General features: G+C 40.3%; 52 protein-coding genes and 1 riboswitch (1 of these 53 only partly in view). Of the genes, 38 read left to right on the plus strand and 14 right to left on the minus strand.

Annotation, left to right across the window (positions count from 1 at the left end; translation table 11 throughout):
* The 3 genes in view from LX92_RS14555 to LX92_RS14565 are tightly spaced (each overlapping or abutting the next) and all read left to right on the plus strand, a layout consistent with a single transcriptional unit that may run on beyond the window.
* A protein-coding gene (locus LX92_RS14555) for a YfhO family protein (RefSeq protein ID WP_109652036.1) crosses the window boundary here: on the plus strand, window positions 1–1,507 show its 3' portion. The gene continues 932 nt to the left of window position 1, outside the view; the window shows 1,507 of its 2,439 coding nt (coding positions 933–2,439); its start codon lies off the left edge, out of view; the stop codon is at window positions 1,505–1,507.
* On the plus strand, window positions 1,504–2,775 hold the full coding sequence (locus tag LX92_RS14560; RefSeq protein WP_109652039.1) for a glycosyltransferase family 4 protein: 1,272 nt from the start codon (window positions 1,504–1,506) through the stop codon (window positions 2,773–2,775). The genes LX92_RS14555 and LX92_RS14560 overlap by 4 nt, the downstream gene beginning before the upstream one ends.
* Window positions 2,775–4,229, plus strand: a complete 1,455-nt coding sequence (locus LX92_RS14565; RefSeq protein ID WP_109652042.1) for a lipopolysaccharide biosynthesis protein — start codon at window positions 2,775–2,777, stop codon at window positions 4,227–4,229. Before LX92_RS14560 ends, LX92_RS14565 begins: the two co-directional genes overlap by 1 nt.
* A 154-nt stretch (window positions 4,230–4,383) precedes the next feature.
* Here LX92_RS14565 and LX92_RS14570 read toward each other — a convergent pair whose 3' ends face one another.
* The gene (locus tag LX92_RS14570; RefSeq protein ID WP_109652045.1) at window positions 4,384–5,595 is read right to left on the minus strand and encodes a hypothetical protein; all 1,212 of its coding nucleotides are present in this window, start codon (window positions 5,593–5,595) and stop codon (window positions 4,384–4,386) included.
* Between the two features lie 235 nt (window positions 5,596–5,830).
* Window positions 5,831–8,608: an excinuclease ABC subunit UvrA gene (uvrA, locus tag LX92_RS14575; protein ID WP_109652049.1), complete on the minus strand. Its 2,778-nt coding sequence runs from the start codon at window positions 8,606–8,608 to the stop codon at window positions 5,831–5,833.
* Between the two features lie 246 nt (window positions 8,609–8,854).
* On the opposite strand from uvrA, the gene LX92_RS14580 reads away from it, so the two are divergent.
* Together LX92_RS14580 and LX92_RS14585 are read left to right on the plus strand one after the other, a co-directional pair.
* Window positions 8,855–9,436, plus strand: a complete 582-nt coding sequence (locus tag LX92_RS14580; RefSeq protein ID WP_109652052.1) for a sigma-70 family RNA polymerase sigma factor — start codon at window positions 8,855–8,857, stop codon at window positions 9,434–9,436.
* Between the two features lie 636 nt (window positions 9,437–10,072).
* Entirely contained in the window at window positions 10,073–10,657 is a 585-nt protein-coding gene (locus tag LX92_RS14585; RefSeq protein ID WP_109652055.1) for an RNA polymerase sigma factor, read from the plus strand.
* Between the two features lie 229 nt (window positions 10,658–10,886).
* On the opposite strand, the gene LX92_RS14590 is transcribed toward LX92_RS14585, so the two are convergent.
* Entirely contained in the window at window positions 10,887–11,549 is a 663-nt protein-coding gene (locus LX92_RS14590; protein WP_109652058.1) for an endonuclease III domain-containing protein, read from the minus strand.
* 53 nt (window positions 11,550–11,602) lie between these two features.
* Between LX92_RS14590 and bcp the strand changes: the two genes are divergently transcribed.
* Complete coding sequence (gene bcp, locus LX92_RS14595) at window positions 11,603–12,055, plus strand: thioredoxin-dependent thiol peroxidase (RefSeq protein ID WP_109652062.1); 453 nt, start codon at window positions 11,603–11,605, stop codon at window positions 12,053–12,055.
* 86 nt (window positions 12,056–12,141) lie between these two features.
* Here the strand turns inward: bcp and LX92_RS14600 are convergent, their stop codons facing one another.
* Entirely contained in the window at window positions 12,142–13,593 is a 1,452-nt protein-coding gene (locus LX92_RS14600) for a nicotinate-nucleotide adenylyltransferase (RefSeq protein ID WP_109652065.1), read from the minus strand.
* Between the two features lie 88 nt (window positions 13,594–13,681).
* On the opposite strand from LX92_RS14600, the gene LX92_RS14605 reads away from it, so the two are divergent.
* Both LX92_RS14605 and LX92_RS14610 read left to right on the plus strand, forming a co-directional pair.
* Window positions 13,682–14,446, plus strand: a complete 765-nt coding sequence (locus tag LX92_RS14605; RefSeq protein ID WP_109652068.1) for an MBL fold metallo-hydrolase — start codon at window positions 13,682–13,684, stop codon at window positions 14,444–14,446.
* A gap of 10 nt (window positions 14,447–14,456) precedes the next feature.
* Window positions 14,457–14,951 carry a hydrolase gene (locus LX92_RS14610; protein WP_109652071.1) on the plus strand — a complete coding sequence of 165 codons (495 nt, stop codon included), beginning with the start codon at window positions 14,457–14,459 and terminating at the stop codon, window positions 14,949–14,951.
* Here LX92_RS14610 and LX92_RS14615 read toward each other — a convergent pair.
* The 6 genes from LX92_RS14615 to LX92_RS22645 form a co-directional block, all read right to left on the minus strand.
* Window positions 14,948–15,607 (minus strand): alpha/beta hydrolase, encoded by a 660-nt coding sequence (locus tag LX92_RS14615; protein WP_109652074.1) that lies wholly within the window; start codon window positions 15,605–15,607, stop codon window positions 14,948–14,950. The two genes, LX92_RS14610 and LX92_RS14615, sit on opposite strands and share 4 nt — an antisense overlap.
* A gap of 1 nt (window position 15,608) precedes the next feature.
* Complete coding sequence (locus LX92_RS14620) at window positions 15,609–15,950, minus strand: hypothetical protein (protein ID WP_109652077.1); 342 nt, start codon at window positions 15,948–15,950, stop codon at window positions 15,609–15,611.
* A gap of 27 nt (window positions 15,951–15,977) precedes the next feature.
* Window positions 15,978–17,234, minus strand: a complete 1,257-nt coding sequence (locus LX92_RS14625; protein ID WP_109652080.1) for a dihydroorotase — start codon at window positions 17,232–17,234, stop codon at window positions 15,978–15,980.
* A gap of 30 nt (window positions 17,235–17,264) precedes the next feature.
* Window positions 17,265–19,184 (minus strand): BatA domain-containing protein, encoded by a 1,920-nt coding sequence (locus LX92_RS14630; protein WP_109652083.1) that lies wholly within the window; start codon window positions 19,182–19,184, stop codon window positions 17,265–17,267.
* 66 nt (window positions 19,185–19,250) lie between these two features.
* Complete coding sequence (locus tag LX92_RS14635) at window positions 19,251–20,258, minus strand: glycosyltransferase family 2 protein (protein WP_109652086.1); 1,008 nt, start codon at window positions 20,256–20,258, stop codon at window positions 19,251–19,253.
* A gap of 88 nt (window positions 20,259–20,346) precedes the next feature.
* Window positions 20,347–20,493 carry a hypothetical protein gene (locus LX92_RS22645; protein ID WP_190263549.1) on the minus strand — a complete coding sequence of 49 codons (147 nt, stop codon included), beginning with the start codon at window positions 20,491–20,493 and terminating at the stop codon, window positions 20,347–20,349.
* A 215-nt stretch (window positions 20,494–20,708) separates the two neighbouring features.
* Here LX92_RS22645 and LX92_RS14640 point away from each other — a divergent pair, with 215 nt between their 5' ends.
* Window positions 20,709–20,936 (plus strand): hypothetical protein, encoded by a 228-nt coding sequence (locus LX92_RS14640; protein ID WP_109652089.1) that lies wholly within the window; start codon window positions 20,709–20,711, stop codon window positions 20,934–20,936.
* Window positions 20,937–21,207: 271 nt separating this feature from the next.
* Here LX92_RS14640 and LX92_RS14645 read toward each other — a convergent pair whose 3' ends face one another.
* Both LX92_RS14645 and LX92_RS14650 read right to left on the minus strand, forming a co-directional pair.
* Window positions 21,208–22,341, minus strand: a complete 1,134-nt coding sequence (locus tag LX92_RS14645; protein WP_190263548.1) for a PepSY-associated TM helix domain-containing protein — start codon at window positions 22,339–22,341, stop codon at window positions 21,208–21,210.
* Window positions 22,342–22,383: 42 nt separating this feature from the next.
* Window positions 22,384–22,614: a peptidase associated/transthyretin-like domain-containing protein gene (locus LX92_RS14650; RefSeq protein WP_109652096.1), complete on the minus strand. Its 231-nt coding sequence runs from the start codon at window positions 22,612–22,614 to the stop codon at window positions 22,384–22,386.
* A 542-nt stretch (window positions 22,615–23,156) separates the two neighbouring features.
* Between LX92_RS14650 and LX92_RS14655 the strand changes: the two genes are divergently transcribed.
* The 22 genes from LX92_RS14655 (at window position 23,157) to LX92_RS14765 (ending at window position 47,447) form a co-directional block, all read left to right on the plus strand.
* The gene (locus LX92_RS14655) at window positions 23,157–23,753 is read left to right on the plus strand and encodes a DUF2238 domain-containing protein (RefSeq protein ID WP_109652417.1); all 597 of its coding nucleotides are present in this window, start codon (window positions 23,157–23,159) and stop codon (window positions 23,751–23,753) included.
* A 154-nt stretch (window positions 23,754–23,907) separates the two neighbouring features.
* The gene (locus tag LX92_RS14660; RefSeq protein ID WP_109652099.1) at window positions 23,908–24,390 is read left to right on the plus strand and encodes a MarR family transcriptional regulator; all 483 of its coding nucleotides are present in this window, start codon (window positions 23,908–23,910) and stop codon (window positions 24,388–24,390) included.
* A complete protein-coding gene (locus tag LX92_RS14665; RefSeq protein ID WP_109652102.1) occupies window positions 24,387–24,629 on the plus strand; it encodes a YgjV family protein in 243 nt (80 codons plus the stop codon). The genes LX92_RS14660 and LX92_RS14665 overlap by 4 nt, the downstream gene beginning before the upstream one ends.
* Window positions 24,630–25,102: 473 nt before the next feature.
* A complete protein-coding gene (locus LX92_RS14670) occupies window positions 25,103–26,284 on the plus strand; it encodes a DUF6051 family protein (protein WP_146197842.1) in 1,182 nt (393 codons plus the stop codon).
* A gap of 69 nt (window positions 26,285–26,353) precedes the next feature.
* Window positions 26,354–26,905: a DUF3592 domain-containing protein gene (locus LX92_RS14675; protein ID WP_109652108.1), complete on the plus strand. Its 552-nt coding sequence runs from the start codon at window positions 26,354–26,356 to the stop codon at window positions 26,903–26,905.
* Window positions 26,902–27,393, plus strand: a complete 492-nt coding sequence (locus LX92_RS14680) for a DUF3592 domain-containing protein (protein WP_109652111.1) — start codon at window positions 26,902–26,904, stop codon at window positions 27,391–27,393. The genes LX92_RS14675 and LX92_RS14680 overlap by 4 nt, the downstream gene beginning before the upstream one ends.
* Before the next feature lie 232 nt (window positions 27,394–27,625).
* Window positions 27,626–29,692, plus strand: coding sequence for a polysaccharide lyase family 8 super-sandwich domain-containing protein (locus LX92_RS14685; RefSeq protein WP_170117855.1), 2,067 nt, complete (start codon window positions 27,626–27,628; stop codon window positions 29,690–29,692).
* A 114-nt stretch (window positions 29,693–29,806) separates the two neighbouring features.
* Entirely contained in the window at window positions 29,807–30,994 is a 1,188-nt protein-coding gene (locus LX92_RS22765; RefSeq protein ID WP_223308381.1) for a YHYH protein, read from the plus strand.
* 148 nt (window positions 30,995–31,142) lie between these two features.
* Window positions 31,143–32,069 carry a WD40/YVTN/BNR-like repeat-containing protein gene (locus LX92_RS14695; protein WP_170117856.1) on the plus strand — a complete coding sequence of 309 codons (927 nt, stop codon included), beginning with the start codon at window positions 31,143–31,145 and terminating at the stop codon, window positions 32,067–32,069.
* 213 nt (window positions 32,070–32,282) lie between these two features.
* A complete protein-coding gene (locus LX92_RS14700; protein WP_394340347.1) occupies window positions 32,283–32,924 on the plus strand; it encodes an REP-associated tyrosine transposase in 642 nt (213 codons plus the stop codon).
* 185 nt (window positions 32,925–33,109) lie between these two features.
* Window positions 33,110–35,917 (plus strand): alpha/beta hydrolase family protein, encoded by a 2,808-nt coding sequence (locus LX92_RS14705; RefSeq protein ID WP_109652124.1) that lies wholly within the window; start codon window positions 33,110–33,112, stop codon window positions 35,915–35,917.
* Window positions 35,918–36,135: 218 nt separating this feature from the next.
* Window positions 36,136–36,528 carry a DUF3592 domain-containing protein gene (locus LX92_RS14710; RefSeq protein ID WP_109652127.1) on the plus strand — a complete coding sequence of 131 codons (393 nt, stop codon included), beginning with the start codon at window positions 36,136–36,138 and terminating at the stop codon, window positions 36,526–36,528.
* 33 nt (window positions 36,529–36,561) lie between these two features.
* Entirely contained in the window at window positions 36,562–37,377 is an 816-nt protein-coding gene (locus LX92_RS14715) for a hypothetical protein (protein WP_109652131.1), read from the plus strand.
* A gap of 395 nt (window positions 37,378–37,772) precedes the next feature.
* Complete coding sequence (locus LX92_RS14720; RefSeq protein ID WP_109652134.1) at window positions 37,773–38,120, plus strand: hypothetical protein; 348 nt, start codon at window positions 37,773–37,775, stop codon at window positions 38,118–38,120.
* 83 nt (window positions 38,121–38,203) lie between these two features.
* Window positions 38,204–39,118: a homocysteine S-methyltransferase family protein gene (locus LX92_RS14725; RefSeq protein ID WP_109652136.1), complete on the plus strand. Its 915-nt coding sequence runs from the start codon at window positions 38,204–38,206 to the stop codon at window positions 39,116–39,118.
* A gap of 704 nt (window positions 39,119–39,822) precedes the next feature.
* Complete coding sequence (locus LX92_RS14730) at window positions 39,823–40,839, plus strand: hypothetical protein (RefSeq protein ID WP_109652139.1); 1,017 nt, start codon at window positions 39,823–39,825, stop codon at window positions 40,837–40,839.
* Between the two features lie 39 nt (window positions 40,840–40,878).
* Window positions 40,879–41,484 (plus strand): YbhB/YbcL family Raf kinase inhibitor-like protein, encoded by a 606-nt coding sequence (locus LX92_RS14735; protein WP_109652142.1) that lies wholly within the window; start codon window positions 40,879–40,881, stop codon window positions 41,482–41,484.
* Window positions 41,481–42,785 (plus strand): YHYH protein, encoded by a 1,305-nt coding sequence (locus tag LX92_RS14740; RefSeq protein ID WP_109652145.1) that lies wholly within the window; start codon window positions 41,481–41,483, stop codon window positions 42,783–42,785. Before LX92_RS14735 ends, LX92_RS14740 begins: the two co-directional genes overlap by 4 nt.
* Before the next feature lie 177 nt (window positions 42,786–42,962).
* On the plus strand, window positions 42,963–43,418 hold the full coding sequence (locus LX92_RS14745) for a GNAT family N-acetyltransferase (RefSeq protein WP_109652148.1): 456 nt from the start codon (window positions 42,963–42,965) through the stop codon (window positions 43,416–43,418).
* Between the two features lie 279 nt (window positions 43,419–43,697).
* Entirely contained in the window at window positions 43,698–44,165 is a 468-nt protein-coding gene (locus LX92_RS14750; protein WP_109652151.1) for a DinB family protein, read from the plus strand.
* Between the two features lie 16 nt (window positions 44,166–44,181).
* On the plus strand, window positions 44,182–45,102 hold the full coding sequence (locus LX92_RS14755; RefSeq protein WP_146197843.1) for a hypothetical protein: 921 nt from the start codon (window positions 44,182–44,184) through the stop codon (window positions 45,100–45,102).
* 887 nt (window positions 45,103–45,989) lie between these two features.
* A riboswitch (cobalamin riboswitch) is annotated at window positions 45,990–46,194 on the plus strand.
* A 107-nt stretch (window positions 46,195–46,301) separates the two neighbouring features.
* Window positions 46,302–47,447 carry a PKD domain-containing protein gene (locus LX92_RS14765; protein WP_109652159.1) on the plus strand — a complete coding sequence of 382 codons (1,146 nt, stop codon included), beginning with the start codon at window positions 46,302–46,304 and terminating at the stop codon, window positions 47,445–47,447.
* A gap of 97 nt (window positions 47,448–47,544) precedes the next feature.
* Here LX92_RS14765 and LX92_RS14770 read toward each other — a convergent pair whose 3' ends face one another.
* The gene (locus tag LX92_RS14770) at window positions 47,545–47,745 is read right to left on the minus strand and encodes a Lacal_2735 family protein (protein WP_394340348.1); all 201 of its coding nucleotides are present in this window, start codon (window positions 47,743–47,745) and stop codon (window positions 47,545–47,547) included.
* Window positions 47,746–48,491: 746 nt separating this feature from the next.
* On the opposite strand from LX92_RS14770, the gene LX92_RS22770 reads away from it, so the two are divergent.
* Entirely contained in the window at window positions 48,492–48,677 is a 186-nt protein-coding gene (locus LX92_RS22770; protein ID WP_244915934.1) for a methyltransferase domain-containing protein, read from the plus strand.
* Between the two features lie 106 nt (window positions 48,678–48,783).
* Complete coding sequence (locus tag LX92_RS14780) at window positions 48,784–49,185, plus strand: PaaI family thioesterase (protein ID WP_109652162.1); 402 nt, start codon at window positions 48,784–48,786, stop codon at window positions 49,183–49,185.
* Window positions 49,186–49,484: 299 nt separating this feature from the next.
* On the opposite strand, the gene LX92_RS22460 is transcribed toward LX92_RS14780, so the two are convergent.
* Window positions 49,485–49,661: a DUF6747 family protein gene (locus LX92_RS22460; protein WP_170117857.1), complete on the minus strand. Its 177-nt coding sequence runs from the start codon at window positions 49,659–49,661 to the stop codon at window positions 49,485–49,487.
* 440 nt (window positions 49,662–50,101) lie between these two features.
* Here LX92_RS22460 and LX92_RS14785 point away from each other — a divergent pair, with 440 nt between their 5' ends.
* The 5 genes from LX92_RS14785 to LX92_RS14805 all read left to right on the plus strand — a co-directional run bounded on the left by LX92_RS14785 (window position 50,102) and on the right by LX92_RS14805 (window position 57,543).
* Window positions 50,102–50,494, plus strand: a complete 393-nt coding sequence (locus LX92_RS14785) for a response regulator (RefSeq protein WP_109652164.1) — start codon at window positions 50,102–50,104, stop codon at window positions 50,492–50,494.
* A 493-nt stretch (window positions 50,495–50,987) separates the two neighbouring features.
* Window positions 50,988–54,884 carry a hybrid sensor histidine kinase/response regulator transcription factor gene (locus LX92_RS14790; protein WP_109652167.1) on the plus strand — a complete coding sequence of 1,299 codons (3,897 nt, stop codon included), beginning with the start codon at window positions 50,988–50,990 and terminating at the stop codon, window positions 54,882–54,884.
* Between the two features lie 247 nt (window positions 54,885–55,131).
* On the plus strand, window positions 55,132–56,013 hold the full coding sequence (locus LX92_RS14795) for a helix-turn-helix domain-containing protein (protein ID WP_109652170.1): 882 nt from the start codon (window positions 55,132–55,134) through the stop codon (window positions 56,011–56,013).
* A gap of 99 nt (window positions 56,014–56,112) precedes the next feature.
* Complete coding sequence (locus tag LX92_RS14800) at window positions 56,113–56,640, plus strand: dihydrofolate reductase family protein (RefSeq protein ID WP_109652428.1); 528 nt, start codon at window positions 56,113–56,115, stop codon at window positions 56,638–56,640.
* Between the two features lie 288 nt (window positions 56,641–56,928).
* Window positions 56,929–57,543 carry a collagen-like protein gene (locus LX92_RS14805; protein ID WP_109652173.1) on the plus strand — a complete coding sequence of 205 codons (615 nt, stop codon included), beginning with the start codon at window positions 56,929–56,931 and terminating at the stop codon, window positions 57,541–57,543.
* Window positions 57,544–57,671: the final 128 nt, after the last annotated feature.

Genomic DNA, 57,671 nt, shown 5'->3' on the forward strand with positions numbered 1-57,671 from the left:
ATACGACTTTTTGATCGACCAGGGCATTTCAAGAAGTCAGGCGCTGGATTTCTCACGACATTTACCACTTTATTGGGGAGACCAGCCGATCGTTGCCGCACCGGCCTATATCGGTGCCGTGATTCTCTTTTTGTTTTTATTGGGGTTGCTCTTGGTCAAGGGTAGGGCCAAATGGTGGCTCTTGGGAGGGGTAGTCCTGTCCCTTCTTTTGTCATGGGGAAAGAATTTTGGTTTTTTGACGGATTTTATGATCGATTACTTCCCATTTTACAACAAGTTCAGGGCCGTATCATCAATACAGGTGATTATTGAGCTTTGTGCTCCCGTATTGGGTATTTTGGCCTTGAAGGAACTACTGGATCCCACAGTGGAAAAAAGCAGGAAGTTAAAAGCATTGAAGATTTCCTTTTTCACCATGTTGGGGCTTGGTGTAGCCTTGTTTTTGGTTAAGAATACTTTCAGTTTTGAAGGTGCCTCCGATGAAACACTCAAACGCTATTATGGCGATGAGATCCTCTCGCTGATTCGGTTGGATCGGGAAGCGGTGTACACCAGTGATCTTTTACGGACGTTGGTTTTTGTTATTTTGGCAGCCGCGGCGATCTGGTTGTTTTTAAAGGAGAAATTAAAGAGCAATATACTTATCCTGGCCATAGGGGTGTTGATCGTAGTCGATTTGGTCGGTGTGGACCTCCGTTATGTAAATAAGGATGATTTTGTGTCAAAACGAAAAATGGCAGCGCCTTTTCCAGTAACACCAGCAGATCAACAAATATTACAGGACAAAAGTATTTATAGGGTATACGACCCCCAAGAAGGCTTAAATGGGGCACGGACTTCATTCTACCATAAATCCATTGGTGGTTACCATGCGGCCAAACCTGCTAGATTGCAGGATCTATTCGATTTTTATATCTATCAGGGAAATATCGAGATCCTGAATATGCTGAATGTAAAATATGTGGTCCAACAAAATGAGGAGGGTAAGAGTGTGCCAACCTTGAATGCCAATGCCCATGGGAATGCTTGGTTTATAGATAGCTTGATTGGTGTGAATTCGGCCAACGAGGAAATAACAGCCTTGGGAAGTATTGATCTAAAACATGAAGCTGTTGTGAACACTACCGAGTTTTCAAATATAAATCGGTTCGATTTCCAAGTGGATTCATTGGCTACAGTCACTTTAACGGATTATGAACCCAATAATTTGGTCTATAAATCATCGAACCCCAATGCCGGTGTATTGGTGTTTTCCGAAATGTTTTATGAAAATGGTTGGAATGCCTATATCGATGGTCAACGCAAAGACCATTTTAGGGTTAATTATGTTTTACGGGCCTTGAAGGTACCTGAAGGCGACCACACCATAGCGTTTAAATTTGAGCCCCCGATTATAGAAAAAGGCAGTCAAATAACCTTGATAAGTTCCATTTTATTGGGGCTGATCATTCTTGGTGGTATTTTATATTCCGTAAAACGTTCTTCTAAAAAAGAGGAAGACCAATGAAAAAGGTATTGATCGTTACGTACTATTGGCCCCCAGCGGGTGGGCCTGGGGTACAGCGATGGTTGAAATTCGTTAAATACCTACCCGAATTCGGGATAACCCCAATCGTTTATATTCCTGAAAACCCGAATTATCCCATAATCGATGATTCCATTGGGAACGAGGTTCCGGAGGGATTGGTCATTTATAGACATCCCATTCGGGAACCCTATAAAGTAGCGGGGTTTTTCTCTAAAAATGATGCAAAACGCATAAGTTCGGGGATTATAACCACCAAGAACCAATCGTTTTTGGAAAAGGTGATGTTATGGGTACGGGGTAATTTTTTCATTCCGGATGCACGTAAGAATTGGGTAAAGCCATCAGTGCGTTTTTTACAGACCATTATCGAAAAGGAAAATATCGATTGCCTTGTTACCACAGGACCTCCCCATAGTCTTCATTTGATAGGAAACCAATTGAAACAAATTACAAAGGTGAAGTGGTTGGCCGATTTTAGGGATCCATGGACCTCGATAGGCTATCATAAAAAATTAAAGCTAACCCGTAAATCACAGCAAGAACATAAACGGTTGGAGCAGCTGGTGTTGAACAATGCCGATAGGGTCATCGTGACCAGTAACACCACCAAAGAGGAGTTCCAAGGAATCACCCAGAAACCCATTTCAGTCATCACCAATGGGTATGATACCGATATTTCGGTCCCAAAGGTAACGACCAAGGGGTTTACGATTTCGCATATAGGTTCCTTGCTTTCCGGTAGGAACCCTGCGATTTTATGGCAGGTATTGGGTACGATGGTACTCGAGAATGACGAATTTGATTCTTGTTTTAAATTGCGTTTGGCAGGCGTGGTGAGTGAGGATGTACTGCAAAGTATCTATGATGCCGGGTTAAGGGGCCACACTGAATTATTGGGGTATGTGTCCCATGAAGAAGCTGTAAGGTTGCAACAGGAATCCCAGGTCCTTTTATTGGTAGAGATAGATTCCCACGAGACCAAGGGCATATTGCCGGGCAAGTTATATGAATATATGGCTGCTGGGCGACCTATATTGGGTATAGGTCCAAAAGGTTGGGATGCCGCTCGGATCATTGCGGATACCCATTCGGGGTTCAGCTTTGGATATGATGATGAAAATAAATTAAAAGATGTACTTTTAAAGTGGTTCGAGGCCTATAGCAATGATGGCCTGATAATGGATGCACAAGGCATTGAAAAATATAGTCGCAGGGCGCTTACCAGGGAATTAGCCAAACTTATTTAATGGGAATAGTCAGTAAACAAGCATTGAACAACACCATAATCACCTATTTGGGGTTTGGGGTTGCTGCCGTAAATACGCTTTTTCTTTATACCAATTTTTTGACGGATGCCTATTACGGATTGGTAACGGTCATATTATCCACTTCCGCCGTTTTAATGCCCCTCTTGGCATTTGGCGTACCCAATACTTTGGTCAAGTTCTATAGTAGTTTTAAAAAAACGGGAAACACCGAGGCCTTTGAGACCCTTATGTTATTGTTGCCCCTGCTACTTATTCTTCCCATAGCCTTGGTGACTTTTCTTTTTACGGATGCCATAGGGAGCTTTATATCCAAGGAAAATGGTATTGTCAGGAATTATGTATGGTACATTTTCCTGATTGGATTCGCCATGGCATATTTTGAGGTGTTCTACGCATGGGCCAAAGTTCAGATGAAATCTGTTTTTGGTAATTTTATGAAAGAGGTCTTTAATAGGATAGGGGTAATGATCCTTTTGATATTGGTTTATTTCGATAGTATTACGGTAGACTTTTTCCTTAAGGCCCTAGTCGGTTTATATCTTTTGCGAACCTTGATCATGAAGATCTATGCCTATGGTTTAAAAAGACCCAGATTGAATTTTGATTTTCCGGCCAATACACGGGCAATCTTAAGTTATAGTGCCTTGATTATCCTTGGGGGGTCGGCTGCGGTGATTATCCTTGAGATAGACAAAGTAATGATCAACCAATATAAACTCATTGAAAATGTGGCCTATTACGGAGTGGCCATTTATATTGCCACAACCATTATCGTACCTTCTAGGGCCATGCATCAAATCACCTATCCGCTAACGGCGGAATTGTTGAACAATAACGATCATGAAGGATTGGGGTCCTTGTATAAAAAATCCTCTTTGACGCTGTTTATTGCATCGGGTATATTGTTCGTATTGATCATAACCAATTTGAACGATCTGTTCATGGTCCTTCCTGAAGAATACCGGGGTGGCTTCGCTATTGTGTTTCTAATAGGCTTGGCCAAGGTGTACGATTCGGTGTTGGGGATCAACAATGCGATCCTATACAATTCCGATTACTATAAAACCTTATTGGGTATGGGGGTTTTATTAGCGGTCCTAGTCATACTGCTTAACATGCTTTTCATTCCGAAATATGGACTTTATGGGGCTGCATTGGCGACCTTCATTGCAATTTCAATCTACAATACCATAAAATTATTTTTTGTCCGTGCCAAATTCAAAATAATGCCCTTCACCATGGAGACCCTAAAAGTAGGTGGACTTCTACTTTTTTTAGGTGGTGTGTTTTATATGGTCAACCTGCCATTTCATTCGCTAGTGAATATTGTGGTCAAGGGTACCATCACCACCGTGCTATATCTAGGGGTCCTATATCGGTTTAAGATTTCAGAGGATGTTTATCGGATGCTTTCAAAGTATTTAAAAAGATAAACCCTGACGGGAATATTCCACATCAGGGTTTAAACAACCAACCAACCTAAAAACTATCTTTATGGGACCCGAATTTCAAAAGCCGCAAGCTTATTGAAATACGTTGGTCGAACCAACCCTGACAGAATCGCCAGGGTCTTCGTTCTTCTATTCTTTACTGTCTACTAGAGCTTCTTCCTTTAGAGCTTCTAGAGCTACTACTCCTTGTTGCAACACTTCTACTTTTGGAAGCAGCTTTTCGTACGGTACTTTTACTAGTACTACGACTTGATGGCCTTTGGGCAACGGACCTTTGGGTTCTTGTAGAGGTAGTGCTACGTACGTTTTTGTTCGTGGTTCTACTTACAGGTTTCTTGTACGTGGTGGTACTTCTTGTTACCGTGGTTCTTCGAGGCGTTTGTGTTACTGTCCGTTTGGTAGTTGTATTGCGTTGTGGTGTCCTTACCGATGTTGATCGTTGGGCTACACTACGGTTATTCACGGATTTTGTTTGAACGCTCTTGGATCTATTGACTGTCGATCTATTGGCAACATTGGCAGAGGAACGATTCGAACGGGTTCCAGCATTTCTGGCTACAGTACCTCTTTGGGTATTTGATCTATAGTTCTTGTTTGAATCATTGTTCCTGTTTACCGTTCTATTACTTCGTGCCACATCATTTCTTCGGGTATTGTTCACTCTGCGTTGGGCAACCCTTTTATCATTTCTGTAAATAGTGGCTCTTTCACGACGTACTTGGTTATATCTATGTTCCCTTCCGATTTTGGCATAAGCTCTTCGTGTATTATAGTGATATGGTCTATAATAGGTATATCGGTAAGGTGTATAATACCTTCTGTAGGGTCTCTGGTATACTAACGAAAATCCGATTGCGGGTCTTAAAAAGAACCTGTGGAAAGGTCTGTATACATAGTGTCTGTTGTAAACATTGATGTATCCTGTATGGTGATCATAGAATCCGTTATGGTTGTAATAAACATACATGCCACCCATTCTGAAAACCCTATTGTTCCTATAACGTATATCAACATCACCAATTTGGGTCACACGACCATAGTGGTCATAATAAATAGGTACGTTCTCTACTTGGATAACGGCACCATAATCATCGTATTGGGCATAAGGACTATAATCATATCCGGAATTCATGGTTATTCCATTATTACGTCCGGATACATAATTCTCAATATAAAAATCGAATTCACCATCGGGAAATACTGAAAACGTAATGCCTTGCTCAATAAAAATGAACGAGTTGTTGTTTGTATAAGCATTGCGTGTTGCAACCTTATCTTCAACGGTACTAGCCATGGTTCCAGAGGTACCAAATACGAGGGCTGTTAAAAGAAGTACTAAATTTCTCATGATATAAGGTTTTAATTCCCGAATGCAACTATTTACATTCGATTAGTATATACCAAACAACGTGCCAAAAAATAGTTTACGATTGTAATCAACTGATAAACAGCCAAATAAAACTATATGTAAATATGGGGAAAGTCGTAGCTTTCCTTTTTTACAGGAAAAACAACGCCCGATCATAAAGGTGGTACCACCCAATAGGGCCTTTCTGATTTAAATAAATAGTAGAGTGGTCCGGTTATAGTTTTTCCTTTAAGTAATTAGCAGTAAAGGAGGATTTGTTTTTAATGATTTCCTCAGGCGTGCCTTGTGCCAATAGTTGTCCGCCATTTTCGCCACCTTCGGGACCAAGGTCAATAATATGGTCGGCACATTTGATAAGTTCGATATTGTGTTCGATGACTATGACCGAGTGCCCTTTTGATATTAAGGCATCAAATGACTTCAACAATTTTTTAATGTCATGGAAGTGCAATCCGGTCGTTGGTTCATCAAAAATGAACAAAGCTTTGTCTTTCGTGGTCCCTTTTACCAGGAAAGAAGCAAGTTTGATCCGTTGGGCCTCACCACCGGAAAGGGTAGAGGAGGATTGCCCTAAAGTGACATACCCAAGTCCCACTTCCCGTAAGGGGCTTAACTTGCCTACAATTTTATGCTGTCCATGTTTTTCGAAAAAATCGATGGCATCATCAATTGTCATATTCAGTACATCGGCAATATTGGCTCCTTCGAAAGTAACTTCCAAGACTTCTTTTTTGAACCGTTTGCCATTACAGGTATCACATTCCAAATGTACATCGGCCATAAACTGCATCTCTACGGTTATTTCACCTTCTCCCTTACATTTTTCACAGCGGCCACCATCGACATTAAAAGAAAAATGTTTGGCTTGGTACGCCCTGATCTTACTTAACTTTTGTGCCGCAAACAAGGCCCTGATATCGTCATAGGCCTTAATATAGGTTACCGGGTTTGATCGTGAGGACCTTCCTATAGGGTTCTGATCAACAAATTCGACATGTTTGATGGAATCGTATTTGCCTTCTACGGAAGTAAACTGTCCCGCTTTCTGACCATAACCTCCAACATTCTTAAGAATTATCGGATAGAGCAACTTTTTTACCAATGTACTTTTTCCACTACCGGAAACGCCGGTTATGACCGTCAACATGTTCAAGGGAAAGGTAACATCGATATTTTTTAGGTTGTTTTCCCTAGCGCCCTTGATTTCAATATAATTTTTAGAGACCCTTCTTTTTTTAGGGACTTCGATTTTAAGGGTGCCGTTCAAATATCCAGCGGTAAGGGAAGATGACTTAAGGATTTCGGTCAACGTGCCGTGAGCGACCACTTCGCCACCGTGGGTTCCTGCTTCAGGCCCAATATCGATAACTTCATCGGCGGCATTCATAATATCCTCATCATGTTCAACCACGATAACGGTATTGCCGAGATCCCGAAGGGATTTCAAAACGTCTATAAGGTTCTCGGTATCCTTGGGGTGCAAACCGATACTGGGTTCATCAAGGATATACATGGAACCGACAAGACTACTGCCCAACGAAGTCGCCAAATTAATACGTTGGCTTTCACCACCGGAAAGTGTATTCGATTTTCGGTTCAGGGTTAGGTAATTGAGTCCGACTTTTTCCAGGAATCCCAATCGGGTATGTATTTCCTTCAATAGCCTGTTCGCAATTTGGGCATCATGGTCATTGAGGGAAAGTTGTTTGAAAAAAGCGGTTAATTTATCAATGGGTAATTCCACCAAATCCGTAATCGACTTACCGCTGATTTTTACATATTCGGTTTCCTTTCGTAAACGTTTGCCACGACATTCGCTACATTTTGTCTTTCCTCGATACCGGGATAACATGACCCGGTTTTGTATTTTGTAACTTTTATCCTCCAAGAGGCTAAAGAACTTATGCAACCCGGTAAAATGGGAATTACCGTTCCAAACCAATTGTTTTTGGTCTTCGGTTAGCTCAAACCATGGCTTGTGGATGGGGAAATCAAATTTATAGGCATGGTTCACCAATTCATCGCGATACCAACCCATACTTTCACCCCTCCAAGGGAATATGGCATTTTCATAGACAGAAAGTGCCGTATTGGGTATGACCAAATCCTCATCGATACCAATGACGTCTCCATATCCTTCACATTTAGGGCAGGCACCATAGGGGTTGTTGAAACTGAAAAGGTGTACATTGGGTTCTAGAAAAGACATCCCGTCTTTTTCGAATTTATTGTTGAAAACGGTTTGCTTCCCTGTTTTAAGCTCTTCGATGACACATTCCCCTTTCCCTTCAAAGAATGCGGTATCGACAGCATTTGCCAGACGATTGTAAAAATCCTCGTCATCCTTGGTAATGATCCTGTCGATGACCAGATTGAATTCACGGCCAATATCTTCAGGGGCGGCATCGATACGAATAACCTTATCATTATGTTTTATTCGGGCATATCCTTGTTTAGAGAATAATTGCAATGATTTTATGGGGTCCCGATCTTCTTTGATGACTATTGGCGCCAAGAGCAGGAGTTTTTCCCCTTCATCATACTGTTGAACGTAATCAACAACATCACTGACCGTATGTTTTTTTACCTCTTCCCCCGATATCGGGGAAATCGTCCTACCGATACGGGCAAATAACAATTTAAGGTAATCGTAAATCTCGGTCGTAGTGCCTACTGTTGAACGCGGGTTGGTGGAATTGACTTTTTGTTCAATGGCAATGGCAGGGGCTATACCTTTAATATAATCTACCTTGGGTTTGTTCAGTTTACCTAAAAACTGGCGTGCATAGGAAGAAAGACTTTCCACATATCTACGTTGTCCTTCGGCGTATAAGGTATCAAACGCCAAACTCGATTTCCCGGAACCCGAAAGTCCTGTAATCACAACCAATTTGTTCCTGGGTATGACAACGTCAATATTTTTTAAATTGTGCAGTTTCGCACCCTTTATGATAATATTATTCTTGGGATTTATGTCTTGTAATTTGGGCATATTCTTGATTAGGCCGCAAAGATACAATATGTGGGATGCATTTGCCAGTAAAGCATGTGCTTGCCTCTAATTTATTGATAATTACACGACTATTTTTTTATAACCTATTATTTTCTCTATATTTGAACATAATAAAATGTTAAGACGCCTATAGCAAGACAATTACTTTTTTAAAATTAGTGTAACCCCAAAAAGGCTTTTCCTAAAAGGACTGGCCCCTAGTTTTAACTTTAAAAAGTAATTGACATGGAACTTCAAATAGCAGACTCCCTACTTATACAGAATTACATCAATGGAGACGAACGCGCTCTAGAAACCCTTATAAAAAGGCATAACCAAAGACTTAGTAGTTTTATCTACTCAAAGGTCAATGATCGTGAGATAACCGAGGATATTTTTCAGGACACCTTTATTAAGGTAATACGCACCCTGAAAAAGGGGAAGTATAATGAAGAGGGTAAATTTCTGCCCTGGGTCATGCGTATTGCACACAACCTTATTATAGACCATTTTAGAAAGAACCGTAGAATGCCCTATTTCGAGGCTTCCAATACGTTCGATATATTTTCCGTGGTCCATGATGAGAAATTGAATATTGAAAAACAAATCATCAAAGACCAGATTGATGAGGACTTGGTCTTACTTATTGAGGAGTTGCCCGTTGATCAGCGGGATGTTCTGGTCATGCGTATGTATAAGGATATGAGTTTTAAGGAAATTTCCGAAAATACGGGGGTCAGTATCAATACAGCCTTGGGACGTATGCGCTATGCATTGATCAATCTGAGGAAAATTATAGACGAACACAATATCGTTTTAACGAATTAATCATTACCTGTGTCGACAAACCTATTATTTCGACGAATATTAAGGTCTTAGGTCGAACGTATTTATTATATTGAACCTTGTAGCGTTTTCATAATGAAACAATACTTAAATAGATATGGGGAAATTTTACGTCGAGAAAAAGAAAAAGTATGAAAAGGTGATGGCTAAACCAGAAACCATTGATTTTTTATTAAACTATTCCAAGTCATTGAAAATTAATGATATTAAAGGAGTCAAGTTCGAAAGCAACATGAATTGAAGTTTTATTGATACAAGAGAAAAGCCCTTATTACTGCTGTAATAGGGGCTTTTTTATTTTCAGGATGTTGTGGATGGTACTTGTGCATTACGATTATACCCCATAGGATGTCAAAAAGAAGACCATTATGGTCATTGGTCGAGGTAACTGGGATTTCCTTGGATTATTGTATTAAAAATCAAAAATGATTGTTTCACATCATAATAGGTGCATTTGACAACATAGTTTTTTCCACACCCCTCTATTTATCTAGTTTTAGGTCATAATTAAAGAATAGCACATATTTCGAAAGAAAGGTGCCAGACTCAAAGTAAAGACCGAATAACTATAAATCAAGCTTTAGGAAACGAAGCTCTAAACTTAAAAAAGTACTTTGTATGGAACTACAAATTGAAGATTCAATACTAGTAAGGGATTATATCAGCGGAGACGAAAAAGCCCTTGAAATTCTTATCAACCGACACAATCAACGAGTATCAAGTTTTATTTATTCCAAAGTATTGGATAGGGATATCACTGAGGATATCTTTCAGGATACCTTTATTAAAGTGATCAAGACCTTAAAGAAGGGTACATATAGTGAGGAAGGTAAATTTTTACCATGGGTGATGCGAATTGCCCACAACCTTATAATCGATCATTTCAGGAAGAACAAAAGAATGCCGATGTTCGAGGGTAGTGATGATTTCAATATTTTTTCTGTAATAGGGGACGATAAATTGAATGCCGAAAAGCAATTGATCAAAGACCAGATAAATACGGATTTAAGATATTTGGTGGATGAGTTGCCGGACGATCAACGTGAAGTACTTGTGATGCGCATCTACAAAGACATGAGCTTCAAGGAAATTTCAGAGAACACGGGAGTAAGTATCAATACGGCCCTTGGGAGAATGCGTTATGCACTTATCAACCTTCGAAAAATCATAGATAAAAACAACATCGTTCTTACAAATTCTTAGGGGGAAGTATAGTTATAACAATATTTTGATATTAGTTGCGTTATCTTATCATAACAAGACTATTATCAATATGGAAAAAATTTACTTTGAGAACCCCCAAAAAAATAGTCCAGTAATGGCCTGTAAAGAAACAATCCAGTTTTTGACCAATTTTTCTAAGTCACTCTGTATTGTCAATCAAAACAAAATGCAGTTCGAATTGAACTTAAACTAATAAAGAAACCCGTTTTTAGCGGGTTTTTTTGTGTTTAAGATAATCGTTCAGTACTGATTTTCTACCTATTGTCTTGGTAATTATATCCTTATCAAGGTCCCATCCCCTTGCCGGTGAATACTCACGGCCATACCAAATGATCTGTAAGTGAAGGTCATTCCATAATTCCTTGGGAAATATGCGTTTGGCATCCTTCTCGGTCTGTACCACATTCTTACCATTTGTGAATCCCCATCGATACATTAATCGATGTATATGCGTATCCACAGGAAATGCCGGTATGCCGAAGGCTTGGGAAACCACAACACTGGCGGTCTTATGTCCGACCGAAGGAAACTCCTCCAATTGCGCTAGATCCTTAGGGACCACCCCGTCGTATTTATCGATCAAGATTTGGGAAAGACCATGTATACCTTTCGATTTCATGGGCGATAGTCCCACGGGTTTTATGATTTCCCGGATCTCATCGACAGACATTTTAACCATATCATAGGGGTTGTCGGCTCTTTCAAAAAGTAAAGGCGTAATTTGATTTACCCTAACATCGGTACTTTGGGCCGATAACAATACGGCGATCAAAAGGGTATAGGGATCTTTATGGTCTAAGGGAACGGGTATGGTAGGATAGAATTCCCGCAATGTCCTTATTACATAATCGACCTTTTCTTTTTTTGTCATTTTAAGCTTACTTTAGCTATTGATAAAGAATTGCTAATTTAGAAAAATCGACTATGAAAACACTACAAGTGGGTGATAAAGTCCCAGAGTTCATTTCAAAGGATCAAGACGGTAATACGATACGACTTTCCGATTACCATGGGAAAAAGTTAATCGTTTTTTTCTATCCCAAGGCCAGCACACCCGGATGTACCGCTGAGGCGTGTAATCTAAGGGATAATTACAGTGTACTGCAATCGCAAGGATACGAATTGTTGGGGGTTAGTGCCGATTCGGAAAAAAGACAGACCAATTTCAGGAATAAATACGATTTTCCATTTCCACTTTTGGCCGATGAGGACCATACCGTGATCAATACTTTCGGGGTCTGGGGGCCAAAGAAATTTATGGGACGGGAATATGACGGTATCCACAGAAAAACCTTTGTGGTCAATGAGGAAGGTGTGGTAACCAAGGTTATCGATAAGGTGAAGACAAAGGACCATGCCGCCCAGCTGCTTGACTGATTGTTCTTTCGGTATTATGGCATACAAAAACGTCCCAACCTTTTCGTTGGGACGTTTTTTATATTGTATTTGAAATCCTTAGGGATTTACTCGTTCTTGATTTCGACTTTTCGGTTAAATAATTTTTTCTCCTTAATGATTTCGGCAATCCCTTCAGGCAGTGAATCTTCCCAACCTTTTTCGTTGTTGACGATTTTCTTGAAGACATCCCTTGAGAAAATATCCATGATCTCCGGGTCGTAGTCGATGATATCCATGACTTTGCCATTGTATTTAAAGAACTTGTAAAGTTCCTTCATTCGAGGGTGAACCTTGATGTTGTTACTGGTCATGATCTGTCCGGTTTCCGGATTTTTCATCGGATAAAGGTATACCTGCAGTTCCTTAAAGAACAATTTACCGAAGGCTTCCAATATACCACCGCTTAAATGGCGATAATATTTTTCATCAAAGATATCGACCAGGTTGTTTACCCCCATGGTAAGCCCAATCTTGGCTTTGGTGTAATTGTTGAAATATTCGACCAATTTATAGTACTCCTGAAAATTGGATATCATTACCGTATGTCCCATGGAACAGAGTAACTCGGCCCTATCCATAAAATCGCGCTCATCGATCTCCCCGGATGCTTTCAGGTTCGATAACGTGATTTCAAAAATAACGATGGTCTTACTTTCATCAACGGCCCGGTCGCGAATGAAAATATCGTATGATTTTTGGAGCATATCCATATTTACCTTGGTAACGGGTCTAAAACTACCCCTTAAGGCCAATATGTTTTTCTTGTACAGTTTGGCTGCGGGCAATAGGTTGTTGCCATCAGGACCGAACATTACGGCATCGGTCATGTCATTACGAATCAATTGTAGACTCATTAACCTGTTGTCGACACCCTTGAAATTGGGTCCTGAGAAATTGACCATATCAATCTCTATGGTGTCCTTGTCGATATGATCGTAAAGGTATTTTAGTAATTTTCTGGGTTTGTGATATTTATAGAATGCACCATAGATCAAGTTAACACCTAAAATCCCCAAGGTCTCTTGCTGCAAGCGCGCTTCATTTTGTTTAAAGCGAACGTGTAGTATAATTTCGTCGAATTCCTTTTGGTCGGGCTCCAATTGAAAGCGGATACCCAGCCAGCCGTGACCTTTATATCGTTTTGAAAAATCGATGGTTGCTACCGTGTTGGCGTATGAAAAGAACAATCGATCGGGGTGTTTGTCCCTAGTGATCCGTTCCTCCATCAAACGCATTTCATGGGAAAGCATGGTTTTGAGACGAGGTTGTGACACATATCTGCCATCCGCCTCCACACCATAAATGGCATCACTGAATTCCTTATCATAGGCACTCATGGCCTTGGCTATGGTGCCAGAAGCTCCACCAGCCCTAAAAAAATGTCGGGCAGTTTCTTGTCCGGCTCCAATTTCCGCAAAAGTACCGTAAATGTCTGGATTTAAGTTTATCCTCAAGGTCTTGGCCTTGATAGAAGGGATGTTCTCAAATGCAGTGTCTCTTTTTAGAAATGAAGACATATATTGGTTTTTGTTTGCGGTAAAGTTAATAAGATTGACTTAGCTATTAAATAAATATGTTATAAATTTGAAATAAACAGATGAAGGGTTGAAAATTACATTTTTGGGCACGGGAACATCACAGGGAATCCCTGTAATAGGGAGTAACCATCCGGTTTGTTTGAGTAAGGACCCGAAAGACAAACGACTACGTGTCTCCGTGCTACTTTCCTGGGAGGATTATAATTTCGTTATAGATTGCGGGCCCGATTTTAGGCAACAGATGTTGACACGGAAAGTTGACAAGCTTCATGGTATACTTTTTACCCATGAGCATGCTGACCATACAGCAGGTATTGATGATATTCGGCCTTTTTTCTTCCGGCAGGGTGATATTCCCATTTATGCCCATAAACGTGTTGTGGAATCCCTAAAAACCCGATTTGATTATATCTTTACCGATGTAGACCGTTATCCCGGTGCACCGGGCGTAGCGATCAATATCATTAAGAATGATTCCCCTTTTACGATAGGGGGGCAGCAGGTAATCCCCATCAATGCACGTCATGATCGCATACAGGTTTTTGGATTCCGGATCAAGGATTTCACCTATCTGACCGATGTAAAGACGATTGAGGAATCAGAGGTCGAAAAAATAAAGGGGAGTAAGGTCTTGGTCGTAAATGCTTTAAGGAAGGAGCCACACCATTCCCATTTTAACCTTGAGGATGCCTTGGCCCTTATTGATAAGGTGAAACCTGAAAAAGCATACTTGACCCATATCAGTCATTTATTGGGTTTTCATGAGGAAGTGGAAAAAAAATTGCCAAAAGATGTACATTTGGCTTATGATAATCTTCAAATAACCCTTTAGGTATCGTACCATGAAAAATAAATTGTTCTTATACCTTTTTGTGTTCACCGCTTTAATCTGTCTGTTTTTATTCGTGAGCAACGGTAATATGCAGAAGGCGAAGGATGCAAAACTCGCTAAATTGGAAAATACGGTCACAGCCTTGGAAGATTCCCTTCAAGATTCCCAGTTGAAGGTTTTGGATATGCAGTATTTCTCACTTGAGAATAACGATGATGCCTTGGCGTATTACGATCATTTGGAATTGGAGGATCCCAGTCGTTATATTGCCGATAAATTGTTGGAAACCAATGAATCCAAAGGGGATAATCCATTGATTCCCTATGAGGGCATGGAAAGTGATTTTAAATTGAACAAAATCAAGATCCTTAACCACAAGTGGATCGTAGCCGACTTTTCAGATGGCAAATACTGGGGAGAACTATTGATAAAGTATGAGTTGAAAGATGATATGGGGGTCGATTTCACTTTGATAGACCATCTTCTATATACCCGTACGAACTAGATCTTATCCTGTAACCACTTGTTGAAGGAATAAAAATTTTGTGGGGCGACACCATGTCCTACAGGAAATTCCTCATATACATGTTCAACGCCCAAAGCGGAAAGGGTCTCCGGTATTTTTTGCGCCCATGCTGGCGGAATGACCTGGTCTACCTGTCCGTGGGAAGCATAAATCCTCAAACTGCCAAAGTCCTTTTTTGAAGGATCCCCGGAAATGATATTTTCATTGATATATCCACTAAGGGCAACCACATTCTTTATTTTTTCAGGATAGGATAGGGCTACGGCATAACTCAGGATTGTACCTTGGCTAAAACCCAAAAGGGTTATACGCTGGCTGTCCAACCCATAAGTATCACAGGCCTCATCAATAAAGGAAACTATTTTTTCCCGGGATTCCTTGGCTTGTTCATCGTCACTCCATTTGCCCTTGTCGGCATCAAAATTTATGGCATACCAAGCATGGCCATAAGGTTCCAATGGATATGGGGCACGAACCGATATTATGCACAATTCCTCTGGTAGTTCGGGGGCAAAGGAGAATAGATCTTCCTCATTGCTGCCATAACCATGGAACATAAACAAAACGGGGGGCTTTCCTTCTTTTAGAACGGAAGGCCTTATCAAATGGGTCAAAGAAAGTTGGGCTGTTGTCATATCAAGAAATAAATGTAAACCATTTTTGGAAATAGGTTCCTATGGCCGGAACCAATTGTTTTTTGTTGCTTAATGCACCTAAAAAGCCATAAATCCAGAGGATGAAATAGCATAGATAGAGTCCGTAAAGTGCATATTGATTGTACCATACACTGGAAAAAAGGGCAAAACCATGAAACATTAGATGCAATCCGAAGGCTTGTCGCGTATGAAAACGGGCAAACGGATTCTTGGGTTCCATATTCATTGAAATGGCTATGATAGCCCCTATTATGGTAAGGTAAGCGACGATGGCCGTCGTTTTTCCTTTTTGAATGGTTTCTTCTGTTGGTTCTGATGTCATTTTGAAGTGCGACGTTATTATAGGATACTAATTCAGGATCAGTTGATTGTTGTTGAAAATGCCATAGACTTTACCTTTTAAGGATTCCCCTAAGGTCATGCTGTTTTTGGATTGGGACAGTATATGCGATTTTTCAAATGTATAATCCACATCAGGGTTAAAAAGTGTTAAGCAGGCCTTGCGCCCTTCGGCCAAGTCGTTTTCCGCAATGTTATATCGTTCTTTGCCCTGTGTGAGCAGGGTAATGCATGTTTCGGTATCGAAAAGCGTATGTAATAGGCCAAAGGCACTTTCCAAACCTACGGAGCCATAGGTGGCGTTGTCGAATTCCACGGCCTTTAACTCAATATTCAAGGGAATGTGGTCCGCAGTTACAAAATCGATGGTACCATCCTTTACTCCCTTGATCAAGGCCTTGGTATCCTTTTTGGTTCTTAGGGGAGGGTACACCTTATACGCAGTATCGAATTCCTCGAGGACTTCATCGGTGAAATATAAATTATGGATGGCAACGCTACAGGTAACGTTCAAGCCTTTTTTCTTGGCATCAGCGATGAGTTTTACGGCATTTGCCGTGGAGACCGTGGGTATATGTAATTTACCTTCGGTATATTCCAGGATAAAAAGATCGCGGACAATTTGGATTTCCTCGGCTAATGAGGGAATCCCCTTTAGCCCTAATTTGGTCGATGTGATGCCTTCATGCACCAATCCTTTCCCGGCTATTTTAACATCCAAAGGTTGCGAATAAACCAATCCGTCAAAGTTTTGCACATATTGCAAGGCGATTTTCAACAGGTTCGAATTTGATATGGGTGACTTAAAATCGTAAAAGCCCACGGCCCCTGAGTTGTGCATATCGTATAACTCGGCCAGGTCGATGCCTTCCCCACCCATGGTCATCGTGCCTAACGGGTGTAGGTTGGTCGCGGAATCCCGCGCGGCATTGGTCAGGAATACGATATCGGAACTGCTGTCGGCAATAGGATGCGTATTGGGATTCAGTACAATGTCCGTAAATCCACTCAAAGCCGCGGTCCTCAGTCCGTTCGAGATGGTTTCCCGTTCTTCATAACCCGGTTCCCCAAAACATACACTGCTGTCTAACCAACCTAAGGATACGTGCAGGTTTTTTAGGTCAACGACTTGGGTATCCTTGGGGGCTTCTATTTTAGCCGCTATTTTGTCAATAGTGCCATCTTTGATTAAGATATCCCTTTTCTTTAAATGCAGCTCTTTGTTTTGTGCATTAATGATTTTGGCCGATTTTAGGAGTATGTTCATTTCCTCAGGATTTATCTATGGTTTTATAGATCATTTTAAAAATTTGATTACAAGCACTTCGATCAAAAGAAAAAATAGTGCTAAAATAACAAACCATTTCCAAAGCTCAGTTATACGATTGTCGTTTTGTAAAGCTTTGAATAGGGTTGTTATCGAATTTTGTTTACTTGCAATTTGGGCGTTGTCAAGATCCATAAAGACCAGTTCACTTTCTTGTCTTGGATAATTGAAACTGATATGTCTTAAAGCCATCCCGTTTTCAGATATAGTGAAAATACCGTCCTCGGTGGGATTCCCATTAAAATGGAGCGAGACTTTATTGGCATGGTTTTTCTGTTGGGGGATGAATTCCTGTTCCCCTTTGGAGACCTTTAAGATATGGTCCTTGGCCATTTTCCTTGAAATGTCGATGGTTGTTGGGCCTTCTAGCACGTAATAAATATCAGAACGTTTTAGGCTGTTCATCCCCATTTTTAGGAAGGTGGGGACAATCAATGGCGATTGTTGGAAGTTTGAGTTTTCATTGTCCAGGGCAGCAGTGAAAAGATAAATACCATTGTTTCCCACAAGGAAGGCGTCGCCGTTTTGATAGCTTAATACCGAAGAGGCGTTGGATTTCAATCTATAAAACCGATTCACTTTTGGGTATTGGAAATTACTTATACTCTTTTCAAATACCTGATCATAGAGTGGATGTGAGAATGCTATCTTGGTAATGGCGTTTTCGGCGTCCAAACCTTCAAGGAAGGTCCCCAAGGAGGTACTGCCGAGCAATTGGTTGTATGAAACTATATTGGCATTGTTCGAGGGAATGATGACCAAACTACCTCCATTTCCAACAAAGGACGATATGCTGGCGATAAGGGAATTGGGAAAACTGTCCAAGCCATTCAGGACAATCAAATTTTGATTTTGCAGGTCCCTATAATTCAGGTTTTTCAGGGTAAAGGAGGAGAATACAAATTCACCATCGGCATAGATACGCTTTAGGAAATTAGAGGGGGAATCCCCAATGGCCAGTACTTTGGGCTTCTCTTTCTGGTCGATGTTGAAATAAAGATGATTGTCATAGGGCAATCCCTTATCGATAATTTCCAGTTTTCCAAGGATCAGGTCGTTGGCCGTAATCGTAAAGGTCACCTCACTTTTTCCATTTTCAAAAAGCGCAGCGGTTTTGGCGATCAACCTATCCTTATTGTATAGTGACACTGGGGTTCTTTCAATATTGGGAGTAGCGGATAAAACGGTCGTAAGCTCAACATTCTCGATGCCTGGTTTGCTGATGTAGCAACTGTCTATAGCGATATTCTCCAGATCCGAGCCCGATAAGTTTACATAGTGTTTCTGAATGGTACTGTCAACAGCATACGCCTTGGGCGACATCTGGTTTTGAAAATCGGAGATTACGATCAGATTTTTAATGGTGTTTTCATTGCCGCTAAAGAAAGTACGGGCCTTCAATTCGATTTCCTCCAAGTTCAATTGTTTGGCGGTAGGGGCGATGGTCAATAAGGTGTTCCGAATATCGATCAATTCCACATTCTTGTGTTCATCGGTATTGGTGAAGAGACTGAATGTACTGTTCTCGGGGATCGACTTCAACAGTCCCTGAACGGCATTGTTGATCAGGGTTTCATCGACCTGCTTTGCCCACATACTGAACGAATTGTCCAAATAGATCACGGTTTCCTTTGCGGCCAATGCTTTTGTATTCGCTAAAAAAGGTTGGGCAAAAGCCAATATCAGTGCGGAAAACAACAGAAGGCGGGTCATTAAGAGCAACCATTTTTTCAGGGTATTGCTCTTGCGCGATTCCGAAACGACCTTTTGCAATAGTTTTACATTGGTAAAAGGGGTCTTCTTGAATCTTCGTAATCGAAAAAGATGGATGAATATAGGAATCAGTAGTAGAAATAAGGCCCAAAGAAGTTCTGGATATTTAAACTGCATTCCCGATTTTGATTTGGTAAATATAAGAAGTATTCAGAAACTGTCTGTACATAATTTTATATAAATTCAACAAAAGAAAAAATAGTCCATCATAGGTTTTTTGTCCAATCCCATTAGGAATAATTTTATGGTTTCCTGCTCGTTCTCGTTGGCGACGGTAATAATGCCTTGGAAATCATCGATTTGGTTTAGAATATGGAAGTGTTCCATTCTTTTTCCATAGATATCCTTATCGATTTTTTTGGGGTTGTCGCACACCCATCTGAAATCGATTTTCCGTTCCAAGAGGCTTTTGGCAATGGTCTTCCCTTTATTCCCTGCTCCCCAGACCACTAATTGCTTTTGGGGATCGTGCTCCAGTTTTAGAAAGTAATGCAACTTGATATCCAGGAAATAATTGGCGGCATAGTGCTCACTTGTACGGGATGTTCGTGTATCATAATCGCGCCAATGGTGCAGTACCTTATCACAGGGTATACCTTGTAGCCCGTTTTCATAAAAACGAAAGGTAAGATCATAATCCTCGGGATACCGGTCGGGCTCAAAGGCCCCACAACGTTCCAGATCGGTTTTGTACACCATCCAACAAGGCGAGGGGATGGCACATTCTTTATAAAGGCCATTGAAATTGTTACCCTTTTCTGTGAGTTCGTTCAACCATGTTTCATAGCGTTCATAGCCATTACTGATGCCTCGATGGGAAAAGTACTTTACCTGACCGACGGCTAGATGGCCTGGTCCATGTTCAACCAAGAGGTTGGCCATGGTGCCGATTTTATCCGGGGTCATAATGTCATCCGAATCCATTCGTGTGATGAGGTCGCCCTGGCAATGGTTAAATGCGGTCCTTAAGGCGGGAATGATTCCCGAACCTTGGTTTTTGAACAATTTGATCCGCGGATCCTTCAATGCAAAGGCATGTACAATGGGGTAGCTGTCATCTACGGAAGCATCGTCCACAATCAAAAGCTCCCAATTTTGGTAGGCTTGTCGTAGTATCGATTCCATACATTCCGATAGATACGCCTCGGTGTCCTTAAAGGGTATCAAGATGCTTACAAGGGGATTTTGCATGGGCGCAATGTAATGAAATTACCACTTTTGCCCGTGTTCAAAGGATGTAAAAGAATTCAAAAAATAAAGATGATCTGTTTTTAGTCCGTTATACACCGCTACCTTTTAGGGTGTGGGAGTCCATATTCATAAAAGATCCTGGAAGATAGGGGATAGGGTTTATTGGGGTTTCCGAGGTGTTGACTTTCCATCCCATTTTCCATTGCAGGGTATTGTCGCTACATAGGCATTGCATGATATTCGGTTTTATGCATGAAATGGTTGTTGAAGGTGCCGTTCGGGATTGGGGAATAAAGCTGCTAAAAAGTGAAAATTGTATTAAATATTCTCCGAATTTGATTTTTTTTCTGCGAAATATCACAAATTTGGTTTATAAAAAATATATTTGAACTACGATTTTTTTGGGATAATTGAAGCCTATAGGTATATTGGCATATTAAAAGTAAGGAAATGGACATTTTAAAGGAAGCCGCGAATTTTGAGAATGCAAAAATGAGCAATATGTCTACAAGCGATCGTGTCGTTGCTTCACGAGAAGCGAAAAGACTTATTCTGGCGATAAACGAAATATATAAGGAAAACAAAGATCCGGAACTGATGGATCTTATGAAGCGATTGACGGCCAAAAAGAAAAAAATCGATGTACGGCTGAAAGGTAGGCCCAGTGATGGCATCTGATCCCTATTCGGCATGTTGCCTACTTTTTTAAGGGAATGACGTATACACGTCGGGAATCTTCAGGCCACCAGCGACATTCAACACCCATTTTAAGTTTTACCCATTTTAGGTACGGGATTTACGTAGGATTTTGGAAACGGATACAATGTATGCCCTATTTCCAAAAGAACCTTGCGCATCTTGTATTGAGATGATTTTCCACAGCGTAAAGACCAAAAAAACAAGGGTGTCTACGATACTGTGGGTCACCCTTGTTTTGAACAAGCGAAATCTATTTGCTTTGGGCTTTTTGGGGTTTCTTTTTTAGTTTGTTCCACCAGATAAGGGTTCCGGTAATGGGCAGACTTGTCGCGATCAAACAAGCCAAGAAATAGATGATCTTCGAGAATGTCCCATAGATAGTACCTAGGTGCAAAGGTCTGATCAAGGCTGCGATCCGTACGTTCAAGGGCTTTTCACTAAAAAGCTCCTTCTTTAAAACGGTACCGTCCCGATCCAATACCAACTTATCGGTAATCACTGGGGAAAAGCCTGAAGCATCATTTTTTGTCAAGGTATAGACTTCCTTAGGGGTCTTGGGAACGGAAAGCCTGATTTGGCCGTTATAAGGCAGTTCACTGTTGGCGACATCCAATATTTCCGCTATGGACAGCACTTTGGTGTCTGGCGTGAGGGCGGAGTGTACCTTAGGACCACCACCACGGTTCCCGAAGATTTTTGTGCCTAAAACGGCACTACCGGCGTCGCGGTACCATGTAAAGGACCAACAAAGCCCTGTTAAGGTCATGATCACCAAAAAAATACAGGCATAAAAACCCAAGGTGTTGTGTAGGTCATGGTTGATGCGCTTCCAATTCGCAGAAAACTTGATCTTAAAGCCGGGTTTTAGGTTTTTCCATTTTATCCGTTTGGGAAACCATAATATAAGTCCACTGATCGATAGTATTAGGAATATCAAGGTAGCGATGCCGACAATGGGTCTTCCTATTTCAATATCGAGTAACATCCAACGGTGCAATCGGAACATCGTCATAAAGAAACCATCGAGGGATGATTTCATTTCCTTTTGGTAGTTGCCGGTATAGGGGTCCACATAAAAGGTACTGCCCCTACGTTGTTTGGGGTCGGTCTTTATCGAAAATAGATAGGGCTCATCTGCCTTGGCGGGAAGGGTAATGGCATTGATGTCCCCTTCACCTTTCAGTTTTTCGTGAAGCTCGTCCATCGGTATTTTCTCTCCCGCAGTAGTATCAACCTGGAACTCTTCGGTAAATAGGGCCTTGGTTTCCTCCTCAAAAACAAGCAGGGTGCCACTTAAACAAACAAAAAATAAAATGATACCACTGCCAAGCCCTAACCAAAGGTGTATATCATTGATCAATTTTCTAAAGCTGTATTTCTTCATTGTCTTTATATTTTTTTGTTAAACACCCTGCCCAATTTGATATTAGAAGCTGTACATAAGTACACCATAAAAACTTCGGGGATCGGTTTGATTGATATACCTCCCGTCTTCATCGGCCGCAACCCCTTTTTTATGTTTTGGTATGGAGATATGGACATAGGATGCTGGTTCACCATAGGCAGAAGTTACACTTCCTTTTATAACATACTGATGTTCCTGTTGGGCATATCCAAGAAATAGGCCGAGCATGAATAAAAGTAAAGTTGGTTTCATTTATTTTTATTTAGATTGATTATAAATAGATTGTTGGCTGCAAAAATAAACGCTCCTTTCAGTTTTACCAAATAATTTATATTAATTCTAAATAATAATCACTAACGTATTAAAACACAGGGTTTACAAGGTCTTTTTTTTTGAATATGGATGGAATTCCGGTGATGTTTTTACTGGCGATATGTTTTTTTTTCATTTTTATCCACCTGTAAAAATACTAGAGGGAGGGATAAGTACGTGAGTAAGTGCCATGGGTGAAATAGTCCAGCTTAAGGATATGGTGCGAAGTTGCAAACTTCGCACAGTCGAGTATTTTACACTAGGGAGTCAGCTTTGTCCCATTTTTATTTGCGTATAAAAATGAAGGGGAAGAGGATGAAAAGCTTAAAAAGAGGAAGGAATCTTAGGTGGGTTTCCTACCTTTCGGGGAGGTCCGATCGGTCTGTTTCAAGGTGGAAATAACCCAAGGGGTTTTAATAAATCGGCATACCTTCCGTTGTATAGGTGTAGGTAACCCCTCCAAAGGAATAAAACATAATCCCATGCTTCGAAAAATATGGATTTTAATATGCTGTAGTACCCTGATTTGGTCAGGAATACATCCCCATGATTATTTTACATGGTTCTTGGAGGTTCTGCCGGCGTTGATTGGACTCCTGGTCTTATGGAAAACCGAAAAGTCATTTCCGTTGACGCCTTTGGTGTATACCCTGATTTTGATCCATATGATCATCTTAATGATCGGCGGACACTATACGTATGCCGAGGTTCCCTTTTTCAACACCCTAAAGGAGGTGTTCGGGTTTACGAGAAACAACTATGACAAAATCGGGCATTTTGCACAGGGATTCGTTCCTGCGATGATTGCTAGGGAATTATTCATTCGAAAGCGATTGATCAATTCCAAAGCTTGGGAGAATTTTTTGATTGTCACCTTTTGTCTGGGATTTAGTGCGTTCTATGAATTGATTGAATGGGGGGTGGCACTGGCTTCGGGGGAGTCGGCAGAGGCCTTTCTGGGCACACAGGGCTATATTTGGGACACCCAATCGGATATGGCGCTTGCCTTAGTCGGTGCGGTATTGGCGTTACTCACCTTACGTAAGGTGCATGATCGGCAATTGAAGGTTCTTGGATAAAGACCTACGGCGCTGAAGCTACAAACACAAGCTGTAGAAATCCCGAGCAAAGGCTTTAGGAAGTATCAGCATAATTTTTTTTACAATTTTATTCATGTAAGTAACCAGTTACGTAAAAAATTATATATTTGCGTAACTAGTTACGTAATAAAATATGAACGACTTTTTATCGGAAATAGAATATGCAGGATTAATAAGTAGGATAAAGCGATTGAGTGATGAGATTTTGTACAGTACAAGGGATTATTACAAAACCGTCGGACTCGACATAGAACCTAATTGGCATTTGGTATTTTACCTTCTAGAGCGTAATGGATCTATGACCATAACGGATATTAGCCAGGAATTGCGCATGTCGCACCCGGCCTGTGTCAAGATCATCAAAAAGATGAAGAAGAAGGGGTATGTCCTAACGAAGACCGATGACAGCGATTCCCGTAGGCAGTTGTTGCAACTATCGGATAAATCGAAGGCACAGCTGCCCTTTTTCCGAAAACATTGGGATGCCGGTATAAAAACAACGGAGGACTTGATTGCTGATAGTCCACATTTTGTGGAGGAGTTAAAACAATTGGAACTAAAAATAGATCAAAAAAGTTACAAGGATAGGACCTTGGATAACCTAGAATTAGAATGAATGTAGTAGCGGAACTTTTAGGCTATATCGCAATAGCCACAGGCTTTTTTGCGATAACAAAAAAAGAAATGGGTGCATTTCGTCTTTGGCACCTGATATCGAGTTTCTTTTATATTATTTATGGCGTGTTTTTGGAATCGATCCCCTTGATTATCGCAGGGGTGGTTTTTTGTATCATACACGTCTACCATCTCAATAAAATAAAAAAAGAGCGGGTCAATAGCACACAAAAATCGTAATTGGATAGAATTTCCCGATGCGCTGTATCGAGGTTCCCGCAAACGGTATCATTCCCCTTTTACTAGTTTGTACAGCTTTCTGCGCTGTAGGAACAACAGTCCATGATAAGGCAAAGGGACAGGATAATTCCTATGCCATGATGCGGTCGAGGTTTACGTACATCTTATTCAGTTCGCAATGGTAATTCGATAGGCTTGGGCGCGACGCACAGCCTAGTCATCGAAGTTTTTTGTTTTGTAAGACTACTATCCCCGATTCATACTCATAGAGTGTTTTAAGATTGGTTTTTAGAACGGTCAATGCATCTTTTCGGTATGGTCTATCATCCTTTACAAAGAACCAATCCCACAATAAAGCCATTGTTATTATTCCGTATGGTGTTTTAACAGAACAACAAACATTCCTTAACTTTATAGCGCATTTAAAGCAATCAATATCCTATAAACCTTTAGCTTTATTCAATAAAGGGAATATGAACAGTAAAACCGAATTAAAGGCATACCGATTTACATCCTCATCCTATCATATCCTTCCTGGGACGTTGGACTACCATTGTGTGAAACATGATTTGGATTTAAAATACAACCACTTCTTTCATAACGATGTGGGTACCATTAAGGACAATGTTCATATCAAGGATATCAGTGTTGAGGAAAACAGATGTTTCGATTACCATATCGTACAACCGGCAGGAAGTGAAAACACTAAAAAAGTGATTTTTCTATTCCATGGTTTCAATGAGAAGGACTGGTCAAAATATATGCCTTGGGCCAAGGCCATTTGTGAGGGTACGGGCAGCAGTGTTGTCTTATTCCCAATAGCCTTCCATATGCAACGGGCCCCCAAATATTGGAGTAGTAAGAGGGCCATGTTCAAATTGAGTGAGGAAAGGAAAAAAAGATACCCGAACGTAGTGCAATCCACCTTGTCGAACGTTGCCATTAGCATGCGGGTACATGCCATGCCACAGCGATTCATATGGTCCGGATTACAGACGTACTATGATGTGATCCAGTTGATCGAAGAATGTAAAGAAGGACGGCATCCGTATATCCATAAAGATTTTGAGTTTGATATTTTCGCATACTCCATCGGTGGGTTTCTTTCCCAAATTCTCAAATTGACCAACCACAATGGTTATTTCTCTAACACTAAGGTTTGTTTATTCTGTAGTGGTATCACATTTAACCGCCTATCCCCGGTTTCAAAATTCATTCTTGATAGTGAGGCCAATGTCGCTTTGTATTCGTTTTTGGTAGAGCATTTTGATAAATTCCTGCAAAAGGACGATTTACTCCATCATTATATTCGGGAAGACCATATAGAAGGGGAGGTACTGCTTTCCATGCTGAATTATCAAAAGGGTAGGACCTTGAGGGAAGGACTTCTAAAAAAATATGAAAAGGATATATACGCCATAACACTCCAAAAAGATACGGTAATACCATCTTATGAAGTGATCAATACCCTTCAAGGGGCGTATCGTGATATTGCCATAAAAGTTGATGAAATGGATTTTGATAGGGCGTATACCCATGAAAATCCTTTTCCTGCAGATACGAAAAACAACGAACAGATCCAAGCCGACTTTACCGAAGTTTTTACAAAAGTCTGTGCCTTTTATACGAACGGACTGCCCAAAGGGGACACTTAAAGGTAAATAGAATGGGATTGTAATTTTCTGTAAACCAAAACCGGTACGCAGAACACTAACTATAAATCAATGCGAACACTCATAAAAATAATTTACATAGTTGGAATCACGGCAATGTTCGCTTTTTTGATTCTATTAACTGTATTTGCCTGTTATTCTATTTATAAACCTATTGTACTTCTTACTGAAAACAATAAATATCAATGGGAGGAAAGGGAGGCCGAGATCCAAAAGGTTGAACTCGAAAGCTTACCGAACCCCGATATGCCGGAAGAAGCGTCCATGGTGTTTCCCCTTGATGAGTGTAAGATCCAATACACTTACCATTATGGAGGGGAATATTATACCAACACCCTTATCGGACTTAATCAGGAAAAGGAATATAACAGCAATTTCCATAATGAACTCTACAAGAAATTAAAAGACAAGCATAAGGTAATCGTTTATGTCAATCCCAAAAATCCAAGTCAGTCTTCATTGCTTAAATATGATATCGACTTAAAGGATATTGGGGCAGCGATCGCTTTTTTGATTTTCCCTTTGTTGCTCATTCATTGGGGTTATGTAGGTAAAAAACACCCTGCCGAGTATCTGGCGGACCAATTAAATATCATACCATGATCATTACGTTGATTATCGGATTAGTCACTGGTTTATTTGGCATAATTATAAAGGTGCTCGACAATAGTGCCAAAAAATGGAACCGGGCTATCGGTACGATAACACGTTCGGAATTGATAGAGAAAATTTCGGAAGACACTGATGGCCGAAAGTCCATAACCTATAAAGTGGATTTGGAATATAGCTATTCCAAAAATGGTGAGGGAAAAGAAATGGTCGGGAATCAACTTTTTCCCTATGTTGAAGCGTGGAGTCCATTTAAACAGGAGAAAATAAAGATACAGGAAAAGTTACCCCAAGGCACCAAGGTAGAGGTGTTTTATAAACCGGGTAATAGCTCAATGTCTTGCCTGATTGCCGGAGCGAACTATTTTCCTTACTATTTTATTTCAGTAGGGTTGTTCTTCGTTGCGATTGCCGTTGTAATTTGGATTTATGATTTAAGTGATGATCTAACATTGGTTTTAGATCAAATTATTGCCAAATAATCCGGGCCGACAAGTAAAACCGCTCCCCGTTCGCTATCCAAGTGGCCCAGAATGCCCCTCCGCAGGGAACATTCGATATATGGGTTAAGGGGCTAAAACAATCGGGGCATTTGCCCATGATAGGGATAACGCAGGCGTAAAATATTTAAAATAAGTTCAATTCCTTGGTGTAGTCCAATACCTTTGTAATCGAAGAAAGCCGCAATTGGCAATGCATGAAAAATTGAGTTGTATGAAAAAATGGATCCTGATTATTACGATGATTTTCTCCAATCAATTGATCTTATCAAACGATTTGGACAAACTCAAACAAAACGTAAGGGATTTTTATTTGCTTGAAAAGGTAAGCAATGAGGAAGTAGCCCACTTACTAGAGGGAATGAACGGGGATTATTCTTTTAGTGACATTGATTATGATATGCGCCGAAGAAGTAATTGGAAACCCTGGGAGCATCTTAAACGACTTATTAAATTGGCCATTGCCTATGAAGATGTGAACAGCGAATATTACAAGCAAGATCAATTGGCTGAGGTAATCGTCGGCGGTCTGAACTATTGGAGCTATCATGATTTTCATAGCGATAATTGGTGGTTTCAGGAAATAGGCGTTCCCCAAAATATTGGGCCCACCCTGATCCTTTGTGGGAAGATCATACCCGATTCCACGATGGTGAAATCCTTGGAAGTGATGGACAAGTCCAAAATCTATATGACGGGTCAAAATAAGATATGGCTCAGTGGCAATGTTTTTATGCGTGAACTGCTACGTGGAAATAAAGATTTGATGACCGCTGCCGCCGATACGATCAAGTCCGTCGTAATGCCATCAAAACCTTACGAAGAGGGTATTCAACCCGATTATTCTTTTCACCAACACGGTCCACAACCCCAATTAGGGAACTATGGATTGCATTTTGCCGAGGATATCGTTAAGTGGATGTTCATTTACAATAAAACGGATATTGCCTTTTCTTCCGACAAGGTAGACCTCATGCGGAATTTCATGTTCCAGGCGCAGCAAAAAGTCAATTATAAAGGAAAATATGAGCTTTTGGCAACAGGACGGCAACTTTTTCCAGAGAGGGTAAACGGGGAAAAATATCGCGGGCCAATATCAAAGTACGAGCTGTATAAAAACCTAGAGCACATATTCAACGGGTTCGATACCCATGAAAATCCCACCAGTCCCCCCAATGGGTATGTCCATTTTCGAAATTCGGATTATAGCCTGTATCGCACAGATGGGTTTTTCTCGCCCGTACGTATGTCTTCCCAACGTGTAATCGGTGCCGAGGCCGGCAATGGTGAAAACCTAATGGGGTATCATTTGGGCGATGGTACGAACCTGATCTATCGTAGCGGGGACGAATACCATGAGATCTACCCGATATGGAATTGGAGGAAATTACCCGGCACCACCACAGTACAAGATACTGTGCCACTTCCCGTATTGACTTGGTCGGGATATAAAAACGGCTCCCATTTTACGGGAGGTCTACAAAGTGATTGGGGCGGAATCTCCGCTTTTGAATATCGACGGGATAGTCTTAAGGCGAATAAATCCTATTTTTTTATTGACAATAAAGTCTATGCTTTGGGTTCGGCTATAAGCACCGATAGGAATTCTGAGGTGGTAACCACCATCAATCAATGCTATAAAAAAGGTCCGGTAATCGTTAACGAAAAGAAAGGCAAAATCACTTCCGTTTGGCATGATAGTATTGTATACGTGAGTCTGGACAAGCAACTGTTGAAGGTTCGGCAAGGCGAACAGACCGGTAATTGGAAAAGGATATTGACTTGGCAAACCGATAGCCTCATATCAAAAGCGGTTTTTGATCTGGAAGTGGATCATGGCATACATCCGAAGAACGGAAAATATGCCTATGTCAGTATCGTCGGGGTAACGGAAAAGGAAGCGGCAAAAGCGATCAAAAAGGAATTGGGGGAAATACTGACGCATAATGAAGCGGTACATGCCCTAAGTTTCGATCAGGGTAATAAAATCGCCATCAGTGCCTTTGAATCCAATGAAGTCCAGATTGGGCATAAGCAACAATTGAAGATCGAATCCCCCTGTTTATTGAGTCTTCACAAACTTGAAAAAGGATGGAAGATAGAAGCGGTGGACCCGACCCAAAAGCTTCAAAAGCTTTCCTTCGGAATATCGGGAAAATACAAGGTTCAAGGTTCTCAGGTTTCGAAAATTGACGGGAACGTTACTTATTTCGATATAATACTTCCATCGGAGAATGAAAATAAAGGAATGAAGGCCTCCATCATACTAAGGGAGAAATGATGTTTAAAATGAAGCTCCCGGTGCTGTGAATAAGGAATAAATTTATGAATAGCGTATCTTGGAGCATTGGTGATCCAAGTCACTGAACCTAGGATAAAAAATAGTTAAGACGGTATGATGAAATTGATCTTAAAATATAAACTACAGTATCTGCTTGCAGTTCTTATGCTGCTTTCCTGTAAGTCCAACAACAAACAGAATCAAGGTCCCGAAGATCGGCAGCGACCATCGGCTACCCAGATCATTTCGGAGTTCGATACCGATAAGGACGGAAAGCTGTCCGAAACGGAAGTGCATGGACCCCTTGCCGAGGATTTTTTGAATATCGATACGGATAAGGATGGATTCTTGACCGAAAGCGAATTGGAAAACGGGCCCAAACCCCCACCTCCGATGGAGCAACATGAAAACAGTGTAAGTCCAGATGACTTCGATACCACCGTAAAGTCCGTTCCCGTAAATACCGATTTGTTCATCAAAGAGAACATCATCGGGGAGATTGCCCAGGAAACGATATCCTTGTCGGGCGTGGAAACCCTTTGTTATGTGATAAAGACCCATTCACAGGCCACCGAACATCCGATGGGGCCTTGGTGCCCACGACATATCGAAGATGGTATGGAAAAAGCGGGCATTTGGTTTGAAGAAGGGAAAGTCTATGATGTCTCCGGACATTTTATCGCCGATTTGGCGGAGTTCTATAGTGATGATAAATGGCGGATGTATAACGAGGATGGCACCATAAACGTCACCTTGACCAAGGAAGCCTGTTTGGCAGCCGCAAAGCCCGATGTTGATGAAGCGTACAACAACTATTGTGTGGAATGTATGCCCGATTTTTTCAAGGATCAGGTAACCACCTTCGTGATTCCCGTACAACCCCAATACCTGACCACCGCCCAAAGTTTTGGTAGGGGAGGCATAGGAATGGCCTTCAATGGGGTAAATTATGATCCTCCGGCACCTACCCACGCCATCTTGGCCGCACATACCATTGCTCCCTTGGATGATCATGGCGGACATGTAAATCCGCATGGGGGGTATCATTACCACGCCGTTACGGGTTCTACCAAGGAAATTGCACAGGAAGATGCACATGCCCCCATGGTGGGCTATGCCATAGACGGATTCGGAATTTATGCCCTGTTGGATAAAAACGGGGACAAACCCGAGAACTTGGACGAATGTGGTGGTCACTCCGATGAAATTCGAGGCTACCATTACCACGCCGGGGAACCTGGAGGCAACCAGATTATAGGTTGCTTACACGGCTTACCGGGCTATACCGATGTACAGGAATAGGAAGCCGGATTCTTGGTGTTTTTAATATTTTTCGGGTTGGATGGCATACCGCTTCTATTTGGGGGATTGTTGGTACGGTTTTAAGGGGCAGCAACAAATGGGTGTTCAAAAGACTAAAAAAAATCGCGTAACTATAATACAGTATTCAATGAAATTACCTTTTGCATTTTTGATGGTTTGGGCACTTTGTTTTCAATGTACCAAAGTACAAGGGCAACAGCCTTCTTCACCGCTAGCATCCTCCTTTTTGGAGTATCAGGAATTAAAAAAATCGACCCCATACAGGTTCCAATGGGAAAGTTTGGGCCCTGTCCTTAATTCTGCAAGGGTGGAATCCGTACAAATAGATGAATCCAAACCGGGGACCATTTACGCCGCCTTTGGTTCCGGAAATCTTTGGAAGACGGTGGACAATGGATTAAAGTGGAAAGCGATTTTTGAGGACCAGCCCGTCTTGGGTATTGGCGATATTGCCCTTGCTCCGTCCAATTCCAATATCATTTATTTAGGTTCGGGTGAAAGTTTAAGGAAATCCCGGAATTTTACCATGCCCGGTAATGGGATATATCGATCCAATGATGGAGGTGAAACATGGAAACATTGTGGTCTCGATGACTCTTGGCATATAGGGGAGATAGCGGTTCATCCCACCGATCCCAATATCGCCGTGGTAGCCGTAATGGGCCATTTTTGGTCAACAAACGAGAATAGGGGTGTCTATAGAACCCTGGATGGTGGTGAAACCTGGGAGCATGTATTGTATGTCGATAAGAAAACCGGTGCCAATGATGTTGTTATTTCGCATAGTGATCCCAATATCATGTATGCCTCAATGTGGGAGAACAATCCCGGTGTAAGTGGAAGCAACAGTGCTATTTACGTAAGTGCTGATGGCGGTGCCTCATGGAAGAAGTCAGTGAATGGATTTCCCCAAGGTCCTAAGATCGGACGTATCGGTCTTGCGGTATCCTATTCCAATCCTTTAAAGGCATATGCGCTGGTGGATAATAGGGGGGAAGAAGCTTCAGCAGAAGTATACCCGCTCTGCGAAGTCTGTGACTTCGTAGCGTATTAAGTAAGTTTGTGAGTAAGTGACAAGAGTGACAAGAGTGAAATAGCGCAGCTTAATGGTATGGTGCGAAGTTGCAAACTTCGCACAGCCGAGTATTGGCTATGTACGTAAGTTAGTGACAAGAGTGAAATAGCGCAGCTTAATGATATGGTGCGAAGTTGCAAACGTCGCACAGCCGAGTTGCAAACTTCGCACAACTTTAGTGATGACACAAAGTTGCAAACTTCTATCAGCATCATTATCTTAATGGCCATGTTCAATAATGAAGGCTATAAAATAAGGGACCAAAGCAAACCGCACTTTGTAACGTTTACCGTTGTTGATTGGATCGATATATTTTCCAGACGGCGTTATAAGGATATTATTATTGAAAGCCTGCAATTCTGTCAAAAAGAAAAAGGAATGATAATAAATGGCTTTGTGATCATGAGCAATCATTTACATGCCATACTGCAAAGTGAAAATGAAGATCTTTCTGGCTTAATAGCTGATTTTAAAAAATTCACGGCCAAGGCCATTCTAAAATCTATACAAGAGGAGCCCGAAAGTAGGCGCGAATGGATGTTGGAACGTTTTAAGAAAGCGGCGTTGACCCATAGTCGTAACAAAAACTTTCAATTTTGGAAATACGGAAACCATCCAGAAGAAATCTATTCCGAAAAATTCATGTGGTCTAAACTGGATTACATTCATTTGAATCCCGTCAGGTCAGGGATTGTAGATAAAGCATCCAATTATATATATTCAAGTGCATCCAACTATGTTGAAGGCAATGGAATTTTAAACATAGTGTTAATAGACAATCCCGTTATCGATGTTTTAAAACCGAATACTTTTTGGAAAAGTATTTCTTGGTAGAATGTGATGCGAAGTCACAGATTACCGCTCTTCGAAGTCTTTGACTTCGTAGCGTATTGCGTAAGTAAGAGACAAGAGTGAAATAGCCCAGCTTAATAATATGGTCGAAGTTGCAAACTTCGCACAGTCGATGGCCTTATTTTTCGATTATACTTATATTTGGGTATACCAACGAAATCCATCCAATGAAAAGACTATTTCCATTATTTCTGCTCCTTATTTCCATTTCCGTTTTTGCCCAAAAAAAGGCGCTCGACCATTCCGATTATGCCATATGGAATACGATCAAAGGGGCCACTTTGGCACCGGACGGGGGCCATGTCCTGTATTCCTTGGAAAAAGGGGAGAAGGATAATTTCCTAAAAGTGAAAAATAGTCAAGGCAATACGGTTTTTGAACATGAGCGAAGTTCAAAAGGGATGTTCACCTATGATTCCGATTATGTGCTGTTTACCATTGAAGCTTGGAAAGACAGTGTAATTGCCATGAAGAGCAGAAAGGTGAAAAAGAAAGACCTTCCTAAGGACTCACTGGGTATTTTAAACCTCAAGACAAATAGTGAGACTAAAATCGGGAATGTAAAATCGTACAAACTTCCTGAAGAATGGTCAGGGTATGTGGCGTATCAATTGGAGGAAATAACCAAGAAAAAGGAGAAGGATGACGATGGGGAGGAAGAAAAAGATTCCGTCCCAGAAAAAAAGGATAAGAAAAAGAAACCCAAAAAAGTAGGTAAAAAAACCGGCTATCATGTGGTATTACGTAATCTGGAAACCCAAAAAGAGGATACCCTAAAATTCGTCACCCATTTTACCTTTGCCAAAAAAGGAAAATGGTTTGCCTACACTTCTACCGGAGTTGATAAAGAGGCTGATGCAGGTGCCTATGTCATCCATCTTGAAAATGGGGAAAAGACCAACATCCATAGTGCTAAAAAAGCGAAATACAATCAATTGCAGTTCAGTGAGTCGGGCAAACAGTTAGGTTTCGTTGTCGATACCGATACGACCAAAATACAGGTGAGGCCCAACGCCTTATATCTATGGACAGAAGGAAAAGCCATGGCCGAAAAACTGGTCGATTCCGAATCCGCACCCAAGGGGTATCTCGTTTCCTCCGATGGTGAAGTGAGCTTTTCCAAAGACGAATCAAAACTGTTCTTCGGGTTGCGTAAACCCCCGATCGTCAAAGATACCACCCTGACCGATGAAGAAATCGTAAACGTTGAGGTGTGGACGTACGATGAGCCACAACTCTACACGGTTCAGGAACTACAGTTGAAAAACGATACCATACGATCGTACCAAACCGTTATCCACCTTAAAAATAAGAAGTTGGTGCCCTTGGCAACCGCCGAATATCCTAACAGTGAACTTGGTGATGAGGGAAATGCAACCTATACACTCGTGGGCACAACGGAACCCTACGAATTGGAAAGTCAATGGAAGGGCTATCGTGAAAATGATTACGTGATCATCAACACCGCAACGGGGGAGATCAGGATGGAGGTAAAAAAATCACCCAGAATGAGCCTTAGTCCCAAGGCAAAATACACGTTTGGTTATAATGCCATTGATAGTACGTGGTTTACGTATGACATTGATTCAAAAGCCTACACCACGTTGACCAAGGGGAAGGTCTTTTATGATGAATTGAACGATTCCCCAAAATTTCCATCACCTTATGGGGTGGCCGGTTTTACTGAAAATGACGCTTCGATCATTTTGTACGACCGCTATGACCTCTGGGAATTCGATCCTAAATCAGGTTCGGGAAACCGATTGACCAAAGGCCGTGAAACCAAAACAAGATACCGTTACGTGCAGCTAGATGATGAGGAACGTTTTTTAAATCCAAAAGGAAAATGGCTGTTGAGTACGTTCAATGAGGAAACCAAAAACTCGGGTTATGCCTCGTATACCCCTAAAACCAAAAAGCTGGTTTCCTTGATTTCAGGACCCTTTCGGTATGCGAACGTAAAAAAAGCGAAATTGAGCGATCGGTTGCTGTTCACCAAAGAATCGTTTGAAGTGTTCCCTGATTTACATACTTGCGACATGGGTTTTAAAAAGATAACCGCACTCAGCAATGCCAACCCACAACAAAAAGACTACAACTGGGGTACGATTGAATTGGTGGATTTTACATCACTCGATGGTAAGGCACTAAAGGGGCTATTGGTAAAACCTGAAAATTTTGACCCCAAGAAGAAGTATCCGATGCTAGTGAACTTCTACGAACGCAGTACAGATAACCTATATCGCCATAGGGCACCAAAAGCCGAAAGATCATCGATCAACTATAGTTTTTATACCAGTCGTGGGTATGTAATTTTCAATCCCGATATCGAATATCGTGTGGGGTATCCTGGTGAGAGTGCCTACAATTGTGTGATTCCGGGCATCACTTCCTTGATCGAAAAAGGGTTTGTCGATACAAATAATATCGGTGTGCAAGGACACAGTTGGGGTGGTTACCAGATCGCTTATCTCGTTACGAAAACGGATATTTTCAAAGCCGCGGAATCCGGTGCACCCGTACCCAATATGATCAGTGCCTATGGCGGAATTCGCTGGTGGTCGGGTCTTAGTCGTCAATTTCAATACGAGCATACACAAAGCAGGATCGGGGGTACGCCTTGGGAATACCCTGCACGGTATATAGAAAACTCCCCCATCTTCAGTATAGACAAGATAAATACACCGCTGTTGATTATGCATAATGATGCGGACGGACATGTGCCGTGGTACCAGGGCATCGAATTTTTCGTAAGCCTTCGTCGTTTGGGAAAACCTTCATGGTTTCTAAATTACAACGGGGAACCGCATTGGCCGTTAAAACTTCAAAACCGAAAGGATTTCAATATCCGGATGGCACAGTTTTTCGATTATTATTTAAAAGGCGCGCCAAAACCCGTTTGGATGCAAAGAGGGGTACCTGCCATGGAAAAAGGGGTCAATCAGGGATTGGAGCTTATAGGAGCTGAAGAGTAGTTGTTTTATTTCGGCTCTAAAGCATTGATAAAATGGAAATATAGGTACGGGTCATGATATGCCATTGTAGTAACCCCATTTGAATGCTTGTTTTACGTACTCCCGCTAATAAGAATCAGACCAAAAGGATCCTTGGTTGTATACAAATAGTGGTTTATTAAGCGTTATATAAAAGTGGCTTTTGCATTGAAAGCCAATAGATATCAAAATAGTATCGCATGATTTTACCATTATTGTTAGGGATCGCAATGCTCGTCTGGGGCGGCATAAATTTTAGAAAGTACCTACTCTTTATCACCGGTATTAAAATGAAAGGAACGGTTACCCAGGCTGGATATAAGGAGCAAGGCATTCGAAGAAAAGTAGCCATGGCCGAAATCACATACAAATATGAAATTGATGGTAAGGAATATACCAATACGGAAATAAGTGATGAACAAAAGCATTTGTTCAAGACCCAATCCATGAAGGGTGAAACCATTGCCATCATGGTACGGAAAAATGCCCCTGAAATCGCCACATTGAGGTCTTCTGGCCATTACATCAAAAGTTTTATTTTCTTCCTGATCATCGGGCTGTTATCCGCTTTGGTAGGAATAGCGAGTATGTAGCCCATTCCTGATAGCAATCCAAACAGTATAGATATGGAGATAAAAGAAGTTGAACTAATCGTATTTTCAATCAAACGAAATGACGATTCCCTGCTGTATATGAAGTTTTATAAAACGGGAACCATCATACGACAAGGGGTTGCAGCGGCCCCACAGGTACAATCTTCCGGAATTGGGTTTAACAAGGATAAAAAATATTTTCGAACCCTTATTTCATTGATTCCAGGGAATCTTCTGGATCGTCCATTGGCCCATGAAGACAACATCGTAAATGATAAGGTAGAATATGTAATTGCTTTTTATGCCGCCTCCGACAATGGTTTTACCGAGGAACAGGCACATTGGACGAAATCTACCGGAGTGAGGTTTTTGTTGGACTCCAAAAGCAGTACCGGAAATGAGATGTTAAGTTTTGTGGAACGGTTTACGATGCAGGCGGTAGCGCTAACAGACGAATGGTACTTTGATATCATGATGAAGGGACATTTTGATATGCAAAGTCCACTCCTTACCAAAAACGATGTTATTACCGTACCAAAGGCGAAAGAGGAAAAAGAAAGGGACTACCAGAATTACATTGCACAATCTGTCTCCAAGATCAATGGGGATTGGACCGTACAGCCCTATCTGGACGACAAGGTTTATCTGGGTGCCGACCAAAAACAATATGCCCCTAGAATAGATACCAGTACGGGGAATTTTAGGATACTATTTTTCCCTAAGGAACTAAGTGGTCTTCAAATGAACTTTCCAATAGCGAAAAAACCGAAACGAAAAAAAGCGAATATAGATAAACCAAAAGGAAAACCCCACAGCCAGAGCCTATCGAAAAAACTAAGGTTGTTATAAGTGCCAAACCAGAAGTTCGCATCACAAAGAAATGGTGGGAGTTTTGGAAATGAAAAAATAGGGTGACAATAGTTGCTTTATTGGAAAGCATATTCCTATAATCTATGAAAGAAATAAAAGTGGATATGAAATTACCATCGATTCAAATCTATGGTTGATTCGGTTTCCATTAAGGATGACCATTATTGGTTCTATAATACTGGCAATTGTTGTGATTTTCAAATTTTAAAACACATCGATTTTCACTTTGGGATTTCATCTGATAATCAACTTTTTACAAATAGGATATTCCCAATTGGATTCATTGAAAATGATTAATTTTACTCCCTGAAAATACAATTAGTAACAATTCCGGTTAACATATATATACCGATTATTGGGAACATTTTAATAGTATGTATACAAAATTCACGAAAGAATCGGATTTCCTGTATGTTGATGTAAACGGAAGTTTTGCTTTAGATGCCTTTTTGGAAACATTAATAAAAATAGGATCGGAAGTTGAAGATAAGGTTATCATAGATGGCTCTTATCTAGAGAACACCGATATTTCGTATGAAATTAGGTATGAACTGGTAATAGCAGCGCAAAAATTTCTTAATGCCGGTACAAAATACGCTGTTATATGGCCTCCTAAGGATGTCAACAACTTTATAATGATTAATTTAAATCGTTTTGGCATTACAATCGAGGTATTCCCAAATTTGGTCAAAGCTAAAAAATGGCTTAAAATTCCTTCCTAAAAAACTGGACGATTAACTCCACGGGCGCGAATATCATTTCCGTGTAATCTTGTTGGGATCATAAAATATTAAAACCCAAGCCCATGACACACCAGATTAAAAATACCCTTGCGACCAACGACTTTATTTTAATGGAGGGGGCGGTCATTGAGATTTTACGTCGTGGTGGGAAGGTATCCTTTCACCCTGATCTTATCCATTCGCAACTGATATACGATACCGAGGGATCGCATGAACTTAGCTCGATTTTTGATTCCTACATTAAAATTGCCCAAAAAAAGGATGTACCCTACATCATGTGCACCCCTACATGGCGGGCCAATAAGGAAAATGTACGAAAGTCGGGCATAAAGGAGTCCGTTAATAGCGATGCCGTAACGTTTATGAAAAAGCTTCGGGATAATGCCGGTGATTTTAGTGAAAAAATACTGATTGGCGGAACCGTGGGCCCCAAAAATGATTGTTATACGCCTGGTGATGGACTTTCAAAAGAAGAGGCGGAAGAATTTCATACTTGGCAGCTATCGGAATTGCAAAAAGGGGGTGCGGATTTTATAATAGCCGAAACGGTTCCCAATGTTCAAGAGGCGTTGGGAATAGCCACTGCTACATCGAAACTGGACCTGGATTATATCATCAGTTTTGTGATTGGGAGAAACGGGAAAATTCTGGACGGCACGCCTTTATGGGATGCCATGCAGCTGATCGATACTACGGTCGATACGATTCCCCTGGGATATGGGGTTAATTGTGCGCATCCTTCTTTTTTATGTGCGGAGGGTCAACCTAAGGAAATGTATGATAGGTTGATCGCTTTTTTAGGGAATGCATCGGCGTTGGATCATTGTGACCTGGAAAATTCGGATTGCCTACACGTGGATAATGTAGTGGATTGGGGAGACGTTATGTTGCGGTTGAACCGTGAATTTGGAATACAGATATTGGGTGGCTGTTGTGGCACGGACCAAAGACATTTGGAGTATTTGACAAAGAATTAGAGAAATATGTCATTTCGACAACGTGAGGAACGAGCCATACCCATATCTTGATGCGATTCCGCTTTGTGCCTTATTCGGAATGACACTCGGACTTTAAAAAGTTTTCCGACCTATTTTTATTTTCGTAGCAAATCAAGGGATTTCCATAGGGGGACAAGGAAGGCGTCCATAGAGCATTATACGCTAGTGAAAGCGGCCTGGACGCTGTGGTAGTGGAAATTCCGTAGATTTCAAGAAAGGAAAAATCAGCCTAGCGTTATGTGTTTCTTTTTTTGGCAATGCAAAAAAGAAAAGAACATTCAAAAAGAGCACGGTGCACCATTGTTTTAGGGAGTCAGTTGCATCTTGGATTAACAAGTCAAGTAGCAACTATTTTGATAAAGGTATTTCCATTAAGGAAACAGGAAGGCATCCATAGCATATAAACCCTTGACATTTCGACAGCGTGAGGAACGAGCCATACCCATATCTTGATGCGATTCCGCTTTGTGCCTTATTCGGAATGACACTCGGACTTTAAAAAGAATGTCATCCTAGCGTTTTTTCGTTCTTTATAGGGTGATACAAAAAGAGGGACATCAAATGACGGTAGTATCCAAATTCGATTTATTAATAGTCTTTTTCACCCTGTTTGGGGTAGATAAAAATGTACTTTTGCATCTATATAAATAGGTTGTCGGTACTATAAAAACAAAGCATAAAAAATGAAAAACACACTTAATTTACTACTGATTATACTATTAATCGTTGGTTGTAAAGAAAATAAACCGAAATCCAATCCAAAAGAAATAGCACATAGTGCCGAGAACATACCCTACAATGGTACAGCAAGTGTAACCCAAGGCATAGCCACCACGATAACTGAAGATATTTATGCTTGTGAGCGTGGTCGAAAGACTGATGTTGGAGAGATTACCTCTACCGATGGCAAAAAATGGACCGTGCCTGCTCAAACAAATTATACGGATAATGACTTTCCATTTTCTGCAGATTTATTCAATTCCTGCGAAGGGAAGAATTATGCAACAGTAAAAGAAGCACTATCCCATTTTGATGATGCCAACATAATGGAAATTGACGCAGATGGCGAGGTTTTTACAGCCTATATATTTGCGGATAACTATTTTGAAATGTATGTGAATGGGGTAGCTGTGGGTAAAGACAAAGTACCTTTTACACAATTTAATTCCAGTATCGTAAAGTTTAAAGCCCAAAAGCCATTTACCATCGCCATGAAATTGGTGGATTGGGAAGAACACCTTGGTGTGGGTTGCGAAGCGAATAGAGGTAAATCGTTTCACGCAGGAGATGGCGGAATGGTGGCTGTAATTAAAGATGCAGCAAATACTATTATCGCAACAACGAATGAAAATTGGAAAGCACAGACATTTTACACAGCCCCGATCAAAGATTTAAGTTGTGTATCCGAAGATGGTAACTATCGCTATTCCAAAAATTGCGATACCGATGGAGGGCAAGATGGTACGTCGTTCTATGCCTTGCATTGGGAAACTCCTACCGATTGGATGATGACTGATTTCAATGATGCTAATTGGCCGAAGGCAACCACGTATACCAACCAGACCATTGGTGTGGATAACAAGCCTTCGTACACCAACTTTACTTCCATTTTTGATGATGCTGAAAATGATGCCGAGTTTATTTGGTCTACCAATGTCGTTTTGGATAATGAAGTTTTAGTCCGTTATACCGTTAAATAATAAAGCAATTAGCTCGTAACAAAAAGAAACCATCACAAAATGAAAAATAGTTCAATCCTCGGTATTACCCTGTTGCTTTTGTTTTTGGGGAATTCTTGTGCCCGTAACAAAGAGGCTTCAATTTACATGTACGATGATTTTAAAACCATCCATCCCGATTTTAAATTGAATAGTAAAGCGGTAGCCGATGGAAAATTATTGGAAGCTTTTAAATGTGAAGAAAAAGTAGCTGATGTGGAAAATTCTATCCCACTATCTTGGACTAACGTCCCTGAAGGCACAAAATCTTTGGCTATAGTCATGTATCACTATCCCCATAAGGATGATAAATCAGAAATAAATTCATACTTGCTATTATGGGGCATCAAACCATCGGTTTCCGAAATTCCGTATAAAATGGCGAACAACCCCAACTGGTATATGGGGTCCAATAAAGATGGAACAGCCATTTCCTATACCTCACCTTGTTCTCGGGGACCGGGAAAACATAGGTATACCATTGCTTTATTTGCATTGTCAGAAACACCAAAATCACTTCCTGAATCCAATGCTCTTGATGTTGATTTAAATACATTTATGAAAGCCATATCTGATGATATCGTCATTGATAGAACCACCTTGACGTTTTTGGATTCCAATTTATGAAAAACATTGTAACCCTATTAACAGTTCTGTTTTTATCCTTTGGAGTTTCTGCTCACGAGGGTGGACACGGTTCCCCAATTAAAGTTTGGCATTTTACAAATAGTGAAATGAACCTAAAGGCGGAATTCATTGAAAAAATTGACGAAACGGTGTATCTTATGAATGAGAAACACAAGATTGTATTCTTCAATATTTCAAACTTCACAAGTGAAGAGCAACACTATATTTTGAATAAGGCAACTTGGATTGGCGATAAAAACGGTTCAGAAACAGCGTATCCATTATTTTCAATAATCTATGCTAACCTTTTCATTATTTTTGGTGTTGTTTTGTTACTTTTTTCACTCTTCAGGTATAGGCAAAAAGGTTCTTCCAAAATCCTGGCTTTTAGTTCAATCGGACTTGCTTTTGTTATTATGGGATGTAAAACCAATAGTTCATCAAAAGGAATTAAAATGGCTACCAATAGCATTTCATTTTTAGAATCCGTATTTGGAGTCTTTGATAAAGTGACGACCCGCTTCGATAACAAATATTTCTACATAGAATCAGATGGTTTGCCCGAACACGAAATGATGACAGGCATAACCAATTGGCAACAACAGGTTCCCATTAATCACGATTATTCAGGTCCTAATGCTTGGGCAATTCCTTTGCAACCTGAATTGGCTGAAAACCCGCTATCGACCAAAGATAATTTTATGAAAGGAGCCATTGCCATTGCTGCGAATGGCATACCGATTTTTAATCCGTTGAACAATCGTGGTGAAGATGCCAACGCCATTGGGGAATTAGACCAATGGGGCGGACATTGTGGTAGGGCGGATGACTATCATTATCATTTACCACCTACGCATTTGCAGTCTAAAGTAGGAAGGGACAAACCCATAGCGTATGCCTTGGATGGTTTTCCAGTTTACGGAGAAACGAAAGAGGCTTTAGACGAGAATCTTGGACGTTTTACTTCAGACAGTACCTATCAATATCACGCAGTTAAGGAATTTCCGTATCTCATTGCAGCTATGAAAGGGAAAGTAGAATTCAATCCAAGAACCAAAGCACCGGAAAATGAAATAATGCCACAAGCAAAAACAAGAGGGGTTCGACCTGATTTAAGACCATTGCGTGGTGCTAAAATTATTGGTTTCAAGAACCTTGAACCCAACCAATATAGCTTAACATATGAAGTTGAATCATCCATTTATACGATAAATTATGGATGGGATAACAACGGAAAATATAACTACGAATTTATAAACCCAGACGGAACAATTACGAATTCGACATATAATAGGGAATAAAACCAGAGACAGTATAATTGGAGTGTATTTACTAAATTAGGAGTTGGGTCACCTAACCAATCATACTAACCCATGTCATTTAAGATTTGACAAAACAGTGAAAATATAGTGGCAGATTTCCCCGTAACGTGCACTATACCTGATACATTGGCATTAATTTGAAAAACAGAATTTGATTTGGAAATTATAGAAAAACATAAAAATGAATATATGATTTCAACCGACAAAAAAAAGTTGGATGTTTCATTGATTCACGATTTTTTGACGAACGAGTCTGGTTGGAGTGACGGAATATCCTATGAAAAGGTGGAAAAATCGATAAACAATTCACTGAATTTCGGAATTTATCTTGAGAACAAACTAATTGGATATGCAAGAGTGATTTCAGATTTTTCCACTATCGCATATTTGGGGGATATTTTTATTTTGAAAGAATATCGAGGTCTTGGATTAAGTAAATGGCTTATGGAGACAATTATGGAACATAAAGAATTACAAGATTTAAGACGGTGGATTTTATTGACAAGTACAGCGGAATGGCTTTATGAAAAATATGGATTCACAAAACTTCCCAAACCAGAAATCTATATGGAAAAATTTAATCCGAATGTTTACCTAAATAGAGAAATCTAAAACCAACAAAATAATTGTTTTATAATCCATCGATCCACTTATACGGATACATTTAGGTCCCTTTAAGGAGCTTATCTTGTGCTTTAGTTTTCCTACTCTGAAAACATACGAAACAGTATTCTTACAAAGCTTTTTTCCGTAAACAAAATCCATGTAATCATCATCCCTGTTAATTTATTAATAATCTATTATATTTATAATCAATAATTTAAAATCATCGTATACCAACAAGACGCGCTGTTTGTATAAAGAAAAGCAACCCTCTCGAACCAATTGAAAATGACCCAAACCGAACTCATAATTTTGAATCTTAATGAAATTAGGGAAAAAAGTATAAAACTATGGAATGGACTTCCTGAAAACCATTACAATTGGAAACCGGACAAAAATGCAATGAGTGCCATTGAAATGATAAGACATGTTTTGGAAGCCGATTATGGATGGAACATTATCATTAACCAAGGAAATATGACAGATTATGCAATACCTTGGAAAAATCGTCCATTCGTAAGTGTTACCGATGAACTTGAATTTGCCGAACCACATAGAAAAATATTTATGGAAAGTGTCGGACAATTTTCTGATAAGGAATTAAACGAAACTAAGGTCATTCACCCAGGCAATGGGGAAAAGAAAATCCTCGGAAAATATTTATTACGGATTGCATATCACGAATCTGTTCACGCAGGGCAATTCCTATCCTATTTAAGAGCAATGGGAATCGATCGCCCCCAAATATGGGACTGAAAATAAAAACGACACTATGAAAAAATCAACCTTTACGAATCTGATTGCCATTTTAATATGTTGTTCAACGCTCCAAATGCAGGGTCAGGAGTCTTGGATAGACACTTCGGTTCATAGAGGATTAACAGAATTGAAAACAGATTATTCCTTTAAAACCTTGACTTCAAATGATGCAATAAAAAACACAGCAGCAACGCTGAACAACTTAAACAGATCCAAACTGTATTTTGATAGGATTTTTCAAACAGAATTGGACTTCGCCGTCCTATTCATTGAAAATAAAGCGTGGGGTAAACATGCCTATTTTCCGCCACCTGGTTTACCCCAAGCCGGGAATGGAAATGTAATACTAGGATTGGATAAGTCGGTTGTTTCCCAGGAAGTAGAAAAAATGATTACTCAGTTACCTCAACAATATTGGGCTTCATTAAAACCCATTTACGGAGCGGATATCGATTTAGACCTATTTTACCGTGAGACCTTATCCATTCATGAATTAGTCCATCTTTATCATTTTAAGGAAGGAACCAAGCCACAAAGAAAGTGGTTACAGGAATTATTTGCCACAATGGGTATGTATGCCTTTATAAAAAAGGAATCCGTTTCTTCTTATGGATTAATGGATACCTATCCGGAATTTGTAATTCAATCTGGGGATGGAATGGCTGAGTTTAAAACACTCAAGGACTTTGAGGAAAAATATGTTCAAGAACTAACCCCACAAAACTATGAATGGTATCAAATGCAACTGTATCAAAACGCAAAATCCATCATTGATGCTGGCAAAAGTGATATTTTACCCAAGTTTCTCCATTTTTTGATTGACACGGATTTGAGCAAAACCGAGATACTTTCCGATTTCGAATTGTCAACTCGTTTGGAAAAGGAGGTGGGAAAGGAAATCGCTGATATTTTGATTAACTGGAAATATAAATAACGGTTATATAAACTCCGCTCTGCGAAGTCTGTGACTTCGTAGCGCCAAGCACTACCAAGTCTGTAACTTTAAACGATTGACAATAAACACGCTCTGCGGAGTCTGTGACTTCAAACCGTATTGAGTAAGTGACAAGAGTGAAATAGCGCAGCCTAATGTTATGGAGTGAAGTTGCAAACTTCGCACAGCTGAGCTTAACAAAAACAGAATACCAATATTCGATACAGGCCGTGAAAAGAACTCTATAATATTCCAAAAATCGGGAGGATATATTCACCGCTCTGCGAAGTCTGTGACTTCGTAGCGCCAAGCACTACCAAGTCTGTAACTTTAAACGATTGACAATAAACACGCTCTGCGGAGTCTGTGACTTCGTAGCGTATTGAGTAAGTGACAAGAGTGAAATAGCGCAGCCTAATGTTATGAAGCGAAGTTGCAAACTTCGCACAGCTGAGCTTAACAAAAACAGAATACCAATATTCGATACAGGCCGTGAAAAAAACTCCGCTCTGCGAAGTCTGTGACTTCGTAGCGCCAAGCACTACGCTGACAAGGACAATCTTGGTGCTTTTACTATGGTACCTGCTTCCTGAATACAGATTCATTGCAATTCCCTTTGGAATAGTAATAATCTATATCATTACATTAATGATTTTTAAGTACAGAAAAAAAGCGGAATGAAACCAATCGATAACAATACCTCTCTAAAAAAAAAAGCGTATTCCAGCACTATAAATCAAAATAAACCTTTTTTTCTTCCATTGGTTATTTGGGAATAGGGGCGTAGATATATGTGTATTAATGTGTTGGGAATCCATGTGCGATTATAACAACGATTCCGTTCAAAAAATTTAAAAAAGAATTCTTTCACTTTAAAAATTTATCATAATTTTGACCCGATTTTCGGTTACATATTCTTTTAAAAGAATGGTATTAAAAGGGAATCAGGTGTAAATCCTGAACAGTTCCCGCTGCTGTAAATCCCTTCCGGTTGTTCCGGAAAAAATCTTTTTGACAAACCACTGTCCTTTGGGATGGGAAGGGTTAAAAAGAGGGATGAGTCAGAAGACCTGCCGCAATTCACATAGACAGAGCTTTCGGGAGTTATAGCTTTGGGTAGATTTTCTATTCTGACCATATCCCCATTGTTTTGTTTTGTAAATAAGTTAATTCAAATTATTAACCTTAATACAATTCAAATGCAACGAACATCAACTTTTAAAGTATTGACCCTCTTGGCGGGTATCCTCTTTTTTTCATCCTGTAGCGACGACGATGAAGAAGAGATCGTACCTATGTCCTTTACCATTGCCGATTATCAGTCGGAATATGAGTTCACCTTGGGCGATACGTTGGTGATCGATCATGAAATACAGAATATTCCTTTAAATACTGGTTTTAGCTGGGTATTGGGTGAAACCGTAATCTCCACCACTAAAAACCTGGAGTATGTCCTTGGGGAAGCAGGGACCTTCGCACTTGAATTCAACGCAAAGGCGGATAACGATTCCCTCTTTAGGGCCTATCAGCTGACCGTAAATGATCCGTATGAGTTGTACTTTCGTCCAAAAACGGAAAGCAGTAGTTTATATATTTCAGAAATAATAGAATACAAACCCGCACCGGGACAGTTTATCAATGATACCTATGGTACCATGGAAGCTGCCGCGAAAATAGTCGGTGGAAAATCCGACCTTCTTTCCTTGGGAGCTTGGGGCGGCTACGTGGTTTTTACCTTTGACCATACCATTGAAAACCAGGCTGAAGCCAAGGATTTCGTAGTGTATGGCAATGCGATGAACGGACTTTCAGAACCCGGTATCGTAAAGGTTTCCTTTGATGAAAACGGGAATGGGTTACCTGATGATGCTTGGTATGAACTGGCAGGTAGTGTCCATGAAGCTGAAACCACTTTGCTGGATTATGCGACTACGTATACCAATCCCGGCGAGCATGCCGATGTAGCATGGGTCGATAACCGCGATACTAGCGGAAGTGTATTGGTCAGTTCTTACCATGCGCAGAACTACTATCCGCTTTTTATTGAAGAGCAAGAGCAGGTAACCTTTAACGGTACCAGGGTGTATCCTACGATAAATTCAAGTGGTTTTGTTTCTATAGACGCCTTGGAATGGGGGTATGTAGACAATTTTGATGCGGAGTATAGTATCTATGGCGGAAATGCCATGGAAATTGATTGGGCCGTAGATGCGGATGGGAATGTAGTGGATTTAAAAGGAATCGATTTTGTAAAGGTGTACTCCGGGGTACAGGAAAATGCGGGTTGGCTTGGTGAAGTCTCAACGGAGATCAAAGGTGCTTCAGACCTTTCGATGATTAATTAATGGCTATTCTTAGAGTTCAATATGGGATGGGGTCCACGTTTTACGTGGGCCCTTTTCTTTGCTTATATCCACCATCTTGCATCTCGGTTACGAGGGGTTAGGGTAATCGCTCTATTTGTTTCATCACCTGTTCCGCTTCAAATACTTTGGCATCGCTCATTTTACGATTGGTGGTAGAAAGGCTATGGGCCTCTTTCAAGAGCTTAGCGTATTGCGCTTGCAGTTTTTCTTTCTTCGTTTTCTTATTGAATAGTCCGAACATTGTTTTGTATTGGTAGGATGCCCCTAGGGATATCATGGTTTATGCTATAAAGATATATAATGTTTAAGAAATAATTATAAACATTAAACAAAATATAACATTTGCGTTGTTTCCAAGAACAGGTACAAGGTTGATAATTGTTGATAAGTCTGTTTTTCAGAGGGTTATGTTTGTCATATTTTTAATATGTGATATTCCGATCATTCCCGCTCTGCGAAGTCTGTGACTTCGTAGCAACCATACTTTTAGCGTACGATTTAATGTAAGTGTGGGAATAGGGTAGGGAATAGGTGTGTAAGTGTTAGTTACAACCGAACCATGGCTTTTGAATCGCAAATGTATTGGAATTAGGGTGTGGTACAGGGAAAAATACCCGACATTTGTGTTTTCATTACGACTATTTATTCATTATTTCTGTCCCCTCGAGCGGAGTCGAGAGGTTGTTTCATTGGCGTTTTTTTCAATAGGTCTCGACTGCGCTCGACCTGACATTTGTTTTTTCATTACAACTATTTATTAGTTATTGTTGTCCGTCCCCTCGAGCGGAGTCGAGAGGTTGTTTCATTAGCGTTTTTTTCAATAGGTCTCGACTGCGCTCGACCTGACAATTGGTTGTTCATTACGACTATTTATTTGTTATAGCTGTCCCGCTCTGCGAAGTCTGTGACTTCGTAGCAACTATACTTTTAGCGTACGATTTAATGTAAGTGTGGGAATAGGGTAGGGAATAGGTGTGTAAGTGTTAGTTACAACCGAACCCTAACTTTTGAATCGTTAATGTCGTGGAATTAGGATGTGGTACAGGGAAAAACACAGTATGGTTGTTAAAAAAGGCCCAGCAGATCATTGGATTGGATTTTCCCCAAGAGATGCTGAACATAGCCAAAGAAAAAATAACAGCTTTCCTTGCCAAATTAAAAATTCCAAATTCCAAAAGTCAAAAAAACCGAGGAACAAAACACAGTTAGAAAGCACCCAGATTAAAAGCTTGGGCGTATCTTTGGCGTGCGAAAAAGTAGCCGCATTAATTGTACAACCAATTGCAATAAACATATATAATTAGCATAAAAAAACATGGAAAGTAATAAACAAAAAACACATCAACTGGCATCGGAAAAATTGATCGGTTCCGTGGTATCGATCGGGACGGATAGTGCTACGGTTAAACTGACCATTACCGAAGAAATGATCGTTGATAGCTACCATCTTTCCCACGGTAGTTTTGTTTTTGGTCTGGCGGATTATGCCGCTATGTTGGCCGTAAACGAGCCGACCGTAGTTTTAGGGAAGGCCACTTCAAAGTTTTTGAAACCGGTTGTTTTACATGACGAGGTCACTGCCGTTGCTACGATCACCGATAATTCCAACGGAAAAAAAGTTACCGTATCGGTAGTGGTCGAAAACCAAAATAACGAACAGGTCTTTGAAGGGGAATTCGTTTGCTTCGTTTTGGAAAAACACATTCTGGAGGATTGATTTCATTGGGCTACCCTTTCTTCAAGGATAACCCAATGGAACAAGAACACCCGAGCCCAAATCATAAGACCAGGCAGGATCCCTCCCAAAAGTTGTGTATGGGTTAAAAAGATAACCGCTTCGGTTCATTTAATCCGGAATAAACGAATGGGCCCATGGCATTTGTCCAATCAAAATGGAAAAATGCCCCCTTCGCTATATCCCAAAGGTCATGATAATCACCAGAAGTAGTATGGCGCCTATAAATAAAGCGCCAGTAATAAGCAACACTCTTCCATCTCGTTTTTTTCTGTGCATAATTAGAAATTGGCGAATGGGAAGTCAGTAAATAACCTGAATAAAAATACGTATAATACCATGGCGAACATGGCCATGGTGAACCAAGTAAAAGCCTTGAAATAATTTCGGACTACGTAATTTTTTATACTCCTGAATTGGTCTGAATAAATCTCTTTAAAAAGTAAAACTGTTTTCATATAATGTTTGTTTGTTGTGGTTCAAAGATTGGGTGGTAATTGGGGTTTCCTTATAATTTTTCGGCAAAAGGCTGAAAATTGGCAGTGAACTGCACATAGACCCGAAAAATCTAGTGATTTACTAGGGATTGCAAAAAAGGTCGTACGGGTTTAAAAGTAAATTCTCGGGATGTTCTGCAACCACCTAAGTATGGGATTATGGATATGTGATGTGTTCGTGCCATCCCAAACAGCATGATAGGGCCTCAGGATGGGACGGATTGGTTCGCGACGTGATATATCGTGAAATTATAAATTCATGGGGTATTAAATCACCTTGTTAAAAAGGGTGACCACTTTGATACCCTATTTTATGCATATAAATTGGTAGTTCACAACATTTCTTAACCACACATTAATATTGAGTCTAGTTTTGTAGATGAATTTAAAAATGGGCAATTATGTATGCAGAGATTTATTTAGTGGATGATATGGAAATGGTGAACTTGGTGCATCAAGTATTGATAAGAAGGCTGGGGCTGGAAGACAGGACAAAGTCTTTTACCGATCCAGAGGAGGCTTTGGATGACTTGCGTTTCAATGGGAATAAAACGGAGCCGATACTGGTTTTGTTGGATATCTCTATGCCCGTGATGAGTGGATATGAATTTTTGGAATTCATGGTCCTTGAGGATTTCCCAACGAATATCGATGTGATGATAGTGACTTCTTCCAATTCTGAGGAAGATAGGACGTTGGCTGAACAATATCCCCAATACGTATTGGATTATGTTGCCAAACCTTTGCAGATTGAAAAACTAAAGCAATTTACATCAAAAACCCGTAGTGCGTAATACAAATACGATTCCGAAGGTTCCGATGTCTTAGGTCATCCATTTTTACACCTATGGTTCCATATAGGATATAGACCGCTTTAGATTCGGACAGAAGAACTTTTTGGTTAAAATGAAAAACGTAACCGCTCCCGCTAGTTTGCAACTAGTGGCCATTATGAATAAGTATAAGAGTGGGGATCAGTATAGTGTAAGAAAAAAAAGAAACCACGGCCAACAGCTGTGGTTTTTTAATTGGAATAAGACGGTCATACAACCACATGATACCATCTTGTGGTAGCGAGGAAAATCAAGGCTGGTTTCCGAACCTATGTAAAATAAATCGATCACCATTTAAATTGGGTAAATGGCCATTGAAACAGTGGGAATGGTAATTCATACAAAGAGGGCGAAGTATGGTTTAATTTCTAATTACCTTTAAATTGAATATCTTACATCTGATCTTGCTTCAATCAAAATAGTAACTTTGAATACAATGGCTACTTAAAAATGTATGCGTTTTAATACTAAGATTTGTATAGTGCTCTTTATGCTTTCCCTCTGTGGTATAGGAGCCCAGAATAAGCCAAGGGTTTGGGATACCCGTGATGGACTTTCCAATAATTGGATTTCTGATATTTCACAGGATGATAAAGGCTACATCTGGTTGGCAACCCAATATGGTCTTAACCGTTTTGATGGCTATACCTTTGAAAGTATAACCCACAACCCTGAAGACAGAAATAGTCCGGTTGCCAATTGGGTGAAACGGATTGCCAAAAAATCAAAAAATGAATTATGGTTAGGGGTTGACTATGGGGGTCTTGATTCATATGATATAACAAAAAATGAATTCGACCATCTGGCTATTGTTCATCAAAACGATACGATTACATCGATCAACAAACTGCTTACCGACCAAAATGGGAGTTTGTATGTAGCGACTGATGGTGGACTTTTCAAAAAAACCAACGACACGAATGGTTTTGAAAGGGTATTTGGCGGAAAGGTCATCGACCTTTTTAAAAATATCGATGGGGGTATTTTCTTTCTTTCTTCCTCGGGCATATTTGCTTTTAATGCCCAAAGGGGCAGTTGTAAAAAGGTTATCGATAATTCCGAAGAACGGATAAATAATATTTTTATCGATTCTGGGAATCGGATTTTCGGTCTGGAAAATGGAATGCTCTCAATCTACAGTAATTCTAATGGTACCTACACGATTTCCAGAAAACTTAAACTTGAACCATTGGTTTCATTGCGTTTTGCTGATAACCCGATCATTGAGGATTCGGAAAACAGAATTTGGATCGGTGGCGAAAAGGGTATTTCCATTGTGGATAAAAATAGAGATGCCATTGAATTCCACTCCTACCTAAACTTATTTGAAAAAGATTTGGAAGGCGTTCAGGCCCTTAGTTTTTTTGAGGATGTACATAAAAATATATGGATCGGGACTAACAAGGGGTTGGCACTGATCTCCACTTTTTCAAATCGTTTCCAATCAAAAAATATACCCCCTATTGGCACTGATTTGCATGATATCAGGGAATTTAACCAAGTGAACGGCACCCTATTGATAGCCGCCAATGAAGGAGTATTCAGTGTCAATGAAGAAAAACAGGTGCAAAGCATCCTTAATAAAAAAATCTATGGCATGCACGTATCCGATTCGGGTCATATTTATGCTATCGGTAATGGCTTTTATGAGATAGACACCACTTCTTTCAAGGTGAAAGTATTATCGTCCTCCTATTTTAAAGGGGGTTGGTCTATAGCGGAAGATGCGAGCGGTGATTTATGGATGGTCTCTATAGGAAACTTGATTTGTTATCGAAAAGACTCAGGGGTATTCGAAACCTATGACACCAAGAAGATGCCAAAGTTGAACGATATTCCGATAATTGATCTATTGGTTGATGCTAATGGCAGGCTTTGGTTGTGTTCTTTGTACTCTGGGGTGTACGTTTTGCAAAATCCTCAAGAACTAAAATTGGGGGGGGAACCCCAATTTAGTAATATCAATTACATATCGGGAAATAAAAAAAGTCTTTCCCATCGCTTGGTCACATCGCTATTGGAAGCTTCCGATGGAACTATTTGGGTCGGTACCGATGCAGGCCTGAATGCCATAAATCCTTTGACTTTTGAAGTCAAGAGATATCTTAAAAAAGATGGGCTCAAGGATGAAAAAATAATGGCGTTGACAGAAGATGATTTTGGGAATATCTGGGGGAGTACCGTTGGTAATGGCATCTTTCAATTGGATAATAAAACGGAGGGCTTTAATTTTTTTGGACAAGAGGATGGGTTGAATAGCAGTAATTTCCTACTGTCTTCTGCCTATAAGAACGCCAAGGGGCTGCTTTTTTTTGGGACCGATGCCGGAATGGAGGTAGTCAACCCCAAACTTTTTAAGGATTTCGTTAAGCCAAAAATCGATTTTTTCTTCACCCATGCCCAATTGGTTCCGCAGGCCAGTGAAGAAACGGTACGAAAAATAAGTCCACAACAAGATGAAATTATTCTGGATCATGAACACAACTCATTCATCATCAATTATACAACCCTTAATTACCATTTGGCCGAAAAAACAAAGTACCAATATAGGGTCGGCAATCTTAGCGATACATGGCAAAATAACGGTAGTGAACGTGGGGTGACCTTTAATAGTCTGTCCCCAGGAGAGTACGAACTCGAAGTTGTTGCCATGAATCCCGATCTCGATTTCATTACCGATAGGCTTCGTTTGAAAATAACCATTACCCCACCTTGGTGGCGAACAAAGCTGGCCTATTGTTGTTATTTCTTGTTCCTGCTATCCATATTCTTTGGTGTACATAAATATTTACTCCGTAGAAATCTCGATATCGCTGAAAAAAGAAGACTTCAAGAACTTGATGTTTTTAAGACGACTTTTTTCAACAATGTGGCCCATGAGTTTAAAACACCCTTGGCCGTTATTTCAGGTATGGCCAATAACCTTCGGAAAAAAAGAAATAAAGAGATCGACCATTCGGCAAAAACCATAATCAGGAATAGTAATGAGCTGAATGATCTTGTAAACCAGATTTTGGATCTTTCCAAACTCGATGTTGGTAAATTGAATCTCACCCTCGCCCATGGCGATATCATTGTTTATCTAAAATATATATTGGGTTCATTTGGGTCTTTGGCCGCTGCAAAAGAAATACGCCTGCATTTTCTAAGCAGCGTAGAAACACTTTTTATGGATTTCGATGCCCAAAAAATTAAATTTATTTTCTCCAATCTTCTTTCGAATGCCATTAAGAATACACCTGTAAAGGGGGATGTTTACCTACAGATATCACATCGTGATTTGCAGGCCGAATTTGTTGTTAAGGATAATGGTATCGGTATTTCAAAAGAAGATTTAAAATTGGTTTTTGAACGTTACCATCAGGTTAAGGGGCACATGGGGGGCACGGGTATCGGATTGTCCTTCACAAAGGAATTAGTACATCTGATGAACGGTACAATCAGTGCTAAAAGTACGATTGGACAGGGGTCTAGCTTTAAAGTGATTCTCCCCATTGTACATAAAGCCACGGAACAGATCCTATTTGATAAGGAATACCAAACTATTCATCTGGATAGAAGGGAGCTTCGACCGAACAGTAGTGAAATGGCGATCACTCTTCCGATCGTTCAGATTATTGAGGACAATTTGGATATCTGTTCTTATCTGGAATCTATTTTAAGAAATGAGTACCACCTGAACTTCGACCACAATGGCGATAGTGGGGTGAAAAACGTTTTTGAAACTGTGCCGGACTTGGTTATAACAGATTTAATGATGCCTGGTAAAGATGGATTTGAGGTATGTAATGAAATAAAATCCAATCCAATTACCGACCACATTCCCATAATCATGCTTACTGCAAAATCGGATTCCGAATCGAAACTGGAAGGATTGAAGCTTGGGGCCGATGCGTATTTGGAAAAGCCCTTTGATGAAAAAGAGCTTACCATCCGAATAGCCAAATTGCTGGAACAAAGGGAAATTTTGCGTAAAAAATATCGAAATCCTGATTTTTGGAAACAGAACGATTCCGAGGTCAAAAAGGAAACCGATGCGTTCATTCTCAAAGCCCGGACGATCATCGAGGAAAATATCGGTGATAGCGGGTTTGGAATTCTGGAACTTTGTAGGGCCTTAGGTGTTAGTCGAAGCAACCTGCACCGAAAATTAAAGGCCCTTACTGATTTGTCTACTAGCGCATTTATACAAATGGTCAAACTTCAAAAGGCAAGGCAACTATTAAAAACCACCGAAAAGAATGTATCGGAAGTAGCTTATGAGGTCGGATATGACGATCCCGCCTACTTTTCGAGATTGTTTTCAAAGACGTTTGGGTATCCACCTAGTGAAACACGTAAAAATCAGTAAAACAGCCTGTTATACTGCTTTGTTTTAGACCACACGCAACAATACTCCAAGAATTAAAAGATTGCCGAAGGGAATAGTCCAAACATCGGCTACAATTATACCCACCCGTTTTTTGTAATCCCTATAGTTTTGTCAACGACCTTAACAGATAGGTATTTCCCCGACCTTATCTGACCGGTTAATTGGATTCAAATCCAACCCATACCCAGTAGATGCTCTTACACCTTTAATTATAAACAATTTGGTTATGCGAGATGATAAAACCTTAAGTACGCTAGAGGAAATCAGGGCCATTAGCTTTTTTTCAACGTCATTAAGTACCAAAGAATCGATTGATGAGATACTTTGGGACATTACCAAAAACGTGATACACCGTTTGGGGTTGGTTGACTGTGTCGTGTACACCTACGACCATGACAAATATGAATTGACGCAACATGCGGCCTATGGCATTAAAAACCCATCCGATGAGTGTATTTACAATCAAATAAGGCTTGATCTGGGCGAGGGTATCGTTGGTAGTGTCGCCATGTCAAAATCTGCGGAAATCATCAACGATACTTCCAAAGATCCGAGATACATAGTTGATGACGCATCGCGACTATCGGAAATATGTGTCCCCATTCTGATCAATGGCAATCTTTTCGGGGTTATCGACTCCGAACATCCCGAGGCAGGCTTTTTTACGGAGAAACACTTGTGTTTATTGAATATTATAGCGGCCCTATGCGCGCAACGTATCAAAGAACTGCATACGAAGTCAAAAATACAGTTCAGTACAGCCCATAAGTACTTTAAGAAATTGGAAGAGCTGATGCGCTTTAAAAAACTATATCGTAATCCATGCCTTAGCCTTTCCTCGGTTGCAGAAGTTTTGGGTATTTCCGCCTGTTACCTTTCAAGTATGATCAACAGTCTTTTGAACAAAAGCTTTATCGATTTTATCAATGAATATAGAATTGCGGATGTAAAACAAAATCTAGGTTCTGATAACTTTGCCCATTATACGATTGTTTCCGTAGGGCTCGAAGCAGGATTCAATTCCAAATCCGCTTTTTATTCCGCTTTTAAAAAACATACGGGTTTGACCCCTCTACAGTATAAGAACAATTTGTATGCCATGTCCTGATTTTTGTGGGCAATCCATATCAAATCACAAGGTATGGGTTTTGTTTACGATAATCTCCAATGCACCATTGGGCCTTACCCTTTAAAAATCCAAAATCAAATGCAAAAGATCGTTTATTATATAGCAAGTTCACTTGATGGTTTTATCGCAGGAAAGAACGATGATATAAGCCGGTTTATACTTCAAGGAGAAGGAGTTGAAAAATATCAGGCGGATCTATCAAATTTCAAAACCGTAATAATGGGAAGAAGAACGTATGAATTCGGTTTTCAATATGGTCTTGTGCCAGGGCAACCTGCCTATATGAATATGGAGCATTATATTTTCTCCGATACATTGGAAATTGAAAATTTGGCGGACTCGGTGCATATAGAGAAGAAATCTATTGATCGGATCAAAAGAATAAAGGCAAATGCCAAAACGGATATTTACCTGTGCGGTGGTGGTACATTTGCAGGTTGGCTACTTGACAATGATCTTATCGATCAGCTTAAGATTAAATTAAACCCCATAATTCTAGGAGAGGGCATCAGGCTGTTCGGCCACTCAAAGTCCATATCAGCATGGAATTTGACTAAAATCGAATCCTTTGATAAGGGACTCCAAATATTGACTTATGATAGGTGAAAGCCCAGAATCCGCAAAGAACTACCTTTAAAATCTAGTCCCGTTCCAAAAAACCAAACACTCCTTCCTTTACTTTTCCCTTAATGGATCTTGCTCATAGTAGGTTATAAGATCAATGTAGTCAAGACGCTTTTTCCCCATAATCCATATTAAGGCGAATGCTACGGGATTATAAAGGGGATACTGGTCCTTCTCTTTGTCCTAATTCTTTAAAAACTAAATATCTAGGACTTCCGAACTTGACATAGCAATTAAGTTTGCTCCTATAATATTTACAAAAAAACAATTATGAAAACTTTTAAATTCACAAAACGATTACTTAGCCTATTATTAGTATCAAGTCTTTTTGTAGCCTGTTCCAAGGATGATGGTGAAGATGGGGCCATTGGACCCCAAGGGCCACAAGGTGAACAAGGTATTCCAGGGGAAGATGGTGCCGATGGTGCCGATGGTGAGCAAGGTGAACAGGGAGAACAAGGGGAAACGGGTACTGCAAATGTCATTTATTCCGATTGGATCGATTCTCCAGTATCTAGCAATAATATTGAATCGTCACAAGCAAATGGCGATATTGATGCCACCGGCTTAAGTCAAGAAATAATAGACCAAGGGACTGTCCTGATTTACGCAAGGGTTCTTGGAAGTGTATATGCCTTGCCATATATAGGCATTCAAGGTGTTTCTTACCACTACCGTTTAACAGTAGGGGCCGTTAATATAAGGTTAGCCACCATAGATGGATCTGATATCGGAGCACCTCTTTTTACACAATATCGTTATGTTTTGATTCCAGGTGGTGTTGAAGACAGTAACGGGATTGGTGGTATCACTGGAAAATCATCAACGGACTATTCAAAAATGGGCTACGGGGAAATCTTGGCACATTTTAATATGCCTGAATAGTCCATAAAATCAAAAGAGGTTGTCTAAAAAATGACAACAAGTCGTCATTATTACGAACAAAGTGAAGTAATCTATCACTAGACTACAAAGAACTTGAAGTTTGCCTCGTGCATCGCAAAGATGGCCGT

Source organism: Maribacter polysiphoniae (assembly GCF_003148665.1).
GTDB lineage: Bacteria > Bacteroidota > Bacteroidia > Flavobacteriales > Flavobacteriaceae > Maribacter_A > Maribacter_A polysiphoniae.

Bases quoted from the DNA above. Each gene is read 5' to 3' on its own strand.
- LX92_RS14795 (WP_109652170.1), top strand. From the start codon at position 55,132: ATGCGAGATGATAAAACCTTAAGTACGCTAGAGGAAATCAGGGCCATT.
- LX92_RS14600 (WP_109652065.1), bottom strand. From the start codon at position 13,593: ATGTCTTCATTTCTAAAAAGAGACACTGCATTTGAGAACATCCCTTCT.
- LX92_RS14720 (WP_109652134.1), top strand. From the start codon at position 37,773: ATGTATACAAAATTCACGAAAGAATCGGATTTCCTGTATGTTGATGTA.
- LX92_RS14765 (WP_109652159.1), top strand. From the start codon at position 46,302: ATGCAACGAACATCAACTTTTAAAGTATTGACCCTCTTGGCGGGTATC.
- LX92_RS14725 (WP_109652136.1), top strand. From the start codon at position 38,204: ATGACACACCAGATTAAAAATACCCTTGCGACCAACGACTTTATTTTA.
- LX92_RS14695 (WP_170117856.1), top strand. From the start codon at position 31,143: ATGAAATTACCTTTTGCATTTTTGATGGTTTGGGCACTTTGTTTTCAA.
- LX92_RS14640 (WP_109652089.1), top strand. From the start codon at position 20,709: ATGGACATTTTAAAGGAAGCCGCGAATTTTGAGAATGCAAAAATGAGC.
- LX92_RS22460 (WP_170117857.1), bottom strand. From the start codon at position 49,661: ATGAAAACAGTTTTACTTTTTAAAGAGATTTATTCAGACCAATTCAGG.
- LX92_RS14565 (WP_109652042.1), top strand. From the start codon at position 2,775: ATGGGAATAGTCAGTAAACAAGCATTGAACAACACCATAATCACCTAT.
- LX92_RS14705 (WP_109652124.1), top strand. From the start codon at position 33,110: ATGAAAAGACTATTTCCATTATTTCTGCTCCTTATTTCCATTTCCGTT.
- LX92_RS14635 (WP_109652086.1), bottom strand. From the start codon at position 20,258: ATGCAAAATCCCCTTGTAAGCATCTTGATACCCTTTAAGGACACCGAG.
- LX92_RS14685 (WP_170117855.1), top strand. From the start codon at position 27,626: ATGAAAAAATGGATCCTGATTATTACGATGATTTTCTCCAATCAATTG.
- LX92_RS14660 (WP_109652099.1), top strand. From the start codon at position 23,908: ATGAACGACTTTTTATCGGAAATAGAATATGCAGGATTAATAAGTAGG.
- LX92_RS14610 (WP_109652071.1), top strand. From the start codon at position 14,457: ATGAAAAATAAATTGTTCTTATACCTTTTTGTGTTCACCGCTTTAATC.
- LX92_RS14780 (WP_109652162.1), top strand. From the start codon at position 48,784: ATGGAAAGTAATAAACAAAAAACACATCAACTGGCATCGGAAAAATTG.
- LX92_RS14620 (WP_109652077.1), bottom strand. From the start codon at position 15,950: ATGACATCAGAACCAACAGAAGAAACCATTCAAAAAGGAAAAACGACG.
- LX92_RS14675 (WP_109652108.1), top strand. From the start codon at position 26,354: ATGCGAACACTCATAAAAATAATTTACATAGTTGGAATCACGGCAATG.
- LX92_RS14805 (WP_109652173.1), top strand. From the start codon at position 56,929: ATGAAAACTTTTAAATTCACAAAACGATTACTTAGCCTATTATTAGTA.
- LX92_RS14670 (WP_146197842.1), top strand. From the start codon at position 25,103: ATGAACAGTAAAACCGAATTAAAGGCATACCGATTTACATCCTCATCC.
- LX92_RS14665 (WP_109652102.1), top strand. From the start codon at position 24,387: ATGAATGTAGTAGCGGAACTTTTAGGCTATATCGCAATAGCCACAGGC.
- LX92_RS14580 (WP_109652052.1), top strand. From the start codon at position 8,855: ATGGAACTTCAAATAGCAGACTCCCTACTTATACAGAATTACATCAAT.
- LX92_RS14585 (WP_109652055.1), top strand. From the start codon at position 10,073: ATGGAACTACAAATTGAAGATTCAATACTAGTAAGGGATTATATCAGC.
- LX92_RS14710 (WP_109652127.1), top strand. From the start codon at position 36,136: ATGATTTTACCATTATTGTTAGGGATCGCAATGCTCGTCTGGGGCGGC.
- LX92_RS14615 (WP_109652074.1), bottom strand. From the start codon at position 15,607: ATGACAACAGCCCAACTTTCTTTGACCCATTTGATAAGGCCTTCCGTT.
- LX92_RS14645 (WP_190263548.1), bottom strand. From the start codon at position 22,341: ATGAAGAAATACAGCTTTAGAAAATTGATCAATGATATACACCTTTGG.
- LX92_RS14715 (WP_109652131.1), top strand. From the start codon at position 36,562: ATGGAGATAAAAGAAGTTGAACTAATCGTATTTTCAATCAAACGAAAT.
- LX92_RS14790 (WP_109652167.1), top strand. From the start codon at position 50,988: ATGCGTTTTAATACTAAGATTTGTATAGTGCTCTTTATGCTTTCCCTC.
- LX92_RS14630 (WP_109652083.1), bottom strand. From the start codon at position 19,184: ATGCAGTTTAAATATCCAGAACTTCTTTGGGCCTTATTTCTACTACTG.
- LX92_RS14740 (WP_109652145.1), top strand. From the start codon at position 41,481: ATGAAAAACATTGTAACCCTATTAACAGTTCTGTTTTTATCCTTTGGA.
- LX92_RS14655 (WP_109652417.1), top strand. From the start codon at position 23,157: ATGCTTCGAAAAATATGGATTTTAATATGCTGTAGTACCCTGATTTGG.
- LX92_RS22765 (WP_223308381.1), top strand. From the start codon at position 29,807: ATGATGAAATTGATCTTAAAATATAAACTACAGTATCTGCTTGCAGTT.
- LX92_RS14590 (WP_109652058.1), bottom strand. From the start codon at position 11,549: ATGACAAAAAAAGAAAAGGTCGATTATGTAATAAGGACATTGCGGGAA.
- LX92_RS14800 (WP_109652428.1), top strand. From the start codon at position 56,113: ATGCAAAAGATCGTTTATTATATAGCAAGTTCACTTGATGGTTTTATC.
- LX92_RS14755 (WP_146197843.1), top strand. From the start codon at position 44,182: ATGAAAAAATCAACCTTTACGAATCTGATTGCCATTTTAATATGTTGT.
- LX92_RS14770 (WP_394340348.1), bottom strand. From the start codon at position 47,745: ATGATATCCCTAGGGGCATCCTACCAATACAAAACAATGTTCGGACTA.
- LX92_RS14650 (WP_109652096.1), bottom strand. From the start codon at position 22,614: ATGAAACCAACTTTACTTTTATTCATGCTCGGCCTATTTCTTGGATAT.
- uvrA (WP_109652049.1), bottom strand. From the start codon at position 8,608: ATGCCCAAATTACAAGACATAAATCCCAAGAATAATATTATCATAAAG.
- LX92_RS22645 (WP_190263549.1), bottom strand. From the start codon at position 20,493: ATGCAATGCCTATGTAGCGACAATACCCTGCAATGGAAAATGGGATGG.
- LX92_RS14680 (WP_109652111.1), top strand. From the start codon at position 26,902: ATGATCATTACGTTGATTATCGGATTAGTCACTGGTTTATTTGGCATA.
- bcp (WP_109652062.1), top strand. From the start codon at position 11,603: ATGAAAACACTACAAGTGGGTGATAAAGTCCCAGAGTTCATTTCAAAG.
- LX92_RS14625 (WP_109652080.1), bottom strand. From the start codon at position 17,234: ATGAACATACTCCTAAAATCGGCCAAAATCATTAATGCACAAAACAAA.
- LX92_RS14560 (WP_109652039.1), top strand. From the start codon at position 1,504: ATGAAAAAGGTATTGATCGTTACGTACTATTGGCCCCCAGCGGGTGGG.
- LX92_RS14570 (WP_109652045.1), bottom strand. From the start codon at position 5,595: ATGAGAAATTTAGTACTTCTTTTAACAGCCCTCGTATTTGGTACCTCT.
- LX92_RS14750 (WP_109652151.1), top strand. From the start codon at position 43,698: ATGACCCAAACCGAACTCATAATTTTGAATCTTAATGAAATTAGGGAA.
- LX92_RS14785 (WP_109652164.1), top strand. From the start codon at position 50,102: ATGTATGCAGAGATTTATTTAGTGGATGATATGGAAATGGTGAACTTG.
- LX92_RS14735 (WP_109652142.1), top strand. From the start codon at position 40,879: ATGAAAAATAGTTCAATCCTCGGTATTACCCTGTTGCTTTTGTTTTTG.
- LX92_RS14730 (WP_109652139.1), top strand. From the start codon at position 39,823: ATGAAAAACACACTTAATTTACTACTGATTATACTATTAATCGTTGGT.